Here is a 57,671-nt window from a genome sequence, read left to right as displayed (position 1 = left end):
AAATTGAGGTCAGGATTCCATTTTAGTGCTAGATTAAATTTTTTTATTGCTTCCTGAAATTTGTCTGTACTCTCTTGGCTTTTGCCCATGCTTTTCCTTGCCAGTTCTTCTCCCTCTATTACCCAACTAAGAGCTGCTGCTTTGATGCGTTTATCGGTTTGGCAAATTCTGAGTTCCTTTAATTCTTCAGGATGGGAGATTAAGTAATCATTTAACAATTGGCAACCATATTGGGTAAATTCTTCTATTCCCAGATTTGGCCACAATTTTATTATCCTCTCCCGACTTACAGTAGCAATTATCTTGCCATCAGGGCTAAATTCGACATCAGAGACTAAACTTTTATACCCTCCTAGAGTTTGCAACAATTCTCCTTGTAGGTTCCACAATTTTACAGTTTTGTCATTACTTGCAGTAGCAATCATTTTTCCATCTGCACTAAAATCTAGGTCAGAAACCGAATTCTCATGCCCTTTTAGAGACCGCAACTCTTTTCCTTGTAGATTCCATAATTTAACTGTACCATCATCACTAGCAGTAGCAATTATTTTTCCATCGGGGCTAAATACTATATCAGAGATACTGTGACTATTCTCTTCCAAAAGAACGGGCAACTCTTGCTTTTCTAGTTTCCACAATTCTACTGTACCATCATTACTGGCAGCAGCAATTATTTTTCCATCGGGGCTAAATACTATATCAGAGATGCTGTTACTATTGCTTTCTAAAGTGCGTAACTTTTTTCCTTGTAAGCTCCATAATTTTATTACACCATCATCACTGGTAGTGGCAATTATTTTTCCGTCGGGACTTAATGCTACGCCATTAACGAGAGCATTATCTTTTTCCAAAGTCCGTAATGCTTGCCACTGCAAGTTCCATAATTTGACAGTACCATCGTCACCGGCAGTTACCAGAGTCTTGCCATTAGGACTAAATTCTATATCATAGACCAAGCCATTATGAATTTTCATAGTCCGCAACTCTTGCCCTTCTAGATTCCATAACAGAACTGTACCATCATCACTAGCAGTGGCAATTATTTCTCCATCAGGACTAAATGCTAAATCTGAAACCAAACTATTATAATCACTCAGAGTTTTTAACTCTCGCCCCTCTAAATTCCATAATTTCACCGTACCATCTTCACTGGCAGTTACAATTATCTTTTCATTGGGGCTAAATTCGACATCAGATACCAAGCTATCATGTCCTTTCAGGGTTTGTAACAACTCTCCTTGAAGGTTCCACAATTTCACCGTACCGTCATCACTGGCAGTTACAACAGTCTTTCCATCCGGACTAAAAGTTAAATCCGAAGGCCGATCATTATGAGCATTAATAGTTCGCAACAATATCCCCTGAAGGTTCCACAATTTTACCATACCATTATTGCTGGAAGTAGCGAGAGTCTTCCCATCAGGACTAAAATTTATATTTGAAATGATACCAGTATGAGCTTTAATAGTTTGTAACAACTTTCCTTGAAAGTTCCACAATTTCACCATACCGTCATTGCTAGCAGTTGCGATCATCTTTCCATCTGACTGAAAATCTAGATCAGAAATAGGACTATTATTGCTTTTCAAAGTTTGTAACAATTCTCCTTGAAGATTCCACAATCTCACTATACCGTCATCAGTTGCAGTAGCAATAGTTTTTCTATCTTGGCTAAATTCTACATCAGAGATCGAACTATCATATTCTTTCAGAGTTTGTAACAACTCTCCTTGAAGGTTCCACAATTTCACTGTACCATCATTACTGGCAATGGCAATCATTTTTCCATCCCAGCTAAAATCTACATCAGAGATTAAAGTTTCATCTATTTTTGCTGCCATTATTTTCAATAACTGCCCTTGAAGATTCCAAAATTTCAGAGTACCATCATCAGTTGCAGTAGCAATAGTTTTTCCATCTTGGCTAAATTCTACATCAAATACTTTATGCTGATGCCTTGGGATACGGTTAAACTCTCTAAACTCATTTGGGTGAGTTTTGTAAACTGCTGTTCGTAAAACATCTGTAATAATGCTAGTTTCATTCTTTAATTGAAAACTATTATCTATTTGTTTTTGCCTCGCTCTCATTGCACTCATAATTTCATCCAAACGCTGACCCAAAAGAGAATGTGCCTTAGCTTCATTTGCTTGAGCTTGAATAGTTTGGTTCTCTGCGAGTCTTCTTTCAAATTTAGCATCGAAACCAAAAATTGCCATTCCCACTGACAATACTGCCATTACTAATGCAGCAAAAACTGAACTTACAACCATCCGTTTCTGTAATTCTTGTCGTTTTTCCCGTTCCTGTTTTAGTTCCTCTAATATTTCTACTTCTTTCCTTTGCCGAATAAATTTTACCAAATAATCATGTACTAACTGATATTGGTCTTCTGGGTTTTGTCGCGACAAAAATACTAAACCAGAATCTACAAAAATCTTTAATACTAAATTTAACTTTTTGACACTAAAATTGCTTTCTTTCTCCAATTCTGCTTTAGTTTTTAGGGGACGAGTATTATTTTCATCAGTTAACAATACTAAGACTAACCAAGCTAATTTTTCATTCTCTCGTCCACAGTCTTCTACTACTGATTCTAAATATCGGTCTACCAATTCTCCTTTAGGATCGTCTCCTAATTCTTGATATTTTGCCAAAGTCGTAATATTTTCTCTCTGTAATTGCGCTCCCATTACTTGCAATTCTATTGGACGAATTTCTCCCAACTCTTCTGCCAAGTCTTCAACTAACATTTCTATCAGATTATTATCTATTTTAAACTGAGAATTTTGTGTTAATCCTTGAATAACTGATTTTGCTTGTGATTTAGAAAAATTCCCTAAACAATAAAGTATATTTTCACTTAAAATATCATTATTAATTGTTTCTAAATTAGCCAAATGATTAAAATCTAATAAATAATGAATATAATCTGACCGTAGGGATAAAACTATTTTCAGAAAGGGAATTTTTAAACATTTTCCCAGAAAAAAAGCAAATTCTTGTTTCTGTTTTTGTTCAAAATTAGCAAAGAAAAATTCCTCAAATTGGTCAAAAATTATTACAGTTAAAAAATTCTCTTTAGCATTATGTTCTAACTGAGTAAAAATTTCCTCAGCTAAGTTTAGATTCTCATAATTATCAGCTAAATTTCCAATTCTTTGTACTTCTTTCTGTAAAATTTTTCCCAGTTCAGAAATCCAATTAACATAAACTTGCTGCAAAACCACTACTACATCACGGGTATCAATTGACTTTTCCTTTAAAATGGGAACTAATCCAGCCTGCAAAATTGAACTTTTACCTACTCCTGATTGCCCATGAATAACTATTAATTTGTAGTCAGGGCGACTAATTCTTTCTAGTAATATTTCTACATCAAACTGTCGTCCAGATGCAGATATTTCTCTAATCATTTGTTTTTGATTAGTTCCTAGCTGCAACTGAGGTAAAGTAGGATTAATATTTAGTTTGGTATCTCTCAAGCGATTGGCACCGATAAAAGCTTGAAATCCAAATTGTTGTTCTATTTTAAGTTGCTCTTGCTTAATTTTAAAAGCCTTTAAATATTCTTTTTGTTGATAATATATTTCTCTTAATTCTATGAGAATATTAATGTAAAACTCTGGATTATATTCAGGTTTTGTCGTATATATTGCTTGTTCTAATCTGGCTATAGAACCTTTGGTTTCACCTAAACCTTTTTCAGATTTTCCTAGAGCAAATAAATATTTACCCTGATAATGAGAAAACTGCCAATCTAGATTAAGTTCTTCTTTTATTGAAGTACAATTAGAATTATTAGCTAGGGCATTGGTAAGAATTTTTAGAGCTTTTTGAGCAAATTTTTTGGCTTGTTTATAGTGATTTTTAGTCAGTTCAATTTCAGCTAGAAAACCATAAGCACGAGCTTCTCGAAATGGATAACAATAGGTTTGATGTAATTTTATGGCTTTGCAGGCCACAGTTTCTAACTTATCCCAATTTTTCAATATCTGTAAAAGTTCTCCCCAAGAATTGATAAATTTGGCTGCTAAGTCAGGACGGTTAGCTTTCTCAAAAGTTTCTACCGACTTTTGATAATATGAAGCAGCTCGATAACAACCTATATCATCTTTGTCTACCCGATAGCAAAATTGATAACTACACCATAATAACCCCAGATAATAATAAGTGTGAGCTACTCGTACTAAATTGTTAAGTTGTTGCCAGAGTTCGAGACTGCGGTTATAATACTCTAATAATATCTCAAATGATTTTTCACTAGAATTATCTGCTGTTCTACCTAAAACAAATTTTAAACCCGCTTCTAATTCTGGTTCTAACTTAACTCCTCTCTTTGATAATTCTTGCTGCGCATCTAAAAGTTCTTGATCAACAAATTCTCCCACACCTAAAGCAGTATTGTCTAAAAATATTCCTGCCCCATGCTCTAATAGTTTGTGATAAACACGATCACTTATTTGTTGAATAAAATCTATTAATTCTTGAGTGGGAGTTTCAAATACAGTAAGGCTTGTCCAACTTTCAAAATCAGGAATTAACTGAATAAACTTTTGAGAAATCTTGACATCTATCCATAAAAGTATTGGGAAATGAAAATTATCTCTAAACTCCTCCCGTACTAAACCCATTGAAACCAGTAGTTGATCGATATTACTGACAAATTCTAAACCAAATACCATTAAAGCATCTGGTTGTTTTCCTTCTAAATGTTGCTCGATAGTGGTATAAAGTTCTTCCACTGACTCATCTAACTCCAACTCTGCTAGGTTTCCATCGAAAGATGTTTTGAGTTTTTCCATGATGCGATCGCGCTGAGTTAGAGTATTACTACGGGCTAAAAATAGCCGAAACTCTCCTTGAGACATTTCCAGAGCAAATATTAGCTCGGACAATAATTCTGAATTTTGATTAAAATCTTCTGGCATTTTCAGTTATCAATTATCAGGTGGATTCGTCAGGGAACCACTGAGCAATATTGTCTTTGAGGTCTTCAATTATTTGTCCCCCCTTACTGAAGAGAAGTCAGTATAGTATTTTTGCTCAAGTTCCTGGTTATCTTAGAATAAGGCTTTATACTAAGTCCGGTTTAGAAGAGAGATTATATCAAATCCGATACTACCGGATTTGATATTACCAAGTTTAGTAGCCTGAAAGAAGGCTGTAACATTTATGGTCATAATATTTTGTATATAACCCCTAACCGTATCTTTACAAAGAAAGGTGTGGTTTTTTGCCAAAGAAGTAAGTCAGGAGTCAACCCACCCCTAACCCCGACTGTGGAGGGGAAATAGGAAAAAAGCTAGAATTAGAGCCTTGTATTCACCATCCCCCCATCCCCTAAAATAAATCAGTCTCTTTGCAGTTTTCATTAATATCAAATCCTTTGGCTTTGGAAAATAAGGTTCTACCATCAGAAAAGAGAGAAAAATGCTAGCTTGTCGAGGGTAAGGTTCCCGAAAAATTCGAGACCAAACCCCTACAGTCTTAAATTCTACGGATACTACCGGATTTGGTATAATTTGTATCCTTTGAGCTGTTTGTCATTATGATCAGCCATACCTTATTCTTGAATTCCCGATCTTGAGAATCTGGCTGCTATAATACGAGTAATTCAGCAGTAATAATCTCAATAAGTTAAAATTTATGGCCATTAATTGGAAAAGTTTCAGTGGTACGATTCTTTTTTCTGCGATCGCAACCCTAACATCTATCCAGGTTGCTCAAGGAGGACACCCAGAAGATTCTGCTGGTACATATCAACCTTTTGCAGAAGAGTTTAACAAAGCAAGTCAAAGAAGTTCTGGTAACTTTTTGAGGAATAGAAGTATTTTCCATCAGGTAGGTCGTTTTTTAGGTATTCCTAAGTATCCAGAACAAGCTATTGAAAGTGATAATAGCCGACTTAACAGGTTGTACATAAGAGAACAAAGGCGACAATTTTCTAGTACCCCAGTTATTCGGACTCCCGATCTGATTAATCCTTACGATCAATCTGTTTTCACAGCTCCTGCTTCTAACTCAACCCCTACTTTTGGTGGTAATTAGGTCAAAAGTATGAGTGGTTAAGAATAGGAGTCAGAATCCAGAATCAGTGAATCCAGAAGGAATGGGGACTATAGAGGAGTAAGAACGCCCTTATGCAACGTCCGTATAGAATAATCCTCCTTTGATTTTTAGCCCGACATAAAAAGGTCAATACCTTTATATATCAGTATTTTGAGATTTAATCAGCAAGCGCTAATTAGGATTGGCTGAAAAAAGCAAAGTGTGGGAGGGGTGGCAAGTGTGGAAAAATAAAGAAAATCGGAGGCATAATTGTTCCTTGATCTTTATGCCATAGTAACCGTTCTACTAAACTTACTCAAACTTACCCATGCCGGAATTGCATGAGCTTATGAGCTAGCTTCCTGTCTCACAGAAGACCACTGACCCTACTTATGACTAAAGCTGCATTTTGCCCCCCAAACCCAAAACTCAAACATAAAACATTTTTCACCTGAGATTCACGACCATACCTCACCAAGTCTAAATCAAATTCTGTCTCATTTAATCCCACACAGGGAGGTAAAATTTGATGTTCGATCGCCATCAAACAAAATGCTACTCCCAATGCTCCAGATGCTCCTAATGTATGACCAGTAGCTCCCTTGCTAGAACTAACTGCCACTTTCTGGGGAAAAATTTGCTGAATTAAATTAGCTTCGTGGCGATCATTTAACTGAGTTGCTGTTCCGTGAGCATGAATATAGTCAATATCTTCAGCAGATAAACCACTTCTAGCTAAACATTGAGCGATCGCTAACATTGCACTTTTACCACCTAAGTCTGGTGCAATACCATGATTTGCATCATTTGTCAAACCAAAACCCCGAATTTGCCCATAAATTTTAGCCCCTCTTTGCCTTGCAAACTCAGCAGACTCTAATACCAAAATAGAGCCACCTTCCCCCAAAACCAATCCCTCTCGACTGCGGTCAAAAGGATAAGCACCTGTTTGAGCCAAAGCTCCCATTTTTCTAAATCCTGCTATAGTTAGAGGTGTAATGGGAGATTCGACAGCACCCGCAATAACTTGTTGATATTGACCAGTTTCAATCAAATCTACAGCTTGAGCGATCGCCCATATTCCTGTCGCACAAGCAGCCATGGGAGCTAGAACAAGTCCTTTTGTACCAAGCTGACTAGCAGCAAAAATAGCAGGTTGATGAGGCAACAGATTAATAAATGAGCTATGATCTTTTTCCAGATTTTCAAGCTGATAATTTAGACTAAGCTGCTTTTTGGCAAATCTTTCTAGCATTCCTTGATAGGCACGACTAGAACATACAACTACACCACATTCAGAAAGTGGAAGTGTCAAACCCGAAGATTTGACGGCAGTTTCTACAACTTGTTTAGTTAACCTAGTTAAATCAACAGGTTGAGAATTAATTATACCCAAAGGTAGGGGAGGTAGTTCCGCAAAAGGTTGATGAAACTTAATAGCAGACTTGCCCTTAAGTAACTTTTCCCAACTTTGATAGAGGTTTCCCAAAGCAGAAGTCAGACCAATACCCGTAACAACAACTTTCACAGTTAAATTAGGGAATAGGGAATAGGGAACAGGGAATAGGGAATAGAAAATTGGATTGTTTCACCTTAAATGGTGCATTGCTTTTTGGCTGTGTCTAGACAGGGAAGACAAGGAAAACAAAGAGCCTAGAGAGAAAATCGCTCTGCACAGTTTTAGATAAAACAGTCAACTACTGGATTGTTTCACCTAAAATAGTACAAAGGGTAGGGGCGGGTTTTAGCCAGAATTTTCATGGTTACTCCGAGATTTATATAAACCCGCCCCTCTAGGATAGTTGGCTATATCATTAGGGGCGAGTTTAGCTAACTTACTTACGAAAACTCGTTGTAAGGACGCCCTTATGCAACGTCCCTACGGTAAAACCCGGCTCTACGCTGCCTTCCTAATGCAAAGTTTTAGATGAAACAGTCCACTACTAATAACGTTTATGACTTTAGTCCTAAAGAAAAACAACTCTTACTTTTGAATTTTGAATTTTAATTCCAAGAAGCTTACCCTTCTTACTTCTTACTTCTTACTTTTGAATTTTAATTAGGTATAGTTAAATTTTCCAGACCTTCGATTACCTTAACTGACTCAATGCGATCGCCTGCCTGAATATTATCAACAACTTCTTTCATTCCTTGAGTAACATACCCGAATACGGCATAGTTACCATTTAGGAAAGGAAGGTCAGTTAAAGCAAAATAAAATTGGGAAGAAGCAGAATCAGGTGGTTGAGAGCGAGCCATTGCCACAGCACCTCTTGTATGAGATAAAATAGGTGGCTGCTGAATACCAGCACTTTCAAAAGTTTTGCTATAAACTGGTTCAGTAGCTTCTTGAGGTTTAATTTCCAGAGGAATATAACGTTCCGTAGAAGTTTGTGGATCGATAAAACCTCCTGTACCTAAATTCTTTATAGGAACATTTAGGTTTTTACTTTGAGGGTCGCCACCTTGAACCACAAAAGGTTGAGGTTCACGGACTACCCGGTGAAATGCTAACCCATCATAAACCCCTTTTTGCGCTAAGTCCACAAAATTACCTGCTGTAATAGGTGCATTAGTACCATCTACTTCTATTGTTATAGGAGAACCATTAACAGTCATTTCTAATGTTGCTTTACCATCAAGTTTAGGTAAGTAACTATATTTGGCAGCTAACTGTGTTTGACTTGATGGAGTTGGGGTAGAAACTGCTGCATTAGGAGTTGAGGTAGCAGTACATCCTGTCACGAAAAAAATTGCAACTACGAATAGCAGCAATAACCATTGGCTGATTTTTCTTCTCATTTTCACTAAAAATTTAATTTTGATTCTAAAATCTAAATATACAGTAATCCTAAATCTAGTAGGTTGTAACATTTTCTCCTAGGGGTTTGGTCTCCAAATCCCTACAATTTTTCACAAATTATTTAGGCATAGGTTGGGTTGAGGAACGAAACCAAATATTAGCAAGGTTTTGTTGAGTTTTACTTGATGAGTTTGGAGACCAAACCTCTACAGTTTTTCACAAATTATTTAGGCGTATTGGACTGTTTCATCTAATGAGTGTGCATTAGGGAATCAGGATCAGTAGGAGTGGGTTTGACCGTAGGGACGTTTTCCGCCCTTGAGCGGACATGGAAAGCGTAGCAGTCCCTATGCGATAAAGCTGCGCGACATGAAACGCATTTTTGCCGGGGCAACGTCCGCACAACGAGTTTTCACGCAGTAAGTCAGATAAACCCGCCCCCTTATAATCTAAGCCACCCTCTAACGGGGCGGGTTTATGTAAATCTTAGAGTAAGCATGAAAATTGCTGATCAAACCCACCCCTACTATTACAGCATTTTAGATGAAACAGTCCTGTAGGTTGGGTTTCGTGCCTCAACCCAACAACTAATGGTAGTGGATTGTTTCATCTTATTTAAGCAATAGAAAAGTCTCTGGAGATTGCTTCAGTGTAGTTCACTATCGCAAAGCTGAGCTTTCTTTTCATATCGCGTAGCGATATGAAAAGACGAATAATCATGCACTACTTTAGGTGAAACAGTCCAGTCGGGTGTGTTTTTGCGCTTCGCAAAGATCTGCTTTTCATGTTGCGTTTCATGTCGCGCAACGAAAAGCAAAATGGCTAAGAACCGACATGAAAGACGGCGCGAAGCACTTTTTACTGTCTAGTAGAATTATCCATTATCAATTATTCATTATTCATTCTCATAGTCCTTCCAAAGGAACTTGCAGAAACTTTGCCAGTTGAGCCGCTTCATTTTCCAATTCAGACAAGGCCAATGGCTGACCTACACGGGTAAGAGGTATTTGGCGATTATCTTTGAGGCGGAGATATATAGCTCTACGAGGATTAAGACCTTCTTTAATATCAACCTTAATTGATTGGACATTTTTCGTAGGACAGCTAAACTCTACTTTACGATTCTTGCCAGGAAATCCCCAACGAAAAATCATAATCTGGCCTTTGTCTTGGTTAAATTCATTATAGCCACCGCCAATGTCCCAAATAATAGTTAACCATAAAAAAATGCCATAGACTGTACCAATTAGGCCATAAAATCCCATAGCTATTCCCTGGGGTAAGAAATTGAGTTGGCTAGGATCGGCCACAAATAGTAGATTAACCTTGAGATAACTAGAAATTCCTGATAAGAGGAAACCAATACCTCCCATGCTAACTACTGTGGCCCAAAAGTAATTACTCAGACGACGAGACCCAATAATTGGTTGATGTAGTAAGCGATCGACTATAGAAGCTTGAGTAGTCATAAATTCTTTGTGCGATTAATTTTTAATTTTCAAATTTTTTAAATTATGGTAATGAAAGTCTAAAATCTAAACCTTACTTTAGATAAATTTTAAGATTAGGGATGGACTAGAAATTGCAAAAATTCTTAAACCTATATATACTTATGTTAACTTGCTTAATAAAACCAATTTTTTCATCAGAGCAAGACTAACCACAAATCTAACCAAAGCGCTCAAGTCGCTTAAATGGTTAGTCCAGCCCACTTTTTTTAAGTAAACGTTATTTTGGTCATAACACCTAGGGATGCGCGGCCAGTTCCCAGCTCTGTTGTTCGGCATTAAACAGGTAAATAGATTTGAAAAACCAGTGTGTCAGACCTAACAAGCCAAAATAACCGGGCGAGGCCAACTTTACACATTTTGTGTAGAAGGGACGCAACAATGTCCAAATATTTGAGATATTTTGGTTCTCGGTTAATTAGCCTCCAAAGTATCCTTCCTAATACTTTAGGAAATTAAAGACGATTACTCGTTTTAAGTACATTTTTTGTAGGAGGTTCTACTAAGTGGTAACAGTCTCTAGTTCTTCCATGATGGGAGGCCGTGACATAGAATCCACCGGTTTTGCCTGGTGGTCTGGTAACGCTCGTCTCATTAATCTATCCGGTAAACTGCTGGGGGCTCACGTTGCTCACGCAGGTCTAATTGTATTCTGGGCTGGAGCAATGACTTTATTTGAAGTTGCTCACTTTGTCCCAGAAAAGCCTATGTATGAGCAAGGCTTAATTCTCATGCCCCACATTGCTACTTTAGGTTGGGGTATTGGTCCTGGTGGTGAAGTTATTGACATCTTCCCATACTTTGTAGTAGGTGTTTTACACTTAATCTCATCTGCTGTTCTTGGCTTAGGCGGTATTTATCACGCTGTTCGTGGTCCAGAAACTCTAGAAGAATACTCTTCTTTCTTCGGGTATGACTGGAAAGATAAAAACCAAATGACTAACATTATTGGTTACCACTTAATCCTATTAGGTTGTGGTGCGCTATTATTAGTATTTAAAGCCATGTTCTTTGGTGGTGTATATGATACATGGGCGCCAGGTGGTGGTGATGTCCGGGTAATTACTAACCCTACTCTTAATCCTGCTGTTATCTTTGGTTATCTAGCTAAAGCACCTTTCGGTGGTGAAGGCTGGCTAATCGGTGTTGATAACATGGAAGATATCATCGGTGGACATATCTGGGTTGGCCTAATTTGTATCTTCGGTGGTGTGTGGCATATTTTAACTAAGCCTTTTGGTTGGGCACGTCGCGCTTTCATCTGGTCTGGAGAAGCTTATCTCTCCTACAGTTTAGGCGCTTTGTCTATGATGGGTTTAATTGCTGCATGTTTCGTATGGTTTAACAACACTGCTTATCCTAGCGAATTTTACGGTCCTACTAATGCTGAAGCTTCTCAAGCTCAGTCTTTTGTATTCTTAGTTCGTGACCAAAAATTAGGTGCGAATATTGGTTCTGCTCAAGGTCCTACTGGTCTTGGTAAGTACCTCATGCGTTCTCCTACTGGTGAAATCATCTTCGGTGGTGAAACAATGCGTTTCTGGGACTTCCGTGGTCCTTGGTTAGAGCCTCTTCGTGGTCCTAACGGTCTAGACTTAAACAAATTGAAGAATGATATTCAGCCTTGGCAAGTTCGTCGTGCTGCTGAGTACATGACTCACGCTCCTAACGGTTCCATCAACTCTGTAGGTGGTATCATTACAGATATTAACGGTTTCAACTACGTTAACCCTCGTGCTTGGTTAGCTGCTGCTCACTTCATTCTTGGTTTCTTTTTCTTGATTGGTCACTTATGGCACGCGGGTCGGGCTCGTGCTGCTGAGGGTGGTTTCGAGAAGGGTCTCAACCGTGAATCAGAACCAGTGCTATCTATGCCTAACCTTGACTAATATTAGGTCATTGTATTTAGCTGGTTTATTCTAGAAATAGTTGAAAAACCTCGCCTAAATTTGGGTGAGGTTTTTCTTTTTTGGTATAGTTTGAAAATAGGGAACAGAGAACAGGGAACAGGGAAGAGAAAGAAATAATTGATAATTCTGGATAAGAATTGATTTAATTTGGAATTTTTGGGTAAGCATTCAGCTATTAGCTCTGAGTCATCAGCTTTATTAACTTTAAAAGAGCAGAACTTACGCAGCCACCCTAGATATAGTTCTTTACTATTGCGCAATAGTTTTTTTGGTTTATATATAGTATCTTTCTCTAAGTCCTGAAGAGGAAAAAGCAATAAGCTAGATTTCTCAGAATTATAAACAGGAGTTACGCAGCAACTCTAGATATAGTTCTTTTAACTATTGTGCAATAGTTAAAAAACTCTATATATAGTAAATTTGCGTAAGTCCTGATAAAGTATGGTTGATTAATAGATAACGGATAATTACGTCATTTGTTAAAAAGCTGAATGTGAGTCCATTCTTTAGGAAGAGCTGTTTCCGCAGCTTTCGGGAACAGAAACGCTAATAGCTGTTTGGGCAGCATTCCGTAGGAAATGATTACAATGATATGCAAAGCGTGAATAGTAAAAATATTGTAGTGCCGGAATCTTGTCTGTCATAGATATACCTGATAGAAACGGAAACCCCTGTATATTGTTAGTAGTAAAACTGATTTTTTTATATAATTTGAAAACAGATAAATATGAATATGGAATTATCTAATATATCTGAAAGTTTTAATCAGAGTAAAGATTTTTTATTTGAAAAATATGACGGAGTAAAAGAGTATTTTTATCAGGGAACAGAAGTAGTAAAAAATTCTCTATCAGAATTAACTCATCTATCATTTGATAGTATCAATAAAGCTAAAAATCAAGGTGTTGAAGTTATATCAGAAACTACTAACAGTGCTGTAAATGGTATTTCTAAAATAACTGCACATACCAAAGATTTTTTTACTGAAACAACCCAGAAAATAACTGATCTAGCTACTACTCAAATTAGTCAAGCTGTAAATATTTTCACTGAAGTAGGGGAAAAGATAATGGAAATTAGGGAAAATTTGAATCTCCAAATTCCTGAAGTAATTCAACGTTATCTTTCTCCTGATGTTTTAGAATGGGTTTACTCTCATACTTTAATTACATTAATAACTGGTTTGTTTTTGATATTTTTATTATTAGGATTTTTTCGGCAAGTATTTAGTAATTCAGGGAAGTCATTTAAAAAAAATATTGACCAAACTGGTTTAGGAAAAAACTTAACGTCAATAGATTCTACAAATAAAATTATAAACAATCGTCAGAGATTAATGCAGATTTTGACTAGGTTAGAAGAAATTAAAAATGAACAAGACTTACTTTTACGAGAAGCTTCAGAAATTATTAAATGTCAATCTAAATTTAAGTAAGGTTTATATTAATTTAATTTTAGTTTGTAAAAGTAAGAGTAGTAATTTGTACTATTGATACCTCAAAAATTTTTTTGACTGTATATAAAGAAAAAGTTTATTTTATTCAAAAGTAAATTATTGTGAGATAAAATCAGGAGTTATGCACACCAACCAAAAAACCGGGTTTATTGCCCTAATTATTTTCCAGTCAGGAGATTTTGATTTTGTAGATAAATCCTTTTTGTTTTGTGCGTAAATTTTGCCTAAATCCTGAAGTTATTAACAATAAATTATGGTTAGTCAAAAAACAATTGATATTGTCAAATCTACAGCACCTATCCTCAAAAAAGAAGGAAAGAAAATTACTTCTCGGATGTATGAAATAATGTTTGAAAAACATCCAGAAGTTAAGTCACAATTTGATATGTCAGCTCAAGCTGATGGCTCTCAACCAGCTAAGTTAGCAACTGCAGTTTATGCTTATGCTACTCATATTGATGATTTGGCTAGTTTAAAATCAGCAGTTGAAACTATTGCTCACCGTCATGTACAAACTCATGTACAACCAGAACAATATCCGGTAGTTGGAGAATGTATGTTGGAAGCTATGAAAGATGTTTTGAGAGAGGATGCAACGCCAGAAGTTATAGCTGCTTGGGCAGAAGCTTATCAGGCATTAGCTGAAGTTTTTATTAACCGAGAACATAAAATATATGAAGAAGAAGGTGTTTCCTAACTGAAAAAAATTCAGTTAGAAAAAAAAAGGGGGAAAGATTGAGTTTAATAGTTGCAGGGGAACGCAGTGGTGTTGGTAAAACAACTATTACGTTAGCGTTACTAGCTTATTTAAAACAGCAACATTTCCGGGTGCAATCATTTAAAGTGGGGCCTGATTACATTGACCCCATGTTTCATCAATATGTGACGGGTAAACCTTGTCGAAATTTAGATCCGGTGCTGACTTCTGAAGTTTATGTGCAACAATGTTTTGGTCGCAATATTCAGAATGTTGATTTTGCTCTGGTGGAAGGAGTAATGGGTTTGTTTGATGGGGTGAGTTTTAATCCCCCCTTACCCCCCTTTGAAAGGGGGGGGAAAAATGATGGCTTTCCCAGAGGGGGAAAAAATGATGGTTTGGAAAGATATAATCCCCCCTTTGACAGGGGGGGAGAAGATGATGGCTTTCCCAGAGGGGGAAAAAATGATGGCTGGGAAAGATATAATCCCCCTTTTGACAGGGGGGGAGAAAATGATGGCTTTCCCAGTTTTGCTTCTACTGCTCATATTTCCCGGTTACTAAATTTGCCTATTTTGTTGGTGCTTGACTGTAGTCGGTTGTCTGCTTCTGTGGCAGCGATCGCTCACGGTTTTGTTTCTTTCGATCCTACTATTAATTTTGCTGGTTTGATACTGAACCGGGTGGGGAGCGATCGCCATTTACAACTACTAGAAAATTCTTTAAAATCTATAAATTTACCTATACTTGGAGTTTTGAGAAGGCATCAAAATATTACTATTCCTGACCGACATTTAGGTTTAGTTCCCACTGATGAAATGCCAGATTTAGGTATTTTAATTAATGACTTAGCTGACTTGGCAAAAACTTGTTTTGATTGGGAAAAGTTACTGCCTTTTTTAAAAGTTAAAAATGAGAAATATCAGCAAATTTTATCTACTAATATTTGCTCTGATAAAACCATATATCCGCCCTGGTCAGATATCAATAATTCTGATAAAAGAAAGTCAGAAATTTTAATAGGAGTAGCTCGCGATCGCGCATTTAATTTTTATTATCAAGATAACTTAGATATTTTGGAAGAGTTAGGAGCCAAAATAGTATTTTGGAGTCCGCTAAAAGATGAAAAATTACCTGAAGAAATAAAAGGTTTATATTTTGGCGGTGGGTTTCCAGAAATTTTTGCTCAACAGTTAAGTGAAAATATTCTGGTTAGAAATGCGGTGAAAAAAGCAATTATTTCAGGAGTGCCGACTTATGCAGAATGTGGTGGATTGATGTATTTATCTGAGGGAATTATTGACTTTAAGAATAACTCTTGGGAAATGGTAGGAATTTTGCCAACCAAGGCAGTAATGGGGAAAAGTTTAAAGTTAGGATATAGGCAAGCAATTACTAATATAAATACTCCATTATTAGCAGAAAATAAACAAGTTTATGGGCATGAGTTTCATCGTTCAGAATTAACTGAAACAGCCTCAATGTCTATATATAAAATGTGGCGAATTGACGAAAAAAGATTGGAAAGCCAGGTAACTTTTGATGGTTGGAAAATTTATCAAATTCATGCTTCTTATCTTCATTTGCATTGGGGAAATAGATTAGATATTCCGAAGCGATTTATTGAGCAAATTAGTATATTAACCTCTTGACAAGACAAGTAACTATAATAATAATTAACAAATTACTGGTTAGTAATTATCAAAGCCATAACAATTTTTCAACCGAATTACATATTAGCTTTATATTTTGTCTGATTAATTAGTCATAATAAATCAGTCATTTAAAGATGACTTTTGTTGTGAGATAAGAAATAAATTTCTTGGCAAATGACAAAGTAAAACTTCATACCCGATGACTCCCTAGAAGTAAAATCTGAGTATATATAGCTTTAAACATTAGATAGGGCTGGTTTAATTATTGATGAAAGGGTTTACAGATAAACCTTTTAGCATTTTTAGGTAGGTCAAAAGTACCAGCTTTTAAGTCTTGAAAGCTAAAAAGTCTAGGATTTTCTATCATAATTAGACGATTTTTCGGGAACCGTAAATCAAGAGATAATTCTTCTGTACGGACGTTGTATGCAACGTCCCTACGTCCCTACTCTTCTGTAATTCTTATTCCTTTTGGATTTTGGCTTCTCCCTGGTACTAAAAGACTGAAGAAGCGCAAACCCTAGATATTTTTGGTAAAATAAAAGCGTAAGTCAGCCATCAGTTATTAACTATTAACTATTAGTTTTTGATTTTGATTTGAGGTAATATTTTTTTATTAATTGACCATAAATTCAAACCTATTAAAACAGCAGGATATTAATTTATGACGGCTGACAACTAATAGCTAAATGCTTACATAAAACTATTCAATACCAACTAAAAATTAAAATAATAAAAAGGAGAAAAAATGACTAATTCAAAAATAGTTAAACAACTAATTGCTCAGGAAATTACATCACATAATTTTCAACCTTTTGGGCAAGTAATCTGGGCTTCAGAAGATGGTAAAAAATATGACAAAGATGATGCTCAATTAAGTTTAGAAAATGGTATTCCAAGATTCTATATTATGAGGTTAAATAATAAAGGTCTAAAGTTTACAAAAATTACTCGTCATGGGCAATGTACTCAATGTTTAGGTTCTCTAGAAGGAAAAGAATGGTTAATGGCAGTCGCTGCACCTTGTACAGAAGATGCACCTAAATTAGAAGATGTAATTGCTTTTAAAATTCCTGGGAATTGTTTTATTAAATTAGAGGTGGGAACTTGGCACGCTGGTCCTTATTTTGAGCAAGATTTTGTAGATTTTTATAACCTAGAATTAAGTGATACAAATGTTGTAGATCATTTTACGCACGATTTTGCTAAAAGTCATAATTTAGAGTTGGAAATTGTGTAAGCATTTAGGTCTCACCTATTAGGTAAAAGCTTAATTACCATTATCAGGAAGAAAAAGTATTTGAGAGATTTCAAAGAATTAAAAGTATGGGTAAAAGCCCATCATTTTGCTCTAAACCTGCAACATGATATTTATGTAGTTTTGCAAATATTAAAGGGTCTTGCTCAAATTGTTATCAATTTCTAGAGGAAAGATTTGTGCATAAGCGCTTAGTTTTATCTATTGACATGAAAACAATCATAGTTCAGAATGTTATGAGTCTTGTTCCTCAATAACCCTCAACAATAGAATATAGGTGTTGTAGGTTACAAAGAGAAACCAGAATTAAGTCTAATATCAACTAATAATTGTAGGAATTTTATCAATAATGAGTAACATATTCGTATTTCATCAAGGCCGAGGAGACAAAGGTTGGCTCTGGTGCAATGTTTTTGATGGTTCCGAGTGGACTGGAGACACTGAAGTACCCAAAACTGGAATAACTGGAGATCCATCAGCAGTAGTCTACAACGACGAAATCTATGTATTCCATCAAGGTCGAGGAGATAATGGTTGGCTCTGGTACAATGTTTTTGATGGTTCCGAATGGGCTGGAGATACTGAAATAGGCAATACCGGAATCACCGCTGGGCCATCAGCAGTAGTATACAACGACAAAATTTATGTGTTTCATCAAGGTCGAGGAGATAATGGCTGGCTCTGGTACAATGTTTTTGATGGTTCCGAGTGGGCTGGAGACCAAAAAGTACCCAATACAGGAATTACCTCTAGTCCATCAGCAGTAGTATATAACGACAAAATTTATGTGTTCCATCAAGGCCGAGGAGATAGTGGCTGGCTTTGGTACAATGTTTTTGATGGTTCCGAGTGGGCTGGAGACACTGAAGTACGGGCGACTGGTCTAACTGACGATCCAGCAGCAGTGGTATACAACGACAAAATTTATGTTTTCCATGAAGGCCGAGGCGATAATGGCTGGTTATGGTGTAATGTTTTTGATGGTTCCGAGTGGACTGGAGACGAAAAAGTACCGGACACAGGGATTACAGCTGGTCCCGACGCGGTAGTCTACAATGATCAAATTCATGTCTTCCATCAAGGCCGAGATGATAGTGGATGGTTATGGTGCAATACATTTGATGGTTCCGAATGGTCTGGAGACCAAAACATACGGAATACTGGTATCTCTGAGGGACCAGGAGCAGTGGTATACTAAATACCACTTCACTGAAATCAGCAGTTGGATTATATTAACTCAAAACTTTGACAAAACTAGGACTTACGCAAAGGCACTATATATAGCATATAGCGTATCGGTGCTTTACGAGAGACGCTTTACATGTCCCGTAGCGTTTCGGCGCTTGAGCCGATATATAAAGCGGAGCTTTGCGGAACGCAAAACGCGCCCTACTAATAGCGTTCATGGCTTTAGTCCTGAAAACAATAGTTTCGGGTAATTATTTCAGACAGGACTTATGCAAAGGCACTATATATATAGTATTGGTGTGTTAGGAACTGCGCTTTTCATGTAGCGCAGCGAAACGCAACCTACCAATAGCGTTCGTGCGTAAGTCCTATCAGATTTAAACCGGGAAACTATTTATTTGTGACATCTTTAAAGTGAGTTGGTATCAGAAAAGCATTTTGCACCGGGGATGATGATTAATCAGTTGTTTCATCCCTAACGTGCAATCAATAACTATAACATTCTGTATTACACGAACAAAATATTATACAGAAACTCCATTTCCCAAAATTAAGATTTGCTGGCTTAATCTCAAAAATGTGAATGAAAAACAGATCAGCTTGAGTGACCAAAAAAAATTAGGATTTCGAGTAGACAACCACAGAAATATCAAGAAAAGCTAGTGGTGCATAGTAATGATATGAACTGTCAGAGGTATGAAGAGTTGGGGAAGAAATTAGAAAACCTATATATTTTCACCATTACTATGCAAGACTACCTCCGAAAAAATTATTCCTCCGACTTTCTCTGTCTTCCCATATTACCCACACTCCCCACACTATGATTTTTTTTCAGTAAACCCCACTTATGTATACCTTGTAGCTCCCTCAAAGATGTAGAATAAATATTAGAACTTAATCTTTCTCAACTAATAAGTTGTTAATAATAGAGAGGAATTACTTTGACTCAGTATCCAAATCTTATACCAGCCCATGGTGGCCAACTAATTAATCGGATTGTTACACCAGAAAAACGACAAGAACTTATGGAAAAAGCTGAAAGCTTGCCAAAAATACAATTAGACAAACGGGCACTTTCAGACTTAGAAATGATAGCTATAGGAGGCTTTAGCCCTCTAAATGGCTTTATGGAAGAAGATGACTATAAAAGTGTAGTCGTTGATATGCGTCTGAAAAATGGACTACCTTGGAGTGTACCCATAACATTATCAGTCTCAGAAGAAGTAGCAGATTTATTAACAGAAGGAAGTTTGGTGCGTCTAGATTCTCCTTCTGGAGAATTTGCAGGAGTTTTAGAATTAACTCAAAAGTTTACTTATGACAAAGTTCACGAGGCAACTAACGTTTATGGTACAGATGAAGAAAAACATCCAGGAGTGAAAGTTATCTATGATTCTGGCCTAGTGAACTTGGCAGGTCCAGTTTGGTTATTAGAACGTCATCCTCACCCATTATTTCCCAAATATCAAATTGATCCAGCCGAGTCCAGAAAGATTTTTCAGGAAAATGGTTGGAAAACAATAGTTGGTTTCCAAACCCGTAACCCCATCCACCGCGCCCACGAATATATTCAAAAATGTGCTTTAGAAATAGTAGATGCTCTATTTCTACATCCTTTAGTCGGTGCTACTAAATCAGATGACATTCCTGCTGATGTCAGGATGCGTTGTTACGAGATTATGTTAGAAAAATATTTTCCTCAAAATCGGGTAATGATGGCCATTAATCCGTCGGCTATGCGTTATGCTGGCCCACGAGAAGCAATTTTTCATGCTTTAATTCGGAAAAACTATGGTTGTACCCACTTTATTGTTGGTCGAGACCATGCTGGAGTAGGGGATTATTATGGAACTTATGATGCTCAACATATCTTCGATAAGTTTGAACCTGGAGAGCTAGGTATTGTTCCGATGAAATTTGAACACGCTTTCTATTGTACTCGTACTAAAGGTATGGCCACAAGTAAAACAAGTCCCAGTACAAAAGAAGAACGAATTCATTTATCAGGGACAAAAGTACGAGAAATGTTACGTCGGGGTGAGTTACCACCACCAGAATTTTCCAGACCAGAGGTAGCAGCAGAATTAGCTAAAGCAATGAAAATATCTGAGGAGAGCTAACAGAAATTTTTCTAGTACAGTCCTCAAAGTTAGGGCATAAATAGTTAGGGTTTGCGCTTCTTCAGTCTTTTAGTAGCAGGGAGAAGCCAGAATCCAGCAATCTGGCAATCCAGGAGTCAGGGGAATTACAGAAAAGGTAGTCCTATGGAATTATCCCTTGATTTACGGTTCCCGAAAAACTGACTAATTATAGCATAAAATCCTAGACTTTTTAGCTTTCCAGACTGAAAAGCTGGTACTTTTTATCTACCTAAAAATGCTAAAAAGTCTATCTGTAAAGGCTTTCATAAATAATTAAGCCAGCCCTAATTAGAGCTATGCTTTATAAACATCTTTCTTAATATCAAACTTGGGCATTAATGGCAAGTTATGTGTAAGTTTTGGTTCGGCTCTTTTGGAAAAAAAATGTATTTTTTCATACATTTTTCTGGGATTATTTAAGTATTTTTATTTAGCTAGTATGATTGTTTATCCCTTCTCCCCTGCTAAGAGATCCCCTTTTGAATCCTGGGAGGGACTAGGGGTTCGTCTCACAAGGGTTTTAGGAGTTCCTGATTAGGCATAGATAATTAGAGGCGGGTTATTAAAGCTATAGACTGATCCAAAGGTAAGCTTTTAATCCGCCTCTAAAAGTTAAGACTATAAATTCTAATTTTAGTATAAAACCAGTTAGAAAGTGAAATTAATCTATTACTTTAACATGACACAGGACTTAAGCAGGGAAACCCAGAAACCCGGTTTATTATAGATGTTTATTGTCAAAAACAATGATTTATATAGAATCCGGTTATATAGTATATGTTGATAATTCTATCTACACTTCAATCACCCCATCACCCCAACTATATAATAAGTATTCAACCGGATTTTATATTACCCTAGAAACTGGTTTTCTTTGGGTAAGTCCTGATGATAAATTAACTTTTAAATATTGCCATGATTATCTTATAAAATTGGCTCAATTGATATATTATAAGTCCCTAGAGAAACAGTGACTTGAACGAGAGACTGAAACGGGCATTTTGCCTTAAGTATTAAGTTATCTCTGAGAGCTGTTGGAAATGGCTCGCTGGTTAAACAGCTCGCCAGAAATATACAGGAAGCTAAACTCGTGAGTGTTTAAAATTTACCACGATTGTCCTGGTTGATTAATGATAGAGTGCGTCAATTATACAGCAAATTAGCAATATAGTTACATATAGTTCTTACTTGACTTAGTAAAAGGTAGGAAATTAAGGGAGAAGCATGGGATTAAAGCGGCGGGAATTTTTACAAAGGGCTAGCTTAGCCCTGGGAGCATTAGGAATAAATGAAGCAGGATGGTGGCGTCTCCAAAGTCGTTACTTGGAAGCTTTAGCTGAAACTACAGGAGGTAAATTAGCATTTTTAGTAGGTATTAATGAATATCCAGATCAACCTCTATCTGGGTGTGTTACAGATGTGGAGATGCAGAAAGAATTGTTAGTTAATCGGTTTGGTTTTTTACCTGCTGATATTTTCACTCTCACAAATAAACAAGCTACAAGGGAAAATATAGAAACAGCTTTTATTAATCATTTAACTAATCAGGCTAAACCAGATGATTTGGTTTTATTTCACTTTAGTGGCTATGGTAGTCGTGTAAGTAAAATGATTGATGAGGATGAACATAATGAATTAATTACCTCAAATTTAACATCATTTCAAAATAGTCTAGTACCAATAGATGGCACACCTCCCAATAATAACCGTAGACCAAGAAATGATGTATTAGAAGAAACTCTATGGTTATTATTGCGATCGCTACCTACAAGAAAAGTAGTAACAATTTTAGATACTAGCTATGTATATCCTGGTAGAAATTTGCAAGGTGTTTTAAGAATTCGCTCTCGACCTAGTTCGACTACAGAGCCAATTAATATTAAAGAGAAAGCAATGCAAATGGAACTGCGGAATCAACAAAATCTTCTAGGAGAACAAGAAAGTTATGAAAGGGAGTTTCCAGGAGTGATTTTGAATGCTAGTCAAGAGAGTCAATTTGCTACTGAAACTGATTGGAACGGTTTTAGTTCAGGTCTATTCACTTATGCTCTGACTCAAAATTTATGGTCAACAACTCCTGCAACTAGACTACAAATGAGTTTTTCACAAGCTGCTAGCTCTGTAGAAAAATTAACTGGAGCTAATCAGCAGCCAGAGTTTAAAGAAGCAAAACAACAGACAATTGCTCAATCTACAAAAGTAGCTGCTATAACTCCAGTAACTATAAATTCTCAAAATATCTTGAGTCCTGTATTACCACCTGCTAGTGGTGTAGTCACTTCAGTAGAAGATAATGGCAAAGCAGCAAGCATCTGGTTAGGAGGATTACCAATTAATGTTCTTGATACGGTTACTTCTAATTCTCTATTCACAACTATACCCAATTTCGATTCCAACTTCAACTTTAAATTACAAATTCGGAGTCGAAGTGGTTTAAATGCTAAAGCTTCTGTCATTGTTCAAGCTAATAGTTCACAAGAATCATTGAAACGCAGCGATAAAAATACCAATAACCAAACAGAAAGATTTATTGCGAGTCCTGAACTTTTGACAGGAACCCTGGTGCGAGAAAAGATTAGAGTTTTGCCTCAACCTATGGATTTGATGATAGCTCTAGATTCTAATTTATCAAGAATTGAGCGGGTAGATGCTACCAGTGGTTTTTCAGCAATACCTCAAGTTACTGTAGTGGCAAATACACAGTCAGCAGATTATGTATTTAGTCGAGTTCGGGAAACATCTATTACTCAAAGTTCTTCTGCTCCTCTATCGTCTATTTATCAGGGTCGTTATGGTCTATTTTCTTTAGGTCAGATGTTAATACCTAATAGTATAGGAGAAGGAGGAGAAGCGGTTAAGGTGGCAGCACAAAGGTTAAGTTCTCCATTGAAAACTTTGCTAGCAGCTAAGATATTAGGCTTAACTAAGAATGAAAGCTCTACTCAAATTAAAGTTAAAGCTAACTTAGTCACTATTACTCCAGGTATTACTAGAGAACCAAAGATCATTATGCACCGAGAAACTTTGGGGATTAGCGATGGGGAAAAATTTCCAACTAATCTAGAAGATGTAAGTAACTTTGGAGTTTCTCAGGAATTACTAACTTTACCTATTGGTAGTCAAATTCAATATCGATTATATAATGATGGCGCTCGCCCAGTCTATTTTATGTTATTAATTTTAGATAGTAGTGGGCGTATTTTTGCTATCGATCCAAAAATATCTAATCAAGTTGGCGATAAGGCTCGACCTTCACAAACAGGTCTAGTTATTTCTCCAAGAGATAGTATAAATATGCCTCCGGTGATGAGCAAGTCTCCTAGAGAGACAGGAACTTTTGGGTGGCGATTAACAAGTCCTGAAGGATTAGCAAAAAGCCTGATTTTCTGTAGCTATCAACCATTTGAGGAAACAATTGTAACTCTTAATGAGCAACTGTCTCAGGTTGGAGATGACTTGCTAATTAAAGAAGTATCGAATCCTTTAGCAGTAGCAGAAGCAATTTTACGAGATTTACAGGGTGCAAGTAAATTAGCGATTCAATCTAGTGGGTTATCAACTGATGATTATACTCTAGATATTAATAGCTGGGCTACTTTGAATTTTGTTTATAGGGTTGTTTAAGGGGTTTTTCAGATAATTAGGACTTACCCATAAACGCTATTGGTAGGGTTTGTTTTGGCGCTGCGCATAACTCCGTTAACAGCGCTTGAGGTAACATAAAAAGCTGCGGACATCTAGGGTTTGCGTAGCATTCCGCAGGAAAGAAAAAAGCCGATTTCGTAACTGAGCCAGACTCTATATATAGTGCCTCCCGTGTAAGTCCTGATCATATCAAGTCTAGTAGTATTGTTACTATATCAGAAAAAGTGGCAATGGAAAAAAACTTCTACCTTCCTTCCTACTAAAAATCGATGATTTTAAAAAATCTCGACATTAAGCAGGAAAGCAGAGAAGAAGGTAGACAAGAGGCAAGATTATTAACGAATAAGGTAGAGAAGAGGGAACATTATTAACTAAGTTGCAAGTAGTTCCTATGTTGTTAGAACTAGGATTGACTATTGAAGAGATAGCACAACGGTTGGATTTAACTGTGGAACCAGTTCAACAAGCTGCTCAAAATAATGGATAATTAGAGATAGTGTTGATTGGTTGGAATTAACTATCGCTCCTTTCCTCCTAGAAAAAAAGCGTCGCTCCTCAAACTTGGTTGGTTTTGAAGGAGCGATCGCTTTAACAATAGATAATTGATAATTAAAGAGACCTAAAAATCAATAACTGACAAAACCAGATTAGTTTTAATCCCAAAGTTGGTCACGGGAAACTTTGTATTAAAGGAACTCGGATTATGGTTTCGGTCATCTTAGATAATCTGGCAGAGAGATGGGTTGACAATACAAGAAGCAGAATATCTAGCTTTGACCTTAGAAAAGGTACTAGCAGCGATCGCGCAACTTGAAAATCAAAAGTAATCTAAACAAATCCTCAAACTGTTATCAAGAGCTATTCACCATAATATAATTATCAACATGACAACAAAATTTTGCAATGAAAACAGATAGTATATTCTATAGATTATTTTTGGAGATGCCCGGTGTTTACTTTCAACTTTTAGGGCAATCTCCTACTGTAACAAACTCTTACAAGTTTCGCTAGGTGGAAATCAAACAAACAGGTTTTCGTTTGGATGGTGTATTAGTTCCTAAGACTCAGTCTCCTGATACTCCTATTCATTTCGGTGCAGTGCAAATGCAAAAGAATGAAAAATTTTATCGCCGATTTTTTGGCGAGATATTTCTCTATCTGCGTCAATACAAGGAAACTAAATATTGGTATGGGTTAGTGGTATTTGCTAACCGCAATATTGAACCAAAAGATACTCAACCGTATCAAACTCTATTAAATAGTAGTCAGGTGACAGTAGTTTATCTGGAAGACTTGGGAGAGAAAGCTTATGATAACTTGGGTTTGGGTATACTCAAGTTAATAGTAGAAGATGAAGCCCTGGCAGTACAACAGGCAAAAATGTTAGCTGCCAAAGCAACGACAGAACTAGCACAAGGGACTGAAAAGCAAAAAGTGCAGAATTAGTCAAAACAGTTATTTTGTACAAATTTCAAAATTTAGAACCAGAGGAAGTCATAGAAATGTTCGGGATGGATGATCAGGACTTACGGAGAGAAGCTATATGTAGCGTTCAAAACTATTGTGCAATAGTTTTTTGACTCTATACATAGTACCTTTGCGTAAGTCCTGATGATTTTAAAAAAATGGGAACAGTAAAGAGCGATCGCTTACCGATAAGTTCTGAGATTTTTTTCTTAATTCTTTTAGTGTCAACGTAATTTTTATTCCTGGAAATTTTCTGTTACAATACAACCACAAACTCTTTTAACTATTACTATTATGAAATTTATCAGTCCTAAAATTGATTATGCCTTTAAAAGAATATTTGGTTCTAATCAATCTCAACAAATACTTATTAGTTTTCTCAATGCTATTATTTATGATGGTGAAAATATCATCAAATCTTTAACAATTAATAATCCCTATAATCCCAGTCAAATAGAATCTTTAAAAGATAGTTATTTAGATATTCAAGCTACATTATCTGATGATTCAATAGTGATTATTGAAATGCAAGTTTCTAAGATGCAAGCTTTCGATAGAAGGGTGGCTTATAATCTCTGTAAAACTTATGCTAATCAATTAGAAAAAGGTGAACTTTATTTTCTGCTAAATCCAGTCATAGCTGTGACAATTACTGATTTTAATATGTTTGATGAAACTAAAGACCCACTTAATAAGTTTGTGTTTAAAGAAGAAACTAAAGATTTTGTCTATAAAAATGGAGAACTGAAACTAATATTTTTAGAGTTGCCGAAGTTTCAGAAAAAGTTGGATGAATTAGAGACTTTAAGTGATAAGTGGATTTATTTTCTGAAAGAAACTGCTAGGTTGGATATAGTACCAAAACCTTTAGGAGAAGTTCCAGAAATTGAAAGTGCTTTATATATTGCTAATCGAGCTAATTTTAGCCCGGAAGAGTTAGAGGAATTTGATCGACGAGGGATGATGTTGCAAGACGAGAGAGGGAAAATAAATTATGCCAGAGAAGAAGGTAGACAAGAGGGTAGACAAGAGGGTAGACAAGAGGGAAAACTATTAACAGTTCCTATGTTGTTAGAACTGGGCTTGACTATTGAAGAAATAGCACAACGGTTGGATTTAACTGTGGAACAAGTTCAACAAACTGCTGAAAATAATGGATAATTAGAGATAGTTTTGATTGGTTGGAATTAACTATGGCTCCTTTCCTCCTAGAAAAAAAGTGTCGCTCCTCAAACTTGGTTCGTTTCGGAGGAGCAGTAATGTTCCGCACCGCTGGCGCGATCGCTCCCAGAAAAAGATTATTTGAACTTTGCCATCATAGACAGAAAAAATGCCTAGATGTGAAATTAGAGTAATGTCGCTCTGAATGTAGCACCAGACAAATCAATCTCTAAATTTAACCATCAGCTTCATCATAGGGGTCAAAATAGTCATAACCAAAGAAACCTAATATTTGATCATACTCACTACCTAAACCATTTATACCTGCTGGTAATCCCCATGTCCAGAAGAATGGTTCGTAATTACCACCAGTATAGTTAGTATCGTTGTAGGAATAAACGTAAACATCGCCAATGTCGTTTTTATTACCTACACCACTTTCAACATCCCATATCTCGTAGACACCACTACCGCTGTCTAAGACATCACCTAAAGAGTAGGTTCCTGGTTTTTCGTAAAAGTAACCATTATAGGAATCATCTACATTATAAGAGTAGGTAAAGTAGTATCTATTAGAATTTAAATCATCAGGTTTAATAGTAAAGAAGTTGTCACTGAAGTCGTAAATATCACCATTAACCGCGCTCTGAATCGCAATTTTATAAGTGCTACCACTAGCTAAGTTGGTCGGTACTTTCCAGTTGTAACTTCCATTACTAGAAGTTGAGTAAGTTATAATGCTATCATACTCGTTATTTTCGTACAAGTAAATAAGAACATCCTCGCTGATGTTGTCACTCCAAGTGATGTTGTAGCTTTTTCCTGGTTCTAGAGTATTACCTCCATTCGGTGAGTTAACCGTAATGAAATCATTTGCTTGAATCGTGAAAGCGTTGTCACTGTAGTCGTAAATCTCTCCATTAACTACACTCTGTATCGCAATTTGATAAGTGCTACCACTATCTAAGTTTGTCGGTACTTTCCAGTTGTAGCTACCATCACTAGCAGTTGAGTCAGTTATCATACGATCATACTCGTTATTTTCGTACAAGTAGATACGAATATCCTCGCTGATGTTGTCACTCCAAGTAATATTGTAACTTTCTCCTGATTTTAAGGTATTACCACCATTAGGCGAGTTGACTGTAATAAAATCACTTGCTTTAATAGTAAAGAAGTCATCACTGTAGTCATAAATTTCACCATTAACTGAACTCTGAATTGCAATTTTATAAGTGCTACCACTAGCTAAGTTTGTCGGTACTTTCCAATCGTAACTACCATCACTAGGAGTTGAGTAAGTTATAATGCTATCATCCTCGTTATTTTCGTACAAGTAGATAAGAACATCCTCACTGATGTTGTCATTCCAAGTGATATTGTAGCTTTTTCCTGGTTCTAGGGTATCACCACCATTTGGGGAGTTAACAGTAATAAAGTCCTCTGACTTTACAGTCTCAGTCGTCAAAGCTTTAATGGAAAAATTTGCTGTGCTATCCCAAGTTGTCAAATCTGTCCAAGTTTTACCATCGTTACTATAATAGCTCTCACCCTTTTTGGCAGTGCTATCTGGGGAATTATAACTCTTTTGGTCAATAGCTTGAGGATAGTTTCCACCATTTTCTATTTGAAGGTAGATGTAGAAGTCTTCTCCTGCTGTCAAATTAACTAAGCTATTTAGATCAACTGTATGATAACCAGCATAAGCCGCATTACCCCTTGTTTCTGCCAGCAGTTGGGAAGGTTTACCGTTGTCAAAATCATCATAGACTTTGATATTGTATATAGCACTATCAGCTTGAGTGTAAAAACCAATTGCACTTAAGGCTTCGTTTTCTTTGGCAGTAAAGGCATTGAGAGCATAGGGAGAGTTGAATGTACTTACTTGACCAAATTCGTCGTGATAGTAGATATTGTTAAAATTGCTGGCAGCAGTAGCATCATTGAAAGATATCCCTATATTTGCTCCCGCTACATCTTGGTAAGATATCCAAAAATAGCCATCGTCAGCCCAATCTGCTCCCCAACTATTTTTACAAAGCCACGCACCCTCTTCTGATGCTCCAGGTATCGCCTTGTTATCATCCCAACCTACAATTGCCACTGCATGATAGCCATCTGGCTCACCACCAGAGAAGTAATAGGTTGTCTTATCTTTGGAGAAACTGCTGTAGTCAATCGCCATAGTCGTGTATAGGGCACCGTAATCTATTAAACCTTGCTTCATCTCTGTATCTGTATCAAAGATGAGCATATTATCTACATAGTATTTTGGTGTTCCCTCTTGACCGGGGTAGTCTTTATATTCTTTGTAAGGATCGTCGGCTTCGTTAACCGGACCATCACCGCGACTCAAATAAGCGATGCTCATACTATGATTACCGCCTTCTCCTGGCTGTTCTTGGGTACCACCTACTGGTATTCTCCACTCAAATCCGTTATGGTTTTTCAGGTGATTTTCAGAAAGATCGACCTCAGTTCCACTTGCTTTAAGGATAGAACTTTCTAAAGAGGCATAGCTGGCAAATGCCCAGCAAGAGCCGTAACTGCCCTGGTCTCTCACAGGGGTTACAGCACCCTCTTCCCTCAAGTCGAAACTAGAAGGCAAGTCTACAGGTGTTGTAAAAGCAAAGGAGGAGTTATCATTTTTTTGAACTTCAGGGTCTAGAAGAGGTGTGCTTAATAAATATGGTAAGTTTTCATCGGGGGACTCGACACCGAAACTCAAAGTGTAATTAGCATTTGCGTTACCCTTTGGCTGCACTCTCACATAATAAGTTCCTGGGTTTAAAGTGCGCTCAATATTTTCTGCTTTCTTGCCACTTTTGGTAGACTTTTCCAGAACCTTACCCTTATTATTCTCCAAATACAAATCTGCATTTCCACTGAGACCACTCAAATCAATATCTACATCTGTCTTCTCCTTAACTTTGAACTTATAATAGTCTTTCTTGTCTAACTTACTGACAAATTCCTGTAACTGTTCATCATCCTTCAACACTCCCAAGTTGTGAGCCTTCTTCAGACTATTACCGGCGATATCTGGCAACTTACCATCCAAACTCAAAGTGTAATTAGCATTTGCGTTACCCTTTGGCTGCACTCTCACATAATAAGTTCCTGGGTTTAAAGTGCGCTCAATGTTTTCTGCTTTCTTGCCACTTTTGGTAGACTTTTCCAGAACCTTACCCTTATTATTCTCCAAATACAAATCTGCATTTCCACTGAGACCACGCAAATCAATATCTACATCTGTCTTCTCCTTAACTTTGAACTTATAATAGTCTTTCTTGTCTGACCTACCTACATATTCTTTTAACTTCTCATCATCATTCAAGACTCCGAAGTTATAGGCTTTTTTCCGGCTATTACCTGCTTTATCTTTTTTAGCAGACCTAGTTTGTATTTCTATTTCATTAGATGTCTCACCAGTTAGGGTATCGACTTGTTCAGCTACATCATTCCCTTTTCCTGTTAGTGAGTCTTCTTTATCGGTTGAGGTCTTCTTTTGTGACTCTTCAGACTTAGTTAAACCCACTTTTCCCGGGGTATTCTGAGGCAACAATAAATCATCATTGCCTGTATCTATATTTTCAATTTTTAGCTCCGAGCTAGCTACACTCGATTCTGTACCACTAGCAAATCGCAACTCATTATTAGTTTCATTTATCCCAGCTAACATGGGGTCTCCAAATTCTAGCCCAAATTTGCCGGATTCTGGCTCAAAAATATTGTCCAAGATTACCCCCTTAACAAAATTTTTATCACTAACAAATCACTTAGCCACTCATTATAACAGGACTTACGCAAAGGTACTGGTACTGTATATAGAGTTTTTTAACGATTGCGTATGGGGTTTTAAGCACCATATGTATGGTTGCTCCGTAAGTGTTATATAACCTAGCGAATCAACTTTTTCTCAATTCTGGTTTTTTATAACAAGAGGTAATTAGGGCTGGCTGATTAAAGATGAAAGTCTTTACAGATAAACCTTTTAGCATTTTTAGGTAGGTCAAAAGTATCAGCCTTTAAGCCTCTCAAGCTCAAAAGTCTAGGATTTTCTGCCATAATTAGCCGATTTTTCGGGAACCGTAAATCACTTTGATAATTCTTCCTCCTACCTCTTGTGTAATTCTCCTGACTCCTGGATTGCAGGATTACAGGATTCTGGATTCTCCCTGCTATTAAAAGACTGAAAAAGCGCAAACCCTAATAATTAACTATTAATTGTTAATTATTAATTGTGGAAAGGACTTACCGAAAGGCAATATATATAGAACCCCTAAGCGTATCTTTGCAAAAGTGAGGATTTAAAGACAGGAGTCAGGATTTCAAGAAATAGAATAGATAAAAAAGTATAAAAATACCTCTATTATACACTATCTCCCCCACTCCCCCACTAATTTTATAGATCAGTTTAGGGGTTCTATAGAGTCTTGGTGCGTTGTGCGTTGTGCGCTTTTTCGTATAGGGAATGCGAGTGTATTCATGTCGCGCAGCGAAACACAGCCTACTGGACCGAGACAGCTAATGAGTGTGCATTTGCATTTGGGAAGTCGGGGAGCAACATTTTTGTTGGGTTTAAGGTTTGTCAATCTACTACTGCATTGTTTAGTTTTAAAATGGTCAATTAGATGGGAAGTGTGGGAAGTATGGGAAGGGGTGGGGAGAAAAAGACACCTAGAAACAAAAATCTATTTCACAGTTTTAGCTGAAACAATTCACTAACAATAGTGTTTATGGGTAACTCCTAAGAATATGAAAATATCCATTGACAATATTACCTTTTTAAGGTAAGCTCCCAAATATTAATATATAAAAACGTTTTTTAACTGTTGAGAAAACTATTAAATAATCTCAACTCTTGCATCAGGGACATTTTATTCTACAGGACTTATGCATAAGGAACGAGTATTGGGAATCTGAGATTGCTTTCCTGAGGTCATGCTCCGCAAAGGCTATCGCTAGCACTGACGGAATTACGTTATTTTGCGTAAGTCCTATTCTACTAGAAAATGTTACTAAAAGATTGTTTTAATTGTTGAGAAAACTATTAAGCAATCTCAACTGTTGCATCAGGGACATTTCATTCTACTAGAAAACATTACTAAAAGATTGTTTTAATTGTTGAGAAAACTATTGAATCTTAACTTTTGGATCAGGGTGATTTCATTCTACTTCTACGAACCAGGGTTGTGTATTTTTCCACAGATTTTTTCTGCTGAAAAAGCCTCTCAAACGACTTATCCATAACTTGTCAATAATGCCCAGGTTTTATATTAAGAAATATTTGGGTAAAGCATAGTTTAAATAGGGAGGCTTTTAAGCTGAATTATTTAATTAATAATTACCTCTTCTTATAAAGAAGAGGATTAGCTAAAAGGAACTTTTTTTATTTTATTGGTCGAATGGAGAGGCTTTATACCTTAGTTTTTCGGTAACTAATAACTGAAATGATGGAGTTTTCATGTTAGGCAAATCGACAGATAAAAATTGGTTTTCACATTGTAGGTATCTTTGTTTATTTTTAGCAACTATCATAGTTTTAATAACTGGCAAAACAGCTTTAGCTAATGATAATATTAATGATTTTGCCGCCGTAGACAATATCTGGCTGGTATTAGCTGCTGCTTTAGTATTCTTTATGAATTCTGGTTTTGCTCTCCTAGAAGATGGTTTGTGTCGCAAAGAAAACTCTATTAATGTATTGGCAAAAAATTTAATAGTTTTTTGTGTAGCAGCGATCGCTTTCTGGACGTTTGGTTTTGGTGTGATGTTTGGCGATAACTCAAACTATTCTTGTGGAGAAGATGTCAATGAAAATAGCCCACCCATAGTAACTTATTGGGGGCATTTTTCTCCCACAACCGAATATAATGAGTTGGAGGAAAAATCACAATTTATTCTATTACCAAAAAAAGATGAAAATCCCCTAAGTTTTCCTGAGACAGGATTTTCCTGTTTGCAAAGTCAGTTTCCCAGACGTTCGATCACATCTCTGTTTTTCTTTCAATTAGCATTTGCTGCCACTGCAGCTACTATTGTTTCTGGCTCTGTAGCAGAAAGAATTAGGTTTTGGGGATTTTTCTGGTTTAGTTTTATCTTAGTAGCATTTCTATATCCTATTATTGGTCATTGGGTATGGTCAAAATATGGTTGGTTAAGCCAACTATTTAATTTTGTAGATTTTGCTGGAGCTACTGTTGTCCATACTGTGGGAGGAACCGCTGCTTTAGTTGGCGCTATAATACTGAAACCCAGATGGAATCGCTTTGGGTACGATCCACAAGAAGATTTAGATAGTCGTGTACCACGGGAACCCTTACCTCGGAAATTTGAGAATCAAAACTATTTTACTGACTCCAGCAACTTAACATCTGCTACCCTTGGATGTTTTATACTTTGGTTGGGTTGGTTGGGTTTTAATGGTGGTTCAACTACTGAGCTGGAAGAAGTTGGTCATACCATCATTACAACTATCATGTCCGCAGCCACAGGTGGTATAGTTGCTATATTAGCAACTCCTGTAACCAGTCTATGGTCTCAAGTATTTGAAAATAACCCAGAAAGCGGAAAACCTGAACTTACATCACTGATTAATGGTATTTTAGGGGGTTTAGTTGGAGTCACTGGTTGTTCTGGTTATATTGATGTTCCTATTGCGATTCTTATAGGAGCTGTTAGTGGAGTTCTTGTGGTTGCAGGTAAAATATTTTTAAGGTCTCTGAAAATTGACGATCCAGTAGGAGCTATTCCGGTTCATCTTTTTTGTGGAGGTTGGGGTACTATAGCTGTATTCTGGAGTCTCAGAGATAGTATACCGTATAAAGATAGTTATAATATTTTAGGTCAACTAGGTTCTCAAATATTAGGATGGTTAATTATTTTCGGTTTCATTTTTGTTTTGAGTTGGATAGTTTGGATAATCATTGGTGTAATTTTGTACAGTTTTGACATGATTATTGGGAAAAAGAGAAAATTATCCAACAAAGGAAATTTGTTGGATAAAATTACTATGATCGCTAGACAAGGAATCAGAGTTACACCTAGAGAGGAAATAGAAGGTAGTGATGGTTTTTGGGTAAATTCTCAAAATCCACATTCCACAGATGAAGTTACCACATTAAAGTAGTAATACGCAAGGCGACCGAGAAACCGGGTTTATTACTGTGATATTTTTGTTAAAACCAGGACATTTAGTTGATAAACCCAGTTTCTGTGTAACTCCTCATAGTATGAAATCATTTGTGAGAAAAAACTGTAGGGGTTTGGTCTCCAAACCCCCCTAAAATAAAGTAAACCACAGTAGGAAACTTTAGCTAAGGTAATATGAAATCATTTGTGAGAAAAAACTGTAGGGGTTTGGTCTCCAAACCCAAGCACCAATGGATTTGGAGACCAAACCTCTTTTCTGGAGAAGTCGATTTTCTTAAACATCTGGAAATGCTGGACAATTATTTTCACCTATTTTCTTGAGTGTATTAATCATTTCCTCTTTTTCTTTACGCAATATAAGTCCCCCAAATTCATCATTATACAAATCTCTTAATTGTTGTTTAATCTGAGGAATTTGAGAATAATACTTTGATATTTTACAGTATGATGTGACAGCTTCTGAATAATTATAGTTACTACTTTGCTGTTTGCCTTGTTCATTATAAAACTTATCTATTTGTTGTAGTTGCTGAAACAAATTATTTTTATTTGCTTCGTTATCAAATGAATAAGCAGAGCATTTATTTTCTGCTTGATTTTGTTGAATAATTTGATCAATAAACTTTCTTTTTTCTTCTCTAGACAAACTACTACCCGAGCCAATTAACGTATTGATATATTCTTGAGTTTTTTCGCTATATTCATCACTAATAGAACATAAATTTTTTATCCCTACCTCAAATTTTTTATTCTCAATTTCTTCCTGCCCATACATAAAAAGTAACTCATAAAAATTTCCATAAATTTCATCAGAATTAGAACATTTTTTATCCAAATTTTTCTTCTCTCTAAATTTATTGATAACTGCCAATCTTTCTGCTAAAGTTCCTGATGATATTTTGCTATTTATTTGCTTCAGTAAATCATTGCAAATAGCCGGTCTTTTGAAACCAGATAATGATTGGATAATAACAACAGAAAAAATTCCAACTACTAACAACAAAGAAAAGAAAACATAAATTTGATTAGGTTTTTGAGCATGATTATTTACTGCTGATTTAGGCTCATAATTGTTATTATTTATCTCCGGAAATTTCTGCATTTGCAACTTTTCTTCTTGAGATAAAGGATGGAACTTTATCAACCAGAGCTGAACAAATTCAACTTTAATTTGATAACCTGTTTGATCTTCTTTTTCTGCTAAAAAGCCATATTCTTCAACCAAACGTTTTCCTATAGACTGCCAACTTCGTATTATAGTTTGCAGTTGATTTTTTCCAGAACTTTCTTGAATTTCTGCTACTGCCCGAAAAAATAGTTTTTCATCATCTTCTAAAGGTTCTAGAAAACTATTTAATAATGCTTCGCCCTCTGCGATCGCTTGATTTACAATTAAGGAAACATGAGTATCTGTTACCTTTCTTATTTTTTTTTCTCGACAATATTTGAAAATATTAAAGCATAATAATTGTGTTATAGAAGGATGACCTGCGGATAATTGCCAAATCGCATCAATTGCATCTGGTTGATATCTTAGCATTCCCAAAGCTGGCTGCACAATCAAATTTTCTGTACTCTCCTTATCCAATAAACCAACTTCTACAGTCTTTTGCTCTTTTTTTTGTAAAAATTCTTCTAGATAAATAACATCATTTAAAGGTCTACCAAAAACCAGAATAGCAAATAGTTTTTCTTCTTGCTTAACAAGTTTTTCTAACTCTTCAAATAACTTTTTTCCCCGATCGGATATGGTTCTATCTTCTTCTAAAACATCAAATTCATCTAGGAGAAGAACCAGAGTTTTACCTGATAAATATTCATTAATAATCCTGGGTAAAAAAATCTGAAAAAAGTTGTATGAACTATTAGCTTCTTCCCTGACTTGTTTCGGAAGTCCATCAATAGTAGCAGCAATATCATCAGCCAGATAATTGAGAATTTCCGGAATTGGTTTATCTTTATGACCCTGAAATGAAAAAGTAACAAATTTATAGTTATTTTCTTCTTCAGTGAAAAACTGAGGTAAACAAGTTATTAATGAAGTTTTACCAATACGTCTTTGGACGTGCAATAAAGTTATTTTGACATTATTTTCAAGATTATTTTGAATTTCTTGAATCGTATTTTCTCTACCAAATAACTTTTCTTTTTCATAAATTGGCTTACCAAAAATGTAAGGATTGATTAGTTGGTTATAGTTCATAACGTAAGGATTGATTAGTTGATTATAGTTCATGTTGATTAAAGGTAAAAAAATTTCTAGGAAATAAAAAATACTATCAGTAAAAGACCAAAGATGAAGTAAAGTGCAGCAAAAATTCAAGTTACTGGACTAACACATCTAAAAATGGAGCAATATGACGTAGTGGACTAACACATCTAAAGCGGTGCGTGACGACGGATTGCTAAATTCCTTTCTTAGTCTTAATTTAAGTTGTCTTTTCATGTCGGCTCTTCGCGGTTTCGCTTTTCGACTGTCGCTGATATGAAACGCGACATGAAAAACGTTTGCGCAGCATTCCATAGGAAAGCTTTGCGAAGCGCAAAAATGCACCCTAGAAACTTGCTGGACTGACACATCTAAAATGGATAAATATATCTAGGTTGGGTTGTTTGTGAACTTCATTGCGCAGCAAAGCAAACCATGAAACTAAACCCAACATCAGTAAGGTTTAGTTGGGTTAAGGAATCGAAGCCCAACCTAGATTTTGAGGTGCGTCAGTTTACTACAGATTATTTTTTAACAGCACCCATATTTGATAATTCTTAATAAACTACCTCAAAAACGAAATACTTATTTTTACGAAACACCCTAATAGCAAACACCCTGATACTCTGTATTTATCGTAGTATGCAATGATTTGTCAAAAACGCAAAAAAGTAGATAAAAATGCACTCAACTTTACCCATTTATTGGGTATCGCTGATTGTCCTTAAAACTGTTATTCCGCCATGATTATAGCGTGATTAAAATTGTTTCCGATTATTTAGTTAAGAGACGGCACAGTAAACTAGGAATCATTTCTGGTTATTAGTTAACAGTACCTCTAACCGAACCCACAGACTGGAAATGCTGAATCGAATATTTTTCCTCCCTTGGAAAAGGGAAGCTTGAGACCTTATTTTTTGGTCAAAATGTAATTAAGGTTGACTGAGAAAATCTTTTTAAGGAGATGGGGAAACGGGGAGATCGGGGGATGGGGAGATAGAAAGGATAGGGAGTGTATTTTTTTTTGCCCAACTATGCGCCCAAAATGCGCTCCTTTTTGATTGTTCGGGAACCGTACCAGAGCTACCGAAAAACTTGCACTTTTTGAGAACTTAAAAAGGCTAAAACCTTTATTTGGTAATACTTTTAGATTTAATCAGCAAGCTGTAATTAATTTAGCGATGAACTTAGAAAGGCCATATCCCAAATTCCCTAGAGTTAAGATTTTTTCGGAAATACAGCAGTTTCCTAAATTATAATGACAATCGTACCATAGTTTTTGGCTAAATAAGTTGTCAAATATATTTTTTGTCCGGCTGAGTACACCCTGTTTCATAGTATGCTTATCCAAACATTATACGTTATTATTTGATTAAGTCAATGTTTTAGGTTTGACAAATTTCATTATATTCTTGGTTGAGATAACCACTATATTATATTGCGTTATAATGCAGCTTGTCAACTAAGTCGAAGCTTTATTATAATTTATAACTATTGTTATTTAAATAATCAAACTCGAAACAATTTTATTTTAGGTTTTATACAAAGGAACTATTTCTTTTCTAAATTTTTATTCTCATATAGCAATCTCAAATTTTCTTGTAGAAGTTGCATTGATAAATCCCATTAATGTTTGGGTTAATAGAACAAATATATGCATTTTTCTATGACAAATCATGTATGATTACTATCAGTTTTATGGTTATAAAATTGGGCAAATAAACTAATATTATAATAATTTTTCATCAAAATAACTAGGGCTGGCTGATTAAACATAAAAGCATTGACAGATAAACGTTTGCAGGATTTTACGGGCTGATTTATCGGGAACCGTAAAAGTACCAGCTTTTGGATTTATGGAGCGGAAAAAGTGAGGATTTTAGGATAATTATGACAGAAACAATAAGGGGGATTTATTAATAACCACTTCTTCTACAACTCCCCGTTTATCCTAACTTTGTCAGGAAGTTGCATAAGGACGTCCCTACATACTTCCTACCTTAACCATCAGACTTTTGAGCGCCAACCCTAACTAAATTTAAGTAGTCGTGCCAAATTAATTTCCTAGTTGAGAGAGGGAACAGAGAAAAATAATTGATAATTTATCGATAAGATTGGAGATTTATAGTAGAAATTGTAATTAATTTGGCTTATAAATTTATACAATTAATTTGGTATAAGGAATTATTTGTAATTTGCAAAAGTATATTCAATAATGGATAATTTATAATTACTTATCCCTAAAAGGAAGAGGATTGAATCAAAGGAAAAAATTGATTTTTTCCCTTTTAAAGGGGAGGCTTCAAAACCCTAATCATTTAATCATTTAATCATTTAATCATTTAATCATTTAATCATTGAATTCTTCGGTAATTCTCATATTGATGAGGTACAAAATTCTAGGTTTAAAGGAACAGGAAATCAAAAACAAAAAGATGGTTATACTTCAGGATTTTAAGAAACTATTTTCCAGGTTAATTTAGTAGTTTTTTGACACTTTTTGTTACCGTAAAAAGCCTTTAAGCTTTGTCTATTAATAGTTTTACAGCGCTTTCCGTTGCTCGTGAGGTACACATAAGGGGGCAAGATGCTGGCAATACAATATTTCCACAATTTACCCTGTAAATCACTGGTCCGAAATTTGCTGTAGATTTAATCAGCAAGCCCTCAATATTGAATTATATCATGTCCGGATAATTACTGAGAAAAAAGTCTTTTCCCTTTAAAGCTTTTTTTCCTTCTGCCTTCAGCATAGCTGCCTTCTGGCTTATTGAGGATTTTAAGAAACCCTAAATATTGAATTATATCATGTCCGGATAATTACTGAGAAAAAAACCTTTTCCCTTTGAAGCTTTCTTTTCCTTCTGCCTTCTGGCTTCTTGAGGATTTTAAGAAACCCTAAATATTAAATTATATCATGTCCGGATAATTACTGAGAAAAAAGCCTTTTCCCTTTGAAGCTTTCTTTTCCTTCTGCCTTCTACCCTCTACCTTCCTGATGATTTTAAGAAACCCTAAATATTAAATTATATCATGTCCGGATAATTACTGAGAAAAAAGCCTTTTCCCTTTGAAGCTTTCTTTTCCTTCTGCCTTCTTGAGGAGCTTGAGAAACTAAATATTAAATTATATCATGTCCGGATAATTACTGAGAAAAAAGCCTTTTCCCTTTGAAGCTTTCTTTTCCTTCTGCCTTCTACCCTCTACCTTCTGCCTTCTTGAGGAGCTTGAGAAACTAAATATTAAATTATATCATGTCCGGATAATTACTGAGAAAAAACTGTAGGAGTTTAGTCTCCAAACCCAAACACCAAAAAATTTGAAGAGCCAACCCCTATTGTAAAATCTGGCAACTTAATTTACGATTTCCATAGAACCCCTAATCGTATCTTTACAAAGGTGTGTTTTTATGCCAAAGAAGTAAGTCAGGAGTCAACCCACCCCTAACCCCTCCCAGGAGGGGAAATAGGGAAAAAGCTAGAATTAGAGGCTTATATTCACCATCTCCCCATCTCCCCATCTCCCCATCTCCCCATCTCCCCATCTCCCCATCTCCCCATCTCCCCATCTCCCCATCTCCTTAAAAATAATTTTTCAGCCAACCCTAAATATTTGTTATTATTCGCCTTCCCATTCCTTAACATCTCCATTAAAGGTTTTAGTAAGAGGTTGCAGAAAATTAATTACAGGCTGTATATTCTCTTTAACTTGCTCCCATTTTCCCCTAGTAATTTTAGTAATCAATAAATTCATTAATATCTCTCGATCTGTAGCTTTGGCAACTTTGTTATCTTCATTCTCTTCAAATTTTTCCCTAACAAAGTCTTTCATTAAAGAAGAAGAAAAATCATATTTATTTCCTGGCACAAGTTTATAGATCAATCCTTTTTCTTGAAGACCATCCAATACGCTACGATTACGAATAAATTCTTTGTCTATACCATCAACAGAATAATGTTTTCCTCCTACATCACCTTTAGAAATGTCTATGACAATTAACTTCAAAATTTTTTGCTCATCCTCTTGGATATTTTTCCAAATATCCTGAAAAAAGTCGTCAGCATAATCTCTTAGCTGTGTATTGACAATCTCCTGAAAAATTTGGTCAGCATAACCTGTTAGTTTTTTATTTAAAGTATCAAGAGCTGCTGAATCAAAGCGGGAAAATACATTCCCTGTAAATTGAAGTAAACCTGGATACCCACCAGTCATTTCTAAAACTTCTTCTTCATAGATATTTTCCGGAATTGAAATAAAGAAATGACTATCAGATTTAAAAAAATAATTATTAATATCTTTTTTACTAAAAGGTTTTAAAGGCAAATAGGAATAATGATTATACCAAGGAGAACCTGCACGAGTAATTGTTGGACCTAATTCATGTAATTTTTGAAAGGTAGTTACAACATTTGAGAAATATTGACTTTCTTTACTATGAACAGCCAAATTACGCATTCCACTTAAAAACTCTTCCATTTCTTTAGACTTTTCAAAGTCTTTTTCATACTCTTCTTTTCTACGAATAATTGCATGATAATCATCTAATAACAATAATAAAAATTTATTTTTTTCCCCAATCTTTTTGAGAATTTGTCGTATACTACTTATTCTTATTTCATCATCTAATAACCGATCAATTTCAATTTGCAAATCTTCATAGTCTTGAGTTTGATTTTTTAGTTCTTCTAAAACTCTTCTCCAAAAATTATTTATGGTAAATATATAACCTTCACAGTTGTGATAAACAATAAAAACTTCCGAAAAATCCAATTGTCTTTCTTCCCAACATTGAGGAGATTTTATATAGTTAAGTAAAGATGTTTTACCTATACCAGAGCTACCATGAATACTAATAAGACCACGATTAATAATTTGGTCAAAAATTGTGTTGAGTTCGTATTCTCTGCCGACAAACTTATCTGGGGGAACAGGTTTATTAGGAAAGAATTTATTTGCTGGCATAACCATAACTTAAATAAATTATTTTATTTCTGATTTTACTATAGCAATCCTAATTTTATTCCCGGACAAAGTTTCATTCTTTTTAGGTAATTAATGAATACTTAACTGGGAACAAGTGAGAGTTTAATTTTTTTTATTTACTTTTTGATTTATCACAACTTATTTAGGATTACTGTATAGTTTTTAACTATAGCAAAAAATTAAAGGTAGCTGAGTTTTGGGGAGTGTGGGAAGTGTGGGGAGTGTGGGGAGTGTGGGAAGTGTGGGGAGTGTGGGAAGTGTGGGGAGTGTGGGGAGAAAAATAATTGTTACCACGTAACAGACTTTGAATCTTGGTAACTATATGTGAAGTCTATTGGGCTTTTCTGGATTAGATTTTAGCTGTGTATGATTAGCAAAATTTTTAATCTTTGTCAAGCTACAAATTGCTAAATGCTAAATAAAAAGTCAAGGGAAATGCCTACCTAAAACAAGATTTCATTTTTTATTTATATTTAATTTAAACTTCAGATAAACTTGCGATCGCGCTCCCAATCAAGATTTGAAAATTATAATTCATATCTAATTCTGTTTATTTTTGGCGAATATCATAGTTTTGATAAATTGTAAAACAACTTTAGCTAATGGTGCTTCGACTTTTTCGGACTTAACTTATGCTGTTTAAAAAAAACTCCTAGAGCTGATTAAAATTAATTAAATATCTGGAAATGCTGGGCAATTATTTTTCCCTATTTTGTTGAGTGTATTGATTATTTCTTCTCTTTGTTCACGCAATATCAATACCTCAAATTCATCCTTATACCAATCTTCTAGACGTAGTTTAATCTGAGGAAGTTGAGAATAATGATTTGATATTTGACAATATGATCTGACAGCTTCTTGATAATAATATTCACTGCTTTGGCTTTTAGCTTTTTTGTCATAAAACTTATTTATTTGTTCTAATTGCTGGAACAAATATTTTTTGTTTTGTTGATCGTCAAGTGAATAGCTAGGACATTTATTTTCTGACTGATTTTGTTTAAAAATTTCATTAATTAACTTTCTTTTTTCTGCTTTAAGCAAGCCACTATTTGGTGAAATTAACTTAGTTATCTCTTCAGTTATCTTGCCATAGTTACCCGTAACAGAACACCAAGTTTGTATAGCTTCCTTAAATTTTGTGTTCTTAACTTTTTCCTGTCCATGCTGGTAAAATAATTCATAAAATTCTCCATAAACTTCATCGGAACTAGGGCATTGCTCATTTTGAATTTTATCCTGTATAAATTTGTTGATAATTTCTAATTGCTCTTCTGAAGCCACTGATGCTATTTTACTCTTTACTTCCGTGAGTAAATAATTACATATAGGAGGTATTCTAAAACGATTCCATGATTGGGAAATAACAGCAATAATAACTACACATACTGACAATAAAGAGATAAAAGAATAAACTTGGTTAGGTCCTTGAGAATTATTTTTTCCATCTTGTGTATCCATTTTGTTATTGTTATTTGTTTTAGATATATTTCGACTTGTTTGGGAAATTTTCTTTATTGATAGTCTTTTTTTATCAGATAAAGGATAATTATTCAACTTGTCTGGGAAATTTTCTTTAATTGAAAGTTTTTCTTCATCAGATAAAGGATAATTATTCAACAGCCAAAGTCGAACTAATTCTACTTTAATTTTATAACCTGTACCTTATTTTTCTATAAAGCCATATTCTACTAAACGTTTTGCTGCTTCCCTAAGAAAGAATTTAGGTTGCTGCATAAAGTTAGATAAATTACTTGATTTTTAGCTTGAATATAATTGGAAATTATATCAGAGTATTTTTGGTAGCCAAATATTGGGCTTCCTATCAATTTAAATTTAATATTTGGTATATCATATTTTTTTATATTTGTCAAAATACAAATTGCTAAAGAAAAAGGCAGGTAAAATACCTACCTGAAACAAGATTTTATTTTTTAATTTATGTTTAATTACAACTAAGATAATATTGCGATCGCACTCCCAACCAAGGTTTGAAAATTATGTATTACAGCAATAGTAATTCTATTAAGAGTTACGCAGAGATAACATAAATAGGGTTTCAAACTATAGCGCTATAGTTTTTGAACTCTATATGTACTTTTGGGTAATTCTTATCTATAAGTAAAAGGTTATTATAATTTATTTCTAGATTATGTAACCTCTATTTGTTTAAGATATAATCCCAAAGTTTAACAAAGTAAATTTTAAGTTTTGTTGCCTCCTAACTCAATTTGAGATACTGATAATTCATAACTGATAACTGAAATGACAAGTAAAAAATGGTTCTCACGTTTTAGGTATCTCTGTTTATTTTTGGCAACTATCATAGTTTTGATAACTTGCCAAACTGGTTTAGCTGAGGCTTCGAGTTCAACTTCTACTCCTGAAAGGTTCTCTATTTTATTAGAGAATATCTGGCTCGTTGTTTGGTTCTAGTTTAGATATTTCTTTGAGCTGTCGATTAATTGATAAAAATCCTCTAGCGAAGTAGAATTTTGCTTTTCTAAAAAATTCCATTTCTCCAAATTTATCAGCACTGTTTTGAAGGCATCCGTTACAAAAACACCATAATCTTCTAAAATTACTAATTGCTCTGTTAAACTATCTATATCTTGAGACTTTGCTACTGTAAAAAAACAACTTTTTCATATATTGGTAATGAATTTAGTAAAGACGCTAATCCTCTTTGACAATGAGTAATTACTTTTTCAAAAATACTTTCTAAATCTTGATAAGTAACTTCCCATATATCTCTAGCTCTAGCATTGTTAAATAATTTAAAACATAAAACTTGAGTAAAATTAAGGATGATTAGCTGATAATTTGAGAATTGCCTCAATAGCTGCATCTTGATATTTGAGTTTTGCCGTTGGATCGATAATTAACTTTTTAACATCTGAAGTTTTTAGTAATGCAATTTTTTCCAAAGTTACTTGCCTAAAAGAGTTCTGGAAATGTTTAGAAAGCTCCTCAACAGCCTTGCCTATAACTGGTAGTAGACAAAGCTTGTTATTTCTAACAACTATCTGATTAAAATATTTGTAAAAATTGTTTGCTTTATCTTGATTAATATCATCTAAATTATCAAATTCATCTAACATTAGAACAACATTTTTATCACCTAGTGTTCCATAAACTTCTGGCAAAAATATTGGCTTAAACCACTTTAATATATCTTGATATTCAGAATTGTTATTACACGAAATACTATTCTCTTCTATCTCAAGATGATTTTTTATGTAATCCTTAATTTCTATTGCTAATTCTTCAAACAACTTTCCAATAGTTATATAGTTTTTATCTTTTAGAGAAAGTTTAATAAAAACAAAGTTTTCCAAATCTACAAAATTACTAATCTGCTCAATAACTCATGTTTTAGCAATTCGTCGCTGTCCTTGCAACAAGATAATTTACGAAGTATTGCATGATAATCATCTAATAGTAATAATAAAAATTGATCTCTTTTCCCAATCTCCTTCAGAATCTGTCGTATATCTCTTATTTCTATTGTTTCTAATTTTAATAAATCATCAATTTTGCATTGTAAATTTGCATCAATTTCAGCTTTATTTTTTAACTCAATTAACACTTCTTTCCAAAAATTATTTGTTGTAAATAAACCCTCGCAGTTGTGATAAACAATCAAAGCTTGTGAAAAATTTAATCCTTTCTCATCCCAAAAATTACGAGATTTTATTTACTTTAGTAAAGATGATTTATCCATGCCAGAACTATCATAAATAGCCACATGACCACGATTATTAATTTGGGCAAAAATTGTGTATATTTCAGATGTTCTGCCGACAAACTTATTTGGAGTAACTGGTTTATTAGGAAAGAATTTAATTGGTTCCATAATTTAGATAAATTATTTGACTTTTAGCTTTATTATAAACTTTTTATTATATCAAAATATTCATGCTAGCTAAATACTGGCCTTATTTCAAGAAAGTATTAAAATTACATAATTTCTCTCTTTTGTCAAGTTTTATCTTGAAAAAATAGGTAATATATCGTATTATTCTCAATTATAAATTAAGAGTTTCCTTTGACTAAAATTATTGAATTAAATATTAAAATAATTTCTTTTATCTAGCTTCCAGATTGCTTGTCACCCTTTAAAGTAAGTGCTACTACTTGAAAATATTTCCATTTTAAGATACTATATATTTTTGATAGTAAAAAAAACCATTAATCATACAGAAGTAATATGGCACAAACTAAATTTACAGAAGCTGACACTGAATCATTATTCGACGATCGCCAACGGGATCAACGCTTTCGCAGTTTTTGGGATCCAGAAGGCAGTCTCCACTGGGGCTATTTTGAGAATTTAGCCACTGCTCGTCCAGAAGACTTTGTACCAGCTTGCCAACGTTGGGATAGCTATATGCTGGAGCAAAGTGGTATTACTGCTGAATCCAAAGTCCTGGAAATAGCTTGTGGCAATGGTAAATCTGCTATCCGAATTGCTCAAGAAACAGGATGCGAGGTAGTAGGAATCGATCTAAGTAGCAGTTATATCGAAAATGCTACAGCTCAAGTTAGTGATTTGCCCTCCCTAAGAGTCAGTTTCCAAAAAGAATCAGCTACTAATCTACCTTTCAATAATGATTCCTTTACCCATGCTTGGAGTCAAGGAGCACTTTATCATATCCCAGAATTAAGTACGGCTCTAGCGGAGGCCCACCGAGTTCTCAAACTAGGTGGTATCTTTTTGTTTGATGACTTAGTTACTCCAGGAGACGAAATCAGTGAGGATAGCCGCAAGTATGTTTACGATCGGCTTTTATTTGAACCAACCTTTAGTCCAGAAACCTACGCGAAGAAACTAACTGAAATTGGATTTAAAGTTTTGCAGGTAAAAGACATGAGCGAACACCTGCACAAAAGCTATGAGTTAGTCTCTGAGCTAGCTCAGGAGGGCTATCCAGAACTGGGAGCAGCTTTTAAAAAGACCCAGGAAGCAATCGCAGCTAATGATTTAGGCTGGTCTTTTTTCCTGTGTGAGAAAGTTAAGTAATTAGTTTCAGATTCTGACAATCTCAGCTTCTGCAATAGCTTCCTGGTTCAGAAAAGCAACTAAATAGTCATTGTTTTTAAGTGGTCCAACGTTGGCTGGAGTACCAGTTAAAATCACATCCCCCGAACGTAGTGGTATGTGCTGACTAATAAAAGTAATCAAATCGGGAATAGAAAATAGCATCTGTTTAGTAGAACCTTGTTGGCGAACTTCACCGTTTACTTCAAGTTTGATTTCCAGTTCTTCTATTTCTTGGCTGGAAGCCAACTGACGAAATTTTGACAATGGACAAGCGTTCACAAAACTTTTTGCTAAGTCCCAAGGGTACTTTTTAGCCTTTAGTTCATTTTGCTTATCACGAAGAGTCAAATCTAAAGCAATACCAACATAACGAAGTGCTTCTAAGACCTGATTTTGCTCTGCTTGATACAAGTCACTGCCAAGTTGTACTGCAATCTCAGTTTCATAATCGCATCGTCCTAAATGATCGGGTAAAAATATCTTTCCTGCAAATGGGACAATGCAAGCTGGCGATTTTGTGAAAATTATAGGCTCTTTTGGTACTGGATTGTTCAGTTCTTTGGCATGGTCAGAATAATTACGGCCAACACAATAAATTGAACCAATTGTTTTTTGTATATCAGAAGAAATCATTACGCAATTAGCTTTGGATCAGATAGTTTATTATAATATTAACGGCATCTAAGGTTAAGTCTGCCAAAAAACTCATTTCATAAATTCCAAATGGGTTATATAGGTGATTTAGATGATCCTTCACCTTCTGTCTTGTCGCGATCAACCCACTACTCTATATACTTCAGCACTTACCCACAGGTTCAGACTCCCTATGTGGTTTAAAAGTATCTTGTATTTAGAGTAGTCGCAGACACAGTAAATGGACTTAGACTTGGATTTACTCATATATTGTGCTTAGTGCCCACTCTTTGTCCCACGCACTGTGATTTTTATCCCATCTACTTCCTTTGTGCAACGCAACAAAGGAGGAAAAATTTAATGTGGCTATTGTACCGCCATTTATAAGGAGGCAATTATTAAATCATGTTCACTATTTCCAAAACAGATGTTGCTAAGTTTTCAACTGAATTGATTTCTGAATATCAGCAACTACTAGAAGAAAAGCATTTTATCTACCTTGAAACTAAAGATGCCAACTTTGACTGGCAAGAATTTACTAAATTGGTCACTGGTGAAGATTTCATGCTGCAATATGGCAAACCAATCTTCCATGTTAAATATGAGCCGGAACTTCTGAATTTTTCTGATGCTCGTGGTAAGAAGCGTTTGCTTCCTCATACTGAAGCCACCGATTATCCTAATCCGCCAAAATACTTAGCACTTTGGTGTAAAAAGCCTGCTGATTGCGGTGGAGGACTAACTACTTTAGCTTATGTAGAGGGATTCGTCAATACTCTGACAGAAGCAGAAAAGAAAAAACTCATGGAGACTCAGCACTATTTTGGAGCTACTATAGGAGTCCATGCTAGTCGTACCCAAGGAGCAACTCATACTATCCTTTCTTATGATGGCAACAAGCCTACTTTGAGATTCTCTTGCAACTACATTACACATGGTGACTACAGTCCTAATCCAGATAATCTCATCCCATTTACCCCAGATCCATTTTTAGCAGAAATATCCGATCGCCTTCTCAAGTATTTTGAAGAAAATCGCTTGGCAATATTGATGGAACAATACTCATTATTGCTTTGGGATAATCGGTCTATGCTCCATTCAAGAACAACCTACAACGATCCAACTCGATTACTAGAACGTATCTTTTTAGGTTAAGATAATCTGAATTTTTCAGATATTTGGGGGAGCTATATCTATACTATAGCTCCCCATGATTCTAGATTGCTAGGACTTACGCAGAGACCATATGTATATAGCATTCAAAACTATTGCACTGGTAGTTTTTTAAATATATATATGATACCTTGGCGTAAGTCCTAATTGCAAATTTTATTGATATAACAGATGCTTTGGGCATTTTGAGGACAAGATGCCATAAAAAAACAATTATAATCTTATGGAAATTTTCAATCAATTAGAATCCAATGTGCGAAGTTACTGCCGTTTATTTCCCACGGTATTTAAGACAGCACAAGGAGCATTTATCAAAGATCGAGAAGGTCGTCAGTACCTTGACTTTCTCTGTGGTGTGGGGACTCTTAATTATGGACATAATAACCCACAAATTAAACAAAGACTATTAGATTATTTAGCGTCTGATGGTATAATACACGGACTCGATCTAGCCACCGTGGCCAAAGAAGAATTTATCCAAGCATTTGCAGAGATTATCCTCAAACCTAGGGAATTAAATTACAAAATTCAGTTTCCCGGACCTACAGGAACTAATGCTGTAGAAGCTTCTCTCAAATTAGCTCGTCAGATAACTGGACAGGAAACGGTGATTGCCTTTTCCAATGGCTATCATGGCGTAACTCTGGGTTCTTTAGCAACAACAGCCAAAGCTTCCCAGCGAGCAGCAGCCGGAATCTCTACCACTGGCGTCACCTTTATACCATATCATGGGTATTTGGGGTCAAATATTGATACGACAGAGTATTTGGACAAAGTGCTTTCTGACGTAGGTAGTGGTGTATCACTGCCAGCAGCGGTAATCGTAGAAACAATTCAGGGAGCAGGTGGAGTTAATGTGGCTAGTTTCGAGTGGTTGCGCTCCCTGGAAAAAGTCTGTCGCCAACATAATGTTCTATTAATTGCTGATGACATTCAAGTGGGATGCGGACGGACAGGTTCCTTTTTTAGTTTTGAAGAAGTTGGCATTTCTCCTGATATTGTCACCCTTTCCAAATCCTTGAGTGGTTTTGGTTTGCCTTTCTCATTGGTATTAATAAAACCAGAATTAGATAGATGGAAACCTGGTCAACACAGTGGCACATTCAGAGGACCTAACTTAGCCTTTGTTACTGCTAAGGCTGCCTTGGATATCTACTGGCAAGATGACAGTTTGTCCTCTGCTGTCAAACATAAAGGAACAATTATGAAATCCCGATTAGAAAAAATGGCCAAAAACTATCAGGAAGCAGGTTTTTCTGTAAGAGGTAGGGGTATGATTCAGGGATTAGACTGCCAAGATGGTAATATAGCCGATCGAATTATTCGCAAAGCTTTTGCCAATGGGCTAATTATGGAAACAGCCGGGGCCAAAGGTCAAGTAATTCGATGTCTTCCGCCTTTAACCGTTTCCGAAGAAATATTAGATAAGGGGCTGACTATTTTAGAAGATACTGTTCAAGAAGTTATGCAGCCCACAACTTCTCAAAAATTAGTCGTTTCAGGAGCAGCAGCTAAATGAATATTCTTTCAGAAAATTCTCCAGAAGTCTTAACCCAGATTGAAAAAATTGAAAACATCTGTGGACGAGATATCGGTCATGGTATCCAGCCACTTGTGGAAGCTGCTAAGGGGGGATTACTTGGTGCTGCTCGTTCCATCGCCGAACATCCATCCCCCCATGTAGCCATTATGACAGGCTTTTTTATTCCCCATGGAACTCCTCCAGCAGCAGAAAATGATGGTCCCATTGGTTGCGCCCATTTAGCAGCAGGACTGGAAAGAGTAGGGATTCCGGTGCGTCTAGTTACAGATCCTTTATGTCTGAAGTCTGTGGAAACGGCAGCGAGGGCAGCCGGAATATCTCCTAATGTTGCTTATGATGTGGTTCCTGTAGATGCGGTGAGTAGAGAAGATGCTTCTGTTGCTGAGATTATTAAGTTATGGAAAAGTGCTGCTCCCCCTGTCTCTCATGTTATTGCCATTGAAAGAGCAGGCCCAAGTGCTGATGGTACTGTCCGCAATGTAAGTGGGAAGGATATTACTGCTCATACTGCTCCTTTGCATCTGTTATTTACTCTCAGTGAAATTATTTCTATCGGTATTGGCGATCTGGGCAATGAGTTAGGTATGGCAACCCTTTCTCCAGAGCTAATCGCCAAAACGATTAAGCGTGGAGAAATAATTGCCTGTAATATTCCTTGCAATTACCCGATAATATGCGGTGTCTCAAACTGGGGAGCCATGGGATTACTGATTGCCCTAGCTTTGCTGCGTCCTGACTGGAAAGAATCCTTAACTAAGGGATTAACTTTAGAGATGGATAAACAGATTTTAACTACTCTGGTTAATGAGGAAGCAGCAATTGATGGAGATACAGGGTTGCCTGGTTTTACCATTGAGACTTTTCCTTGGGAATTTCATGGTAAAGTGTTGGCAGAACTTTTAGAAGTAGCAAAAACTTAATATCATGTGCGGATAATTAGTGATCAAAAAAACTTCCTCCTTTTCCCTGCTGATTCCTGTAGGGGCAAACGGCCGTTTGCCCCTACGACTCCTGACTTTTCCCTAATTTATTTATACCTGTTCATCCGGACATGATATAACAGGTTTAAGTGAGTCAATTTGAAATAGCTGCAGCAATACTTTTATCTAAAATATCTAATCCTTGGTTTAAGGTGTCAATATCAATGGTAAGTGTAGACTGCAGATTAATCACTTCTTTGTTAACTCCCATTGGTTCAAAGATTAAGCCTCGTTGGAAAGCTTCCTGGCTAACTTTTTTGGCTAATCCCGTTTGTTGGCAAGCGATTCCTTGAATCAATCCTAATCCTCGGTGTTCGCCGCCTAATTCTGGGTATTTAGCGATCATTTCTTGGAGTCGTTTCTGCATCACCTCACCTTTATCTGCTATTTCTTGAGCAAAAGCATCTGTTTGCCAATACTCCTCAATAGCAGCAGTAGCCGTGACAAAAGCAAGATTGTTACCACGGAAAGTACCACTATGTTCCCCAGGTTTCCAGCAGTCTATATCTGGTCTAATTAGTACCACAGCCATTGGGTTTCCATAAGCACTTAAAGATTTAGCCAGACAAACGATATCGGGTTTAATTCCTGCCCGTTCAAAACTAAAGAAAGGACCAGTGCGACCACAACCTACTTTGATATCATCAACAATTAGTAAAATTTCTCGCTGTTGAGCAATTTGGGCTAGGCGTTTGAGCCAAGAAACGCTAGCAACATTAATTCCCCCCTCAGATTGAACAGTTTCTAAGATAATGGCTGCTGGTTTGTCCTGATTAGAAATTAAGTCATCAAGTAATTTTTCTAATTTATCGAGACCATTGTCCGTGGTGGCATTTTTATCCTCGAAGGGAAAAGTTAAAACATTATCAAGGTTAACACCCACATCCTTTTGATAGGCTGGGTTAGGTGTAACAGCAAGTGCCCCTAAAGTATGTCCATGGTAGCCTTTAGTGAAACAGATGACTGTTTTGCGTCCAGTAGCTTTACGGGCTAATTTCAAAGCCGCTTCAGCAGAGTTAGTTCCTGTCGGGCCTGTAAACATTACCTTATAGTCTAATTCTCGTGGCTTGAGAATAAACTCCTCAAACTTTTCTAGGAACTGCTGTTTAGCAGAAGTAAACATATCGAGGCTGTGGGTAATAGCATCTGATTCAATGTATTCCAGGAGACGCTTTTTGAGTTTAGGATTATTATGTCCGTAGTTGAGTGCGCCAGCACCAGACAAGAAGTCAATGTAAATGTTTCCATTCTCATCAATTAATTTATCTCCTACTGCCTTAGTGAAAATTGTAGGAAACAATCGACAATAGCTTCTAACTTGAGATTCTAGTCTCGTGAAAACACTCATTATTTAAACTTTTATTATTTTTTTCGGAATTTATAATATCATTTTTGGGTTTGATGTCGATTTTATTTTATCTTGTTATCACAATTTTCAATATTTTCTAAGCAACAGATGGCCAAACAAAAAGGTAGGTATTTTGCCTACCTAAAATTAAGATTTAATTTTTTAATTACAGCGCTTTTCAAATGAATGAACCACATCGTCATAGCCAAAATCTTGTAGGGACGTTGCATGCAACGTCCCTACTGTGGTTTACTGAAATGAAAACCGCTGTAATCAGGACTTACGCAAATCTTTAGATAAAACGGTACCCCTAGGGGGCAAATGCCATTCGCCCCTACTAGATATGGTGGTTGGTGCGTAAGTCCTGTAATGTTTAATTACAACTAAGATAAAGTTGCGATCGCGCTCCCAATCAAGGTTTAAAAATTATAATTCATCTTTAATAGACATCTCCAAAAATAAAAATTAAAATCAATTATTATCCAGAAATTATGAATTCTTCTTGCCTTTTCCCTGTTCCTTGTTTCCTCATACCTCATCAATTTTTTGCTGTAAATTTTCATCGTCTTTAACTTTATTTTTTAAGTCTGTTAAAACTTCTTGCCAAAAATTGCTTGATGTAACCAAACTGTCGCAGTTTTTATAAACAATAAAAACTTCTGAAAAATCTAACTTTTTTTCTTTCCAAAAGTTGGTAGATTGTATATATCTAAGCAAAGATGTTTTACCTATGCCAGAACTGCCATAAATAGCAACATCACCATGACGATTAACTTTATTAAAAATTGTCTGTAGTTCAGATTTTCTGCCGACAAAATAATTTGGCTCAACAGGTTCATCAGGAAAGAACTTACGTTGTCTCATAATTAGATAAATTATTTAACTTTTAGCTTTACTATAATTTCCAATTATATCAGAGTATTCACGGAAGCCAAATATTGGGCTTCGTGCAGATAAAGCTGAAAATTTATATTTTGCTTATTATAATTACAAATATCAACTCATAAATTGGCAAACAAAAAGGCAGGCAAAATACCTACCTAAAATAAAATTTTATTTTTTAATTTGTGTTTAATTACAACTAAGATAACATTGCGATCGCGCCACATCTTTATCTATTAGAAGGGTTTTTTAACCAATTTTTCGATAGTCCAGAATAACGGAGTAGGGATATTGAAACTGCTGTATAATTTTTATCAAGTCAAACTTCAAACAATAAAAATTATGAAAATTGACACTATACAGCACAGCACTTTTCAAATGAATGAACCAAGTCGCCATAACCAACATCTTGTAGTAGGGACGTTGCACCGGCAAAAATGCGTTACATGTCGCGCAGCGTTAGCGGAGCTTGGCGTCAGCCATACGTCCCTACTGTGGTTTACCGTGCAGGAAAACTACTATAATCGAGGAAAAGAAATAATTGCTGCCATTAGTGGCAAAGCAACCAACCATCTGACGACTAATGAAATTATGCAACTAACTCGTGAAAATATATATGAGTGAAATTCTAGTGGAGTGAATAAATGTCGAATAATGCTCCCTAATATGAAATAATTAAGAAATACAATAATAATTTAATTAACCAAATCTATCAATTAAATATGTCAGAACAAAATATTATTACTATCGAGCCAGGAAAACGGAGTGGAAAACCTTGTATTCGAGGTATGAGAATAACTGTCTACGACGTACTTTCCTATCTAGCTGCGGGGATGACTTATGAAGAATTATTAGAAGATTTTCCTTATTTAACAAAACAGGATATTTTAGCTTGTCTTAGCTATGCTGCTGAACGGGAACAACAAACTTTAATAGTAAACAAATGAAACTTTTATTTGACCATAATTTATCCCCTCGTTTAGTTTCGCGTTTAGCTGATATTTATCCACATTCTAGTCATCTTTATTTTTTAGGATTAGATCAAGCTAGCGATCGAGATGTCTGGGAATATGCTCGTGATAATCAATATATTATTGTCACTAAAGATACTGATTTTTATGATTTGGTAATTTTGCTTGGTTTTCCACCTAAGTTAATCTGGATTAGGGTGGGAAATTGCAAAACATCTCAAATTGAGATACTTTTACGTTCTAGGTATGATGATATCATAGCCTTGAGTCAAGATGCTAGTAATTCAGTTTTAGTTATATATTAAAAGAGGTAGACAAAATGCCTACCTGAAACAAAATTATATTGTCTAACTATTGTCGAATAGTAACTAAGATAAAATAGCGATCGCGCCACATCTTTTTTCTTAGAAGGGTTTTTTAAGCAACTTTTGGATAGTCCAGAATTTAGGAAGTAGGAGTAGTGAGACTGCTGTATAATTTTTATCAACTATTATGAGTAAAATTATAGTCGATAGTAATGTCATCTTAGATATTCTTACTTCTCGGTTTTAACTAGAAGTAATGATTCAAGCAATTCTTACAGTTATGAAGTAAATTTATGATCCCCCTAAATCCCCCTTCTCAAGGGGTACTTCCAGTTCCCCCCTTCTCAAGCTATGCCTTACTCACATATTTCTTAACATAAAGTTTGACAAAATAGACAAGTTGTGTTTATGTCTCAGAGAGGCTTTTTTTCTAGAAAAGTGTATTGAAAAATACACGCGCTTAGTGAGAACAGTAGACAAAATTCTTACTTCCCACACCCCCCACACCCCCCACCCTCCCCACCCTCTCCACAAGGGTTTCAAGAGTTGTGAGTAATGGATAGCTTCTCAAGGGAAGTTAGGGGGGATCTCCAGAACTGTACCTCACAAGAAAAGGGACATGCTATATCCATTATCCATTAACTTTTTGCTGCTCTATTTGATTTAAAATTAAGTAAATTATTCAGAATACCAAACCAAAAAGGCGCTCCCTGAGAAATAGCAATAATACTTATAATCCATCCTGTAACAGCTTTAATAATATTAGGAAAATTCAACGGTATCAACTGTTCTTTTAATGGTTCTGAAAAATTCCATCCAATAGGCAAATTATCAATTTTATCTAAAGCTTTAAAAGTAGTCATTAATTGGTCTTGAAGACAATTTTCAAATTCCGTTTCACTATTGAACTCAGAACATAAATTTGATTCATAGTTTGAGACTATTACTTCTGTTATTTTATTGCTTAGATTTGAGGCAATTTCGCTTTTTGATAGATTATCAATAATATTTACTGTATCAATATTGAACATCAAAACAATTATTACAGATAATATAATAGCAATATTTTTGCTCTCTCTATCGTAAATTTCTAAAACATATTCTATTGACCTATTATACCAAGATTGAAGTTGTTGCTCTAAATATTTAAGTTGTTCTTCTTGATCTGAAAATCTATTCATAGCTGTTCGTGCCATGGCAGAAAACTCTCGTTTTATTTTTTCAGAAAAACAATCACTCTTATTAATATCTGCCATGATTTTGGTTAATTCATATTTATTATAGAAATCTCCATCTTCATAATTTAATTTTTCTGCTACCAGAGTAATTAAATTAGCAATAAATTCTTGAGCAGGTATTAATTCTATTTCCCTAGATTTTGATAATTTTTCTGCCTCCGATTTTTCTCCTTTTTTTTGTTCTTCCTGTAATGATTGAGATGAATTAATAGGCAAAATTAAATATCTGTCAAAAAATATTTCTGTCAGAGAAAAACTATCGTAGGATTCCCCTTTTTTTTGTTCTTCCCCGAACAAGACATAAATAAATTCTTTTAATTTCTTAGCTTTTAAGTTAAAGAATATTCTTTCCTGAATTACAAGAATTATAAAACTTGAAGCCAAATAAATAAAAGTGAGAGTAATTGCAATGTTGATGATAGTCGATAAAGTCATTATAGTTATTAGGTAAGCATTCAGCCGTCAGCCATAAGCTATCAGCGCTTATATACAAACTTGCTTAATTTTTCAATACAATAATTAACCTAATTTTTGGTATTTGTCAAGCTAGAAATTGCCAAATAAAAAGGCAGGCAAAATACCTACCTGAAATTATGATTTAATTTTGAAATTTATCAGGGGTTACGCAAAAGCACTATTATAGAACCCCTAAGTGTATCTTTGCACGCATTAGGGGTTTTTGGTACAGGAGTCAGGAGTCAGAAGTCAGAGAAATAATATAGGGAAAAAAAGTAGAAAAATGCCTCTAGCTCCCCACACTTCCCACCCTCCCCATCTATTAAAAAAATAGATCCGGTTAGGGGTTCTATATATAATCTGGGTGCGTTACGGTGGCACTTTTTCCGTTCCGGAATGCTCCGCAAATATGTCGCGTAGCGTTAGTGGAGCTTTGCTTTAGCAAAACACACCCGACCAATAGCATTTATGTGTAAGTCAGGACTTACGCAGCTAGGCTAGATATAGTGCTTTAAACTATGGAGGAATAGTTTTTTTACTCCATATATAGTACCTCCCGTGTAAGTCCTGTAAGTGCTATTTATGTTTAATTACAACTAAAAAACATTGCGATCGCACTTCCAACCCAGGTATGTAAACTATTTCCTACAGCAGTAATAATACTGTTAGTAAAAGGTAAACTATCAATCACCATTACCAAACACAATAACATCATGTAATAAATAGAATACTTAAATAGCGATCGCGCCACATCTTTATTATCAGGTTCATGCAACAACTGCCAAGCTTTCTGAATAAAAATCGCTCCCAGGTAAGTCGCCAATACTCCATAAAGCATTCCACTCGCGTGCAACGGATAAACTAACAAAAGCGTCATCGGAATCAAAATTAGAGTGTAAACCCAAATCTGTTTAGCTGTTTCTTCATTTCCCTCAATCACAGGTAACATCGGCACTCCAACTTCCTGATATTCATCACGAATATAAATTGCCAACGCCCAAAAATGAGGAGGAGTCCAGATAAAAATAATAGCAAACAGTAACCAAGCTGCCCAATTCAACTCCCCTGTAACCGCTGCCCAACCTACCAATGGAGGAATAGCACCAGCAGCACCACCGATGACAATATTTTGGACACTGTTACGTTTTAACCAGTGAGTATAAATAGCAACATAAAAAACTATTCCCGACATTGCCAACAGTGCAGCTAATAAATTGGCAAAAACAGTCAGCAAAGTAAAAGATATCGCTGCCAAAGTCAAAGCAAAAATCAGAGCATGACGGGGTTGAACTCTCCCGGAAGGAATGGGACGCCAGCGAGTACGTTCCATAATGTAGTCAATATCGCTGTCATAAATACAGTTGATTGCATTAGCAGCACCAGAAGCTAATGTACCACCGATTAATGTCACGAACAAAAGCAAGGGAGAAACTTCCCCTTTTGCTCCCAACCACATTCCCGCTGCGGTTGTTATTAAGAGCAGTAGAATAATCCGGGGTTTTGTCAGTTGATAATAGCTTTTAATTACTTGGAGGATATTATCGTGATGTCGTGGAAGACGATGAGAAATAACTTCTTGCATAGATCTTTAATTTGTTAATTTTTTCTTGAAACTGGTTATTGTTTCCGTTATCTATATTAGTTTCTACAAGATTTAGAATCCCCCTAAATCCCCCTTTGAAAAGGGGACTTTGAACATTCTCCCCCCCCCTTACAAAGGGGGATTTTTTCTTAACTCCCCCCTTACAAAGGGGGATTTTTTCTTAACTCCCCCCTTACAAAGGGGGATTTTTTCTTAACTCCCCCCTTAC

The 57,671-nt window shown here is 35.6% G+C and carries 36 protein-coding genes and 2 pseudogenes (1 of these 38 running past the window's edge); 22 read left to right on the top strand and 16 right to left on the bottom strand.

Features of this window, described 5'->3' with window-relative positions; genetic code table 11:
* Positions 1 to 4,931, bottom strand: the 5' portion of a protein-coding gene (locus VKJ25_RS00660; protein WP_324234704.1) for a WD40 domain-containing protein. Its footprint begins 592 nt before the window's first position; only the first 4,931 of its 5,523 coding nucleotides appear in the window; its start codon is at positions 4,929 to 4,931; its stop codon lies beyond the left edge, outside the window.
* 718 nt (positions 4,932 to 5,649) lie between these two features.
* Here VKJ25_RS00660 and VKJ25_RS00655 point away from each other — a divergent pair.
* Positions 5,650 to 6,051, top strand: coding sequence for a hypothetical protein (locus tag VKJ25_RS00655; protein WP_324234703.1), 402 nt, complete (start codon positions 5,650 to 5,652; stop codon positions 6,049 to 6,051).
* Positions 6,052 to 6,418: 367 nt separating this feature from the next.
* On the opposite strand, the gene VKJ25_RS00650 is transcribed toward VKJ25_RS00655, so the two are convergent.
* The 3 genes from VKJ25_RS00650 to VKJ25_RS00640 form a co-directional block, all read right to left on the bottom strand.
* Positions 6,419 to 7,579, bottom strand: coding sequence for a beta-ketoacyl-ACP synthase (locus tag VKJ25_RS00650; RefSeq protein WP_324234702.1), 1,161 nt, complete (start codon positions 7,577 to 7,579; stop codon positions 6,419 to 6,421).
* A gap of 527 nt (positions 7,580 to 8,106) precedes the next feature.
* Positions 8,107 to 8,853 carry a peptidylprolyl isomerase gene (locus VKJ25_RS00645; protein ID WP_324234701.1) on the bottom strand — a complete coding sequence of 249 codons (747 nt, stop codon included), beginning with the start codon at positions 8,851 to 8,853 and terminating at the stop codon, positions 8,107 to 8,109.
* Positions 8,854 to 9,759: 906 nt separating this feature from the next.
* Positions 9,760 to 10,323 (bottom strand): photosystem I assembly protein Ycf4, encoded by a 564-nt coding sequence (locus VKJ25_RS00640; protein ID WP_324234700.1) that lies wholly within the window; start codon positions 10,321 to 10,323, stop codon positions 9,760 to 9,762.
* Between the two features lie 569 nt (positions 10,324 to 10,892).
* Here VKJ25_RS00640 and psbC point away from each other — a divergent pair.
* The 12 genes and pseudogenes from psbC to VKJ25_RS00585 all read left to right on the top strand — a co-directional run bounded on the left by psbC (position 10,893) and on the right by VKJ25_RS00585 (position 27,134).
* Positions 10,893 to 12,251, top strand: a complete 1,359-nt coding sequence (gene psbC / locus VKJ25_RS00635) for a photosystem II reaction center protein CP43 (protein ID WP_375340288.1) — start codon at positions 10,893 to 10,895, stop codon at positions 12,249 to 12,251.
* 754 nt (positions 12,252 to 13,005) lie between these two features.
* On the top strand, positions 13,006 to 13,707 hold the full coding sequence (locus tag VKJ25_RS00630) for a hypothetical protein (protein ID WP_324234698.1): 702 nt from the start codon (positions 13,006 to 13,008) through the stop codon (positions 13,705 to 13,707).
* 274 nt (positions 13,708 to 13,981) lie between these two features.
* Positions 13,982 to 14,425: a globin domain-containing protein gene (locus VKJ25_RS00625; protein ID WP_324234697.1), complete on the top strand. Its 444-nt coding sequence runs from the start codon at positions 13,982 to 13,984 to the stop codon at positions 14,423 to 14,425.
* Between the two features lie 38 nt (positions 14,426 to 14,463).
* Entirely contained in the window at positions 14,464 to 16,077 is a 1,614-nt protein-coding gene (locus VKJ25_RS00620) for a cobyrinic acid a,c-diamide synthase CobB (protein ID WP_324234696.1), read from the top strand.
* A gap of 751 nt (positions 16,078 to 16,828) precedes the next feature.
* A complete protein-coding gene (locus tag VKJ25_RS00615; RefSeq protein ID WP_324234695.1) occupies positions 16,829 to 17,320 on the top strand; it encodes an ureidoglycolate lyase in 492 nt (163 codons plus the stop codon).
* Between the two features lie 367 nt (positions 17,321 to 17,687).
* On the top strand, positions 17,688 to 18,536 hold the full coding sequence (locus VKJ25_RS00610; protein ID WP_324234694.1) for a DUF8189 domain-containing protein: 849 nt from the start codon (positions 17,688 to 17,690) through the stop codon (positions 18,534 to 18,536).
* A 931-nt stretch (positions 18,537 to 19,467) separates the two neighbouring features.
* A complete protein-coding gene (sat, locus tag VKJ25_RS00605) occupies positions 19,468 to 20,646 on the top strand; it encodes a sulfate adenylyltransferase (protein WP_324234693.1) in 1,179 nt (392 codons plus the stop codon).
* Positions 20,647 to 21,891: 1,245 nt separating this feature from the next.
* The gene (locus VKJ25_RS00600; protein WP_324234692.1) at positions 21,892 to 24,291 is read left to right on the top strand and encodes a caspase family protein; all 2,400 of its coding nucleotides are present in this window, start codon (positions 21,892 to 21,894) and stop codon (positions 24,289 to 24,291) included.
* A gap of 667 nt (positions 24,292 to 24,958) precedes the next feature.
* A pseudogene (locus VKJ25_RS24400) lies at positions 24,959 to 25,006 on the top strand (hypothetical protein); the annotation flags it as partial.
* Between the two features lie 209 nt (positions 25,007 to 25,215).
* A pseudogene (locus VKJ25_RS00595) lies at positions 25,216 to 25,758 on the top strand (Rpn family recombination-promoting nuclease/putative transposase).
* A 315-nt stretch (positions 25,759 to 26,073) separates the two neighbouring features.
* A complete protein-coding gene (locus tag VKJ25_RS00590) occupies positions 26,074 to 26,940 on the top strand; it encodes an Rpn family recombination-promoting nuclease/putative transposase (protein WP_324234691.1) in 867 nt (288 codons plus the stop codon).
* Between the two features lie 32 nt (positions 26,941 to 26,972).
* Positions 26,973 to 27,134: a hypothetical protein gene (locus VKJ25_RS00585; RefSeq protein WP_324234690.1), complete on the top strand. Its 162-nt coding sequence runs from the start codon at positions 26,973 to 26,975 to the stop codon at positions 27,132 to 27,134.
* A gap of 41 nt (positions 27,135 to 27,175) precedes the next feature.
* Here VKJ25_RS00585 and VKJ25_RS00580 read toward each other — a convergent pair whose 3' ends face one another.
* Complete coding sequence (locus VKJ25_RS00580) at positions 27,176 to 30,679, bottom strand: Ser-Thr-rich GPI-anchored membrane family protein (protein WP_324234689.1); 3,504 nt, start codon at positions 30,677 to 30,679, stop codon at positions 27,176 to 27,178.
* 791 nt (positions 30,680 to 31,470) lie between these two features.
* Between VKJ25_RS00580 and VKJ25_RS00575 the strand changes: the two genes are divergently transcribed.
* Both VKJ25_RS00575 and VKJ25_RS00570 read left to right on the top strand, forming a co-directional pair.
* Positions 31,471 to 31,668 carry a hypothetical protein gene (locus VKJ25_RS00575; RefSeq protein ID WP_324234688.1) on the top strand — a complete coding sequence of 66 codons (198 nt, stop codon included), beginning with the start codon at positions 31,471 to 31,473 and terminating at the stop codon, positions 31,666 to 31,668.
* Positions 31,669 to 32,407: 739 nt separating this feature from the next.
* Positions 32,408 to 34,072 (top strand): ammonium transporter, encoded by a 1,665-nt coding sequence (locus VKJ25_RS00570; RefSeq protein WP_324234687.1) that lies wholly within the window; start codon positions 32,408 to 32,410, stop codon positions 34,070 to 34,072.
* A gap of 297 nt (positions 34,073 to 34,369) precedes the next feature.
* Here VKJ25_RS00570 and VKJ25_RS00565 read toward each other — a convergent pair whose 3' ends face one another.
* The 4 genes from VKJ25_RS00565 to VKJ25_RS00550 all read right to left on the bottom strand — a co-directional run bounded on the left by VKJ25_RS00565 (position 34,370) and on the right by VKJ25_RS00550 (position 42,907).
* On the bottom strand, positions 34,370 to 36,298 hold the full coding sequence (locus VKJ25_RS00565; protein ID WP_324234686.1) for an ATP-binding protein: 1,929 nt from the start codon (positions 36,296 to 36,298) through the stop codon (positions 34,370 to 34,372).
* A gap of 3,397 nt (positions 36,299 to 39,695) precedes the next feature.
* Complete coding sequence (locus VKJ25_RS00560) at positions 39,696 to 39,872, bottom strand: hypothetical protein (RefSeq protein WP_324234685.1); 177 nt, start codon at positions 39,870 to 39,872, stop codon at positions 39,696 to 39,698.
* Between the two features lie 50 nt (positions 39,873 to 39,922).
* On the bottom strand, positions 39,923 to 41,272 hold the full coding sequence (locus tag VKJ25_RS00555; protein WP_324234684.1) for an ATP-binding protein: 1,350 nt from the start codon (positions 41,270 to 41,272) through the stop codon (positions 39,923 to 39,925).
* Positions 41,273 to 41,959: 687 nt separating this feature from the next.
* Positions 41,960 to 42,907 (bottom strand): hypothetical protein, encoded by a 948-nt coding sequence (locus VKJ25_RS00550; protein WP_324234683.1) that lies wholly within the window; start codon positions 42,905 to 42,907, stop codon positions 41,960 to 41,962.
* A 645-nt stretch (positions 42,908 to 43,552) separates the two neighbouring features.
* Between VKJ25_RS00550 and VKJ25_RS00545 the strand changes: the two genes are divergently transcribed.
* Complete coding sequence (locus VKJ25_RS00545; protein ID WP_324234682.1) at positions 43,553 to 43,723, top strand: hypothetical protein; 171 nt, start codon at positions 43,553 to 43,555, stop codon at positions 43,721 to 43,723.
* A 365-nt stretch (positions 43,724 to 44,088) separates the two neighbouring features.
* On the opposite strand, the gene VKJ25_RS00540 is transcribed toward VKJ25_RS00545, so the two are convergent.
* On the bottom strand, positions 44,089 to 44,625 hold the full coding sequence (locus VKJ25_RS00540) for an MPN domain-containing protein (protein ID WP_324234681.1): 537 nt from the start codon (positions 44,623 to 44,625) through the stop codon (positions 44,089 to 44,091).
* Positions 44,626 to 44,984: 359 nt separating this feature from the next.
* On the bottom strand, positions 44,985 to 45,143 hold the full coding sequence (locus tag VKJ25_RS00535) for a hypothetical protein (protein ID WP_324234680.1): 159 nt from the start codon (positions 45,141 to 45,143) through the stop codon (positions 44,985 to 44,987).
* A gap of 354 nt (positions 45,144 to 45,497) precedes the next feature.
* Between VKJ25_RS00535 and VKJ25_RS00530 the strand changes: the two genes are divergently transcribed.
* Positions 45,498 to 46,310, top strand: a complete 813-nt coding sequence (locus VKJ25_RS00530; RefSeq protein WP_324234679.1) for a class I SAM-dependent methyltransferase — start codon at positions 45,498 to 45,500, stop codon at positions 46,308 to 46,310.
* Between the two features lie 6 nt (positions 46,311 to 46,316).
* On the opposite strand, the gene VKJ25_RS00525 is transcribed toward VKJ25_RS00530, so the two are convergent.
* On the bottom strand, positions 46,317 to 46,964 hold the full coding sequence (locus VKJ25_RS00525; protein WP_324234678.1) for a fumarylacetoacetate hydrolase family protein: 648 nt from the start codon (positions 46,962 to 46,964) through the stop codon (positions 46,317 to 46,319).
* A 405-nt stretch (positions 46,965 to 47,369) separates the two neighbouring features.
* Here VKJ25_RS00525 and VKJ25_RS00520 point away from each other — a divergent pair, with 405 nt between their 5' ends.
* The 3 genes from VKJ25_RS00520 (at position 47,370) to VKJ25_RS00510 (ending at position 50,600) form a co-directional block, all read left to right on the top strand.
* The gene (locus VKJ25_RS00520) at positions 47,370 to 48,119 is read left to right on the top strand and encodes a TauD/TfdA family dioxygenase (RefSeq protein WP_324234677.1); all 750 of its coding nucleotides are present in this window, start codon (positions 47,370 to 47,372) and stop codon (positions 48,117 to 48,119) included.
* Positions 48,120 to 48,360: 241 nt separating this feature from the next.
* Entirely contained in the window at positions 48,361 to 49,656 is a 1,296-nt protein-coding gene (gene ectB / locus VKJ25_RS00515; RefSeq protein WP_324234676.1) for a diaminobutyrate--2-oxoglutarate transaminase, read from the top strand.
* Positions 49,653 to 50,600 carry a glutamate cyclase domain-containing protein gene (locus tag VKJ25_RS00510; RefSeq protein WP_324234675.1) on the top strand — a complete coding sequence of 316 codons (948 nt, stop codon included), beginning with the start codon at positions 49,653 to 49,655 and terminating at the stop codon, positions 50,598 to 50,600. Before ectB (VKJ25_RS00515) ends, VKJ25_RS00510 begins: the two co-directional genes overlap by 4 nt.
* Positions 50,601 to 50,754: 154 nt before the next feature.
* On the opposite strand, the gene ectB (VKJ25_RS00505) is transcribed toward VKJ25_RS00510, so the two are convergent.
* Positions 50,755 to 52,008: a diaminobutyrate--2-oxoglutarate transaminase gene (gene ectB / locus VKJ25_RS00505; protein ID WP_324234674.1), complete on the bottom strand. Its 1,254-nt coding sequence runs from the start codon at positions 52,006 to 52,008 to the stop codon at positions 50,755 to 50,757.
* Between the two features lie 528 nt (positions 52,009 to 52,536).
* Positions 52,537 to 52,872, bottom strand: a complete 336-nt coding sequence (locus VKJ25_RS00500; RefSeq protein ID WP_324234673.1) for an ATP-binding protein — start codon at positions 52,870 to 52,872, stop codon at positions 52,537 to 52,539.
* A 740-nt stretch (positions 52,873 to 53,612) separates the two neighbouring features.
* Here VKJ25_RS00500 and VKJ25_RS00495 point away from each other — a divergent pair.
* Entirely contained in the window at positions 53,613 to 53,837 is a 225-nt protein-coding gene (locus tag VKJ25_RS00495) for a DUF433 domain-containing protein (RefSeq protein ID WP_324234672.1), read from the top strand.
* Positions 53,834 to 54,166, top strand: a complete 333-nt coding sequence (locus VKJ25_RS00490; protein ID WP_324234671.1) for a DUF5615 family PIN-like protein — start codon at positions 53,834 to 53,836, stop codon at positions 54,164 to 54,166. Before VKJ25_RS00495 ends, VKJ25_RS00490 begins: the two co-directional genes overlap by 4 nt.
* Before the next feature lie 638 nt (positions 54,167 to 54,804).
* On the opposite strand, the gene VKJ25_RS00485 is transcribed toward VKJ25_RS00490, so the two are convergent.
* Both VKJ25_RS00485 and VKJ25_RS00480 read right to left on the bottom strand, forming a co-directional pair.
* The gene (locus VKJ25_RS00485) at positions 54,805 to 55,839 is read right to left on the bottom strand and encodes a hypothetical protein (RefSeq protein WP_324234670.1); all 1,035 of its coding nucleotides are present in this window, start codon (positions 55,837 to 55,839) and stop codon (positions 54,805 to 54,807) included.
* Between the two features lie 607 nt (positions 55,840 to 56,446).
* A complete protein-coding gene (locus VKJ25_RS00480; protein ID WP_324234669.1) occupies positions 56,447 to 57,442 on the bottom strand; it encodes a heme o synthase in 996 nt (331 codons plus the stop codon).
* Positions 57,443 to 57,671 lie beyond the last annotated feature (229 nt).

Origin of the sequence: Okeania sp. (assembly GCF_035285525.1) — a bacterium.
Classification (GTDB): Bacteria; Cyanobacteriota; Cyanobacteriia; order Cyanobacteriales; family Microcoleaceae; genus Trichodesmium.
The sequence above is the reverse complement of the archived record's forward strand: the minus strand, read 5'-3'. Positions and strand labels throughout refer to the sequence as shown.

Bases quoted from the DNA above. Each gene is read 5' to 3' on its own strand.
- VKJ25_RS00480 (WP_324234669.1), bottom strand. From the start codon at position 57,442: ATGCAAGAAGTTATTTCTCATCGTCTTCCACGACATCACGATAATATC.
- VKJ25_RS00555 (WP_324234684.1), bottom strand. From the start codon at position 41,272: ATGGTTATGCCAGCAAATAAATTCTTTCCTAATAAACCTGTTCCCCCA.
- VKJ25_RS00640 (WP_324234700.1), bottom strand. From the start codon at position 10,323: ATGACTACTCAAGCTTCTATAGTCGATCGCTTACTACATCAACCAATT.
- VKJ25_RS00610 (WP_324234694.1), top strand. From the start codon at position 17,688: ATGAGTAACATATTCGTATTTCATCAAGGCCGAGGAGACAAAGGTTGG.
- VKJ25_RS00485 (WP_324234670.1), bottom strand. From the start codon at position 55,839: ATGACTTTATCGACTATCATCAACATTGCAATTACTCTCACTTTTATT.
- VKJ25_RS00495 (WP_324234672.1), top strand. From the start codon at position 53,613: ATGTCAGAACAAAATATTATTACTATCGAGCCAGGAAAACGGAGTGGA.
- VKJ25_RS00500 (WP_324234673.1), bottom strand. From the start codon at position 52,872: ATGAGACAACGTAAGTTCTTTCCTGATGAACCTGTTGAGCCAAATTAT.
- VKJ25_RS00560 (WP_324234685.1), bottom strand. From the start codon at position 39,872: ATGGGGAGATGGGGAGATGGGGAGATGGGGAGATGGGGAGATGGGGAG.
- VKJ25_RS00510 (WP_324234675.1), top strand. From the start codon at position 49,653: ATGAATATTCTTTCAGAAAATTCTCCAGAAGTCTTAACCCAGATTGAA.
- VKJ25_RS00630 (WP_324234698.1), top strand. From the start codon at position 13,006: ATGGAATTATCTAATATATCTGAAAGTTTTAATCAGAGTAAAGATTTT.
- VKJ25_RS00535 (WP_324234680.1), bottom strand. From the start codon at position 45,143: ATGGAACCAATTAAATTCTTTCCTAATAAACCAGTTACTCCAAATAAG.
- VKJ25_RS00585 (WP_324234690.1), top strand. From the start codon at position 26,973: ATGGCTCCTTTCCTCCTAGAAAAAAAGTGTCGCTCCTCAAACTTGGTT.
- ectB (WP_324234676.1), top strand. From the start codon at position 48,361: ATGGAAATTTTCAATCAATTAGAATCCAATGTGCGAAGTTACTGCCGT.
- VKJ25_RS00655 (WP_324234703.1), top strand. From the start codon at position 5,650: ATGGCCATTAATTGGAAAAGTTTCAGTGGTACGATTCTTTTTTCTGCG.
- VKJ25_RS00575 (WP_324234688.1), top strand. From the start codon at position 31,471: ATGAGTGTGCATTTGCATTTGGGAAGTCGGGGAGCAACATTTTTGTTG.
- VKJ25_RS00615 (WP_324234695.1), top strand. From the start codon at position 16,829: ATGACTAATTCAAAAATAGTTAAACAACTAATTGCTCAGGAAATTACA.
- VKJ25_RS00590 (WP_324234691.1), top strand. From the start codon at position 26,074: ATGAAATTTATCAGTCCTAAAATTGATTATGCCTTTAAAAGAATATTT.
- VKJ25_RS00600 (WP_324234692.1), top strand. From the start codon at position 21,892: ATGGGATTAAAGCGGCGGGAATTTTTACAAAGGGCTAGCTTAGCCCTG.
- psbC (WP_375340288.1), top strand. From the start codon at position 10,893: ATGATGGGAGGCCGTGACATAGAATCCACCGGTTTTGCCTGGTGGTCT.
- VKJ25_RS00565 (WP_324234686.1), bottom strand. From the start codon at position 36,298: ATGAACTATAACCAACTAATCAATCCTTACATTTTTGGTAAGCCAATT.
- VKJ25_RS00625 (WP_324234697.1), top strand. From the start codon at position 13,982: ATGGTTAGTCAAAAAACAATTGATATTGTCAAATCTACAGCACCTATC.
- VKJ25_RS00645 (WP_324234701.1), bottom strand. From the start codon at position 8,853: ATGAGAAGAAAAATCAGCCAATGGTTATTGCTGCTATTCGTAGTTGCA.
- ectB (WP_324234674.1), bottom strand. From the start codon at position 52,008: ATGAGTGTTTTCACGAGACTAGAATCTCAAGTTAGAAGCTATTGTCGA.
- VKJ25_RS00490 (WP_324234671.1), top strand. From the start codon at position 53,834: ATGAAACTTTTATTTGACCATAATTTATCCCCTCGTTTAGTTTCGCGT.
- VKJ25_RS00545 (WP_324234682.1), top strand. From the start codon at position 43,553: ATGACAAGTAAAAAATGGTTCTCACGTTTTAGGTATCTCTGTTTATTT.
- VKJ25_RS00530 (WP_324234679.1), top strand. From the start codon at position 45,498: ATGGCACAAACTAAATTTACAGAAGCTGACACTGAATCATTATTCGAC.
- VKJ25_RS00525 (WP_324234678.1), bottom strand. From the start codon at position 46,964: ATGATTTCTTCTGATATACAAAAAACAATTGGTTCAATTTATTGTGTT.
- VKJ25_RS00520 (WP_324234677.1), top strand. From the start codon at position 47,370: ATGTTCACTATTTCCAAAACAGATGTTGCTAAGTTTTCAACTGAATTG.
- VKJ25_RS00570 (WP_324234687.1), top strand. From the start codon at position 32,408: ATGTTAGGCAAATCGACAGATAAAAATTGGTTTTCACATTGTAGGTAT.